Source organism: Spiroplasma tabanidicola (genome assembly GCF_009730595.1).
Lineage (GTDB): Bacteria > Bacillota_I > Bacilli_A > Mycoplasmatales > Mycoplasmataceae > Spiroplasma_A > Spiroplasma_A tabanidicola.
This window is the reverse complement of the sequence record NZ_CP046276.1, coordinates 1,038,087-1,095,757: the sequence shown is the minus strand read 5'-3', so window position 1 is coordinate 1,095,757 and position 57,671 is coordinate 1,038,087. Positions and strand designations below refer to the sequence as shown.

At 24.8% G+C, this 57,671-nt stretch carries 46 protein-coding genes, 1 pseudogene and 1 riboswitch (2 of these 48 cut by a window edge); of the genes and pseudogenes, 35 read left to right on the top strand and 12 right to left on the bottom strand.

What is annotated here, in order from left to right; all coding sequences use genetic code 4:
• From STABA_RS04825 to STABA_RS04815, 3 genes are all read left to right on the top strand, one after another.
• A protein-coding gene (locus STABA_RS04825) for a sucrose-6-phosphate hydrolase (RefSeq protein ID WP_170264710.1) crosses the window boundary here: on the top strand, nucleotides 1–1,365 show its 3' portion. 60 nt of this gene lie to the left of the window's left edge; 1,365 of the gene's 1,425 nt are visible here — the last part of the coding sequence; its start codon lies off the left edge, out of view; the stop codon is at nucleotides 1,363–1,365.
• 13 nt (nucleotides 1,366–1,378) lie between these two features.
• Nucleotides 1,379–3,979 carry a PTS sugar transporter subunit IIABC gene (locus tag STABA_RS04820; protein WP_156007090.1) on the top strand — a complete coding sequence of 867 codons (2,601 nt, stop codon included), beginning with the start codon at nucleotides 1,379–1,381 and terminating at the stop codon, nucleotides 3,977–3,979.
• A 99-nt stretch (nucleotides 3,980–4,078) separates the two neighbouring features.
• On the top strand, nucleotides 4,079–4,918 hold the full coding sequence (locus STABA_RS04815) for an aldose epimerase family protein (protein ID WP_156007088.1): 840 nt from the start codon (nucleotides 4,079–4,081) through the stop codon (nucleotides 4,916–4,918).
• A gap of 93 nt (nucleotides 4,919–5,011) precedes the next feature.
• Here STABA_RS04815 and STABA_RS04810 read toward each other — a convergent pair whose 3' ends face one another.
• Complete coding sequence (locus STABA_RS04810; protein WP_156007085.1) at nucleotides 5,012–5,860, bottom strand: MurR/RpiR family transcriptional regulator; 849 nt, start codon at nucleotides 5,858–5,860, stop codon at nucleotides 5,012–5,014.
• Between the two features lie 88 nt (nucleotides 5,861–5,948).
• Between STABA_RS04810 and STABA_RS04805 the strand changes: the two genes are divergently transcribed.
• From STABA_RS04805 to STABA_RS04780, 6 genes are read left to right on the top strand one after another with little or no spacing between them, the layout of a single operon-like run.
• Nucleotides 5,949–6,677 carry a hypothetical protein gene (locus STABA_RS04805; protein ID WP_156007081.1) on the top strand — a complete coding sequence of 243 codons (729 nt, stop codon included), beginning with the start codon at nucleotides 5,949–5,951 and terminating at the stop codon, nucleotides 6,675–6,677.
• Nucleotides 6,677–8,629, top strand: a complete 1,953-nt coding sequence (locus STABA_RS04800) for a PTS fructose transporter subunit IIC (protein WP_156007078.1) — start codon at nucleotides 6,677–6,679, stop codon at nucleotides 8,627–8,629. The genes STABA_RS04805 and STABA_RS04800 overlap by 1 nt, the downstream gene beginning before the upstream one ends.
• Nucleotides 8,613–11,252 (top strand): glycoside hydrolase family 38 N-terminal domain-containing protein, encoded by a 2,640-nt coding sequence (locus tag STABA_RS04795; RefSeq protein WP_156007075.1) that lies wholly within the window; start codon nucleotides 8,613–8,615, stop codon nucleotides 11,250–11,252. The genes STABA_RS04800 and STABA_RS04795 overlap by 17 nt, the downstream gene beginning before the upstream one ends.
• The gene (locus STABA_RS04790; protein WP_170264709.1) at nucleotides 11,242–11,703 is read left to right on the top strand and encodes a PTS sugar transporter subunit IIA; all 462 of its coding nucleotides are present in this window, start codon (nucleotides 11,242–11,244) and stop codon (nucleotides 11,701–11,703) included. The genes STABA_RS04795 and STABA_RS04790 overlap by 11 nt, the downstream gene beginning before the upstream one ends.
• On the top strand, nucleotides 11,697–12,584 hold the full coding sequence (locus STABA_RS04785; protein ID WP_156007070.1) for an ROK family protein: 888 nt from the start codon (nucleotides 11,697–11,699) through the stop codon (nucleotides 12,582–12,584). Before STABA_RS04790 ends, STABA_RS04785 begins: the two co-directional genes overlap by 7 nt.
• A complete protein-coding gene (locus tag STABA_RS04780; RefSeq protein ID WP_211360452.1) occupies nucleotides 12,568–13,938 on the top strand; it encodes a glycoside hydrolase family 1 protein in 1,371 nt (456 codons plus the stop codon). The genes STABA_RS04785 and STABA_RS04780 overlap by 17 nt, the downstream gene beginning before the upstream one ends.
• Before the next feature lie 25 nt (nucleotides 13,939–13,963).
• On the opposite strand, the gene STABA_RS04775 is transcribed toward STABA_RS04780, so the two are convergent.
• Nucleotides 13,964–14,677, bottom strand: a complete 714-nt coding sequence (locus STABA_RS04775; RefSeq protein ID WP_170264708.1) for a DeoR/GlpR family DNA-binding transcription regulator — start codon at nucleotides 14,675–14,677, stop codon at nucleotides 13,964–13,966.
• 206 nt (nucleotides 14,678–14,883) lie between these two features.
• Between STABA_RS04775 and STABA_RS04770 the strand changes: the two genes are divergently transcribed.
• Genes STABA_RS04770 through STABA_RS04760 form a run of 3 tightly spaced genes read left to right on the top strand, consistent with a single transcriptional unit; the run spans nucleotide 14,884 to nucleotide 19,241 of the window.
• Nucleotides 14,884–16,392, top strand: coding sequence for a sugar ABC transporter ATP-binding protein (locus STABA_RS04770; protein WP_156007065.1), 1,509 nt, complete (start codon nucleotides 14,884–14,886; stop codon nucleotides 16,390–16,392).
• Nucleotides 16,393–16,407: 15 nt separating this feature from the next.
• Nucleotides 16,408–18,165, top strand: coding sequence for an ABC transporter permease (locus tag STABA_RS04765; protein WP_156007062.1), 1,758 nt, complete (start codon nucleotides 16,408–16,410; stop codon nucleotides 18,163–18,165).
• Nucleotides 18,166–18,179: 14 nt separating this feature from the next.
• The gene (locus tag STABA_RS04760; RefSeq protein WP_156007059.1) at nucleotides 18,180–19,241 is read left to right on the top strand and encodes a sugar ABC transporter substrate-binding protein; all 1,062 of its coding nucleotides are present in this window, start codon (nucleotides 18,180–18,182) and stop codon (nucleotides 19,239–19,241) included.
• A gap of 19 nt (nucleotides 19,242–19,260) precedes the next feature.
• On the opposite strand, the gene STABA_RS04755 is transcribed toward STABA_RS04760, so the two are convergent.
• The 5 genes and pseudogenes from STABA_RS04755 to STABA_RS04745 all read right to left on the bottom strand — a co-directional run bounded on the left by STABA_RS04755 (nucleotide 19,261) and on the right by STABA_RS04745 (nucleotide 21,940).
• Nucleotides 19,261–19,923 (bottom strand): copper homeostasis protein CutC, encoded by a 663-nt coding sequence (locus STABA_RS04755; protein WP_156007057.1) that lies wholly within the window; start codon nucleotides 19,921–19,923, stop codon nucleotides 19,261–19,263.
• 3 nt (nucleotides 19,924–19,926) lie between these two features.
• Nucleotides 19,927–20,370, bottom strand: a complete 444-nt coding sequence (locus STABA_RS05900) for a beta C-S lyase family protein (protein ID WP_211360451.1) — start codon at nucleotides 20,368–20,370, stop codon at nucleotides 19,927–19,929.
• Nucleotides 20,255–20,665 carry an aminotransferase class I/II-fold pyridoxal phosphate-dependent enzyme gene (locus tag STABA_RS06045; RefSeq protein WP_343031711.1) on the bottom strand — a complete coding sequence of 137 codons (411 nt, stop codon included), beginning with the start codon at nucleotides 20,663–20,665 and terminating at the stop codon, nucleotides 20,255–20,257. Before STABA_RS06045 ends, STABA_RS05900 begins: the two co-directional genes overlap by 116 nt.
• 56 nt (nucleotides 20,666–20,721) lie before the next feature.
• The gene (locus STABA_RS05890; RefSeq protein WP_211360450.1) at nucleotides 20,722–20,895 is read right to left on the bottom strand and encodes a hypothetical protein; all 174 of its coding nucleotides are present in this window, start codon (nucleotides 20,893–20,895) and stop codon (nucleotides 20,722–20,724) included.
• Nucleotides 20,896–21,152: 257 nt separating this feature from the next.
• Nucleotides 21,153–21,940 (bottom strand): annotated as a pseudogene (locus STABA_RS04745) (DUF3737 family protein).
• Between the two features lie 143 nt (nucleotides 21,941–22,083).
• A riboswitch (purine riboswitch) is annotated at nucleotides 22,084–22,181 on the top strand.
• Between the two features lie 63 nt (nucleotides 22,182–22,244).
• Here STABA_RS04745 and purE point away from each other — a divergent pair.
• From purE to STABA_RS04645, 20 genes are all read left to right on the top strand, one after another.
• Nucleotides 22,245–22,724, top strand: a complete 480-nt coding sequence (gene purE / locus STABA_RS04740; RefSeq protein ID WP_156007055.1) for a 5-(carboxyamino)imidazole ribonucleotide mutase — start codon at nucleotides 22,245–22,247, stop codon at nucleotides 22,722–22,724.
• 1 nt (nucleotide 22,725) lies between these two features.
• Nucleotides 22,726–23,808, top strand: coding sequence for an ATP-grasp domain-containing protein (locus STABA_RS04735; RefSeq protein WP_156007053.1), 1,083 nt, complete (start codon nucleotides 22,726–22,728; stop codon nucleotides 23,806–23,808).
• Nucleotides 23,801–27,460 carry a phosphoribosylformylglycinamidine synthase gene (locus STABA_RS04730; protein ID WP_156007051.1) on the top strand — a complete coding sequence of 1,220 codons (3,660 nt, stop codon included), beginning with the start codon at nucleotides 23,801–23,803 and terminating at the stop codon, nucleotides 27,458–27,460. Before STABA_RS04735 ends, STABA_RS04730 begins: the two co-directional genes overlap by 8 nt.
• Nucleotides 27,461–28,165, top strand: a complete 705-nt coding sequence (gene purC, locus STABA_RS04725; RefSeq protein WP_156007049.1) for a phosphoribosylaminoimidazolesuccinocarboxamide synthase — start codon at nucleotides 27,461–27,463, stop codon at nucleotides 28,163–28,165.
• Nucleotide 28,166: 1 nt separating this feature from the next.
• A complete protein-coding gene (gene purF / locus STABA_RS04720) occupies nucleotides 28,167–29,546 on the top strand; it encodes an amidophosphoribosyltransferase (RefSeq protein WP_156007047.1) in 1,380 nt (459 codons plus the stop codon).
• 1 nt (nucleotide 29,547) lies between these two features.
• The gene (purM, locus tag STABA_RS04715) at nucleotides 29,548–30,591 is read left to right on the top strand and encodes a phosphoribosylformylglycinamidine cyclo-ligase (protein ID WP_156007046.1); all 1,044 of its coding nucleotides are present in this window, start codon (nucleotides 29,548–29,550) and stop codon (nucleotides 30,589–30,591) included.
• Nucleotides 30,584–31,159: a phosphoribosylglycinamide formyltransferase gene (gene purN, locus STABA_RS04710; protein WP_156007044.1), complete on the top strand. Its 576-nt coding sequence runs from the start codon at nucleotides 30,584–30,586 to the stop codon at nucleotides 31,157–31,159. Before purM ends, purN begins: the two co-directional genes overlap by 8 nt.
• Nucleotide 31,160: 1 nt before the next feature.
• Entirely contained in the window at nucleotides 31,161–32,702 is a 1,542-nt protein-coding gene (gene purH, locus STABA_RS04705; RefSeq protein ID WP_156007042.1) for a bifunctional phosphoribosylaminoimidazolecarboxamide formyltransferase/IMP cyclohydrolase, read from the top strand.
• Nucleotide 32,703: 1 nt separating this feature from the next.
• Complete coding sequence (gene purD, locus STABA_RS04700; RefSeq protein WP_156007040.1) at nucleotides 32,704–33,966, top strand: phosphoribosylamine--glycine ligase; 1,263 nt, start codon at nucleotides 32,704–32,706, stop codon at nucleotides 33,964–33,966.
• Nucleotides 33,967–34,001: 35 nt separating this feature from the next.
• Complete coding sequence (locus tag STABA_RS04695; protein WP_156007037.1) at nucleotides 34,002–36,215, top strand: hypothetical protein; 2,214 nt, start codon at nucleotides 34,002–34,004, stop codon at nucleotides 36,213–36,215.
• A gap of 45 nt (nucleotides 36,216–36,260) precedes the next feature.
• Nucleotides 36,261–39,236, top strand: a complete 2,976-nt coding sequence (gene dnaE / locus STABA_RS04690; RefSeq protein ID WP_156007035.1) for a DNA polymerase III subunit alpha — start codon at nucleotides 36,261–36,263, stop codon at nucleotides 39,234–39,236.
• A gap of 17 nt (nucleotides 39,237–39,253) precedes the next feature.
• Nucleotides 39,254–41,950: a DNA polymerase I gene (gene polA, locus STABA_RS04685; protein ID WP_156007033.1), complete on the top strand. Its 2,697-nt coding sequence runs from the start codon at nucleotides 39,254–39,256 to the stop codon at nucleotides 41,948–41,950.
• A 12-nt stretch (nucleotides 41,951–41,962) separates the two neighbouring features.
• Nucleotides 41,963–42,790 (top strand): DNA-formamidopyrimidine glycosylase, encoded by an 828-nt coding sequence (gene mutM / locus STABA_RS04680; RefSeq protein ID WP_156007031.1) that lies wholly within the window; start codon nucleotides 41,963–41,965, stop codon nucleotides 42,788–42,790.
• Nucleotides 42,791–42,940: 150 nt separating this feature from the next.
• On the top strand, nucleotides 42,941–44,194 hold the full coding sequence (locus tag STABA_RS04675) for a DnaD domain protein (RefSeq protein WP_156007029.1): 1,254 nt from the start codon (nucleotides 42,941–42,943) through the stop codon (nucleotides 44,192–44,194).
• Nucleotides 44,194–45,090: an ATP-binding protein gene (locus tag STABA_RS04670; RefSeq protein WP_156007027.1), complete on the top strand. Its 897-nt coding sequence runs from the start codon at nucleotides 44,194–44,196 to the stop codon at nucleotides 45,088–45,090. Before STABA_RS04675 ends, STABA_RS04670 begins: the two co-directional genes overlap by 1 nt.
• Nucleotides 45,091–45,207: 117 nt before the next feature.
• Nucleotides 45,208–46,221, top strand: coding sequence for a type I glyceraldehyde-3-phosphate dehydrogenase (gene gap / locus STABA_RS04665; protein WP_156007025.1), 1,014 nt, complete (start codon nucleotides 45,208–45,210; stop codon nucleotides 46,219–46,221).
• Between the two features lie 62 nt (nucleotides 46,222–46,283).
• The gene (locus STABA_RS04660; protein ID WP_156007022.1) at nucleotides 46,284–46,787 is read left to right on the top strand and encodes a type II toxin-antitoxin system antitoxin SocA domain-containing protein; all 504 of its coding nucleotides are present in this window, start codon (nucleotides 46,284–46,286) and stop codon (nucleotides 46,785–46,787) included.
• Between the two features lie 53 nt (nucleotides 46,788–46,840).
• A complete protein-coding gene (locus tag STABA_RS04655) occupies nucleotides 46,841–48,037 on the top strand; it encodes a phosphoglycerate kinase (protein WP_156007020.1) in 1,197 nt (398 codons plus the stop codon).
• 63 nt (nucleotides 48,038–48,100) lie between these two features.
• Nucleotides 48,101–48,910 (top strand): hypothetical protein, encoded by an 810-nt coding sequence (locus tag STABA_RS04650; RefSeq protein WP_156007018.1) that lies wholly within the window; start codon nucleotides 48,101–48,103, stop codon nucleotides 48,908–48,910.
• An 18-nt stretch (nucleotides 48,911–48,928) separates the two neighbouring features.
• Nucleotides 48,929–49,678: a hypothetical protein gene (locus tag STABA_RS04645; protein ID WP_156007016.1), complete on the top strand. Its 750-nt coding sequence runs from the start codon at nucleotides 48,929–48,931 to the stop codon at nucleotides 49,676–49,678.
• A gap of 57 nt (nucleotides 49,679–49,735) precedes the next feature.
• On the opposite strand, the gene STABA_RS04640 is transcribed toward STABA_RS04645, so the two are convergent.
• The 4 genes from STABA_RS04640 to STABA_RS04625 all read right to left on the bottom strand — a co-directional run bounded on the left by STABA_RS04640 (nucleotide 49,736) and on the right by STABA_RS04625 (nucleotide 55,444).
• A complete protein-coding gene (locus STABA_RS04640; protein WP_156007014.1) occupies nucleotides 49,736–50,629 on the bottom strand; it encodes a hypothetical protein in 894 nt (297 codons plus the stop codon).
• Nucleotides 50,630–50,715: 86 nt separating this feature from the next.
• Nucleotides 50,716–52,041 (bottom strand): hypothetical protein, encoded by a 1,326-nt coding sequence (locus STABA_RS04635; RefSeq protein WP_156007012.1) that lies wholly within the window; start codon nucleotides 52,039–52,041, stop codon nucleotides 50,716–50,718.
• Nucleotides 52,042–52,102: 61 nt separating this feature from the next.
• Entirely contained in the window at nucleotides 52,103–53,638 is a 1,536-nt protein-coding gene (locus STABA_RS04630) for an APC family permease (RefSeq protein WP_156007009.1), read from the bottom strand.
• A 15-nt stretch (nucleotides 53,639–53,653) separates the two neighbouring features.
• Nucleotides 53,654–55,444, bottom strand: coding sequence for a ribonuclease J (locus STABA_RS04625; RefSeq protein ID WP_156007007.1), 1,791 nt, complete (start codon nucleotides 55,442–55,444; stop codon nucleotides 53,654–53,656).
• Between the two features lie 242 nt (nucleotides 55,445–55,686).
• Here STABA_RS04625 and STABA_RS04620 point away from each other — a divergent pair, with 242 nt between their 5' ends.
• Nucleotides 55,687–56,127, top strand: a complete 441-nt coding sequence (locus STABA_RS04620; RefSeq protein WP_156007005.1) for a hypothetical protein — start codon at nucleotides 55,687–55,689, stop codon at nucleotides 56,125–56,127.
• A gap of 37 nt (nucleotides 56,128–56,164) precedes the next feature.
• Here STABA_RS04620 and def read toward each other — a convergent pair whose 3' ends face one another.
• Nucleotides 56,165–56,773: a peptide deformylase gene (gene def, locus STABA_RS04615; protein WP_156007003.1), complete on the bottom strand. Its 609-nt coding sequence runs from the start codon at nucleotides 56,771–56,773 to the stop codon at nucleotides 56,165–56,167.
• A 38-nt stretch (nucleotides 56,774–56,811) separates the two neighbouring features.
• Between def and rsmD the strand changes: the two genes are divergently transcribed.
• Together rsmD and gmk are read left to right on the top strand one after the other, a co-directional pair.
• Complete coding sequence (rsmD, locus tag STABA_RS04610) at nucleotides 56,812–57,420, top strand: 16S rRNA (guanine(966)-N(2))-methyltransferase RsmD (protein ID WP_343031709.1); 609 nt, start codon at nucleotides 56,812–56,814, stop codon at nucleotides 57,418–57,420.
• A gap of 128 nt (nucleotides 57,421–57,548) precedes the next feature.
• Nucleotides 57,549–57,671 carry the 5' end (the start) of a guanylate kinase gene (gmk, locus tag STABA_RS04605; RefSeq protein ID WP_156006999.1) on the top strand. 762 nt of this gene lie beyond the right edge of the window, so only the first 123 of its 885 coding nucleotides appear in the window; it begins with the start codon at nucleotides 57,549–57,551; its stop codon lies beyond the right edge, outside the window.

The window sequence follows — 57,671 nt, the reverse complement described above, 5'->3', positions numbered from 1 at the left end:
AAAGTTAATGAAATTGTTAAATATAGTTTATATTATCCTTATTTCCATATATCACCATTCAATGGATTAATGAATGATCCAAATGGTTTGTTTTATAAGGATGGATATTTTTATATTCATTATCAAAATCATCCTATGAGAGCTATTCATGGATTGAAGTATTGATATTTAGTAAAGACAAAAGATTTTGTTCACTATATTGATTGTGGTTATTCAAATTCACCAGAACTAAAAGAAGAAAATCATGGTTGTTTTTCTGGATCAGCATATTTAGAAAATAACCAAATTAAAATAATTTATACAGGTAATGAAAAAGACGAAAATGCAATTAGAACACAACATCAAATCGTTGGGGACTTAATTGATAATAAAATTGTCAATAAAAAAGTAGTTGTAAAACATGATAACAAAATTAGCACAGAACACATTAGAGATCCAAAAATAATCTATGCAAATGACAAACAATATATGATCGTAGGAGCACAAACTCTTGAAAAAAAGGGAACTATTGCAGTATTTGAAAAAGTAAAAGACAATTGAGTTTTTAAATCTTACATTAAATTAAAACAACTTAAAGATCCTGGATACATGTGAGAATGTCCAAATATAGAAAAAGTTGATGGCATGTATGTTGTTATGTTTTCAATTCAAGGAGTTAATAATACTGATAAGTATAATTTACAAAATTCTAGCAATGTTATAAGTATTGTATGTAGTGATATAGATTTTGAAAATGGTGATTTAATTGATGAACAACCTTTTGAAATGTTCGATCACGGACAAGATTTGTATGCAACTCAAACATTTTGATATGAAGAAAAATTACTTGCAATATCATGAGTTGGAACTCTTGACGTAGAGTATCCAAGTGATAAAGATTATTGAACAGGATCATTGAGTATTCCAGTTGAACTAAATATTAAAAATAATAAGTTAGAAAAAAAACCTTTTAATTTTTTTGAAAAAAACATTTTAGAAAATGATTTAAAATCCGAAAAAACTAAATTAATAAAAAGTTTAAACCTACCAGCAAGAATAAGTTTAAGTACGAATGAAAATGTTATTAAAATAAAAAATGAAAAAAATGAGTATATTTGTTTAGAAATAAAAAAAGACGAAGTTATATTTGATAGATCAAAACAATCTTTAAAAATAAAATCTAATTTTGGAGATTTTCGTTATATAAAAAATAATAACAAACTAAAACAAGTGGATATTTGGATTGATAATTCTATAATAGAAGTCTTTGTAGATAATCAATTATTAACAAGCAAATTTTTTGTAATAGGAGATTTAAATTTAGAGTTACAAAAAGAGGTTGAGTTAAAAACTAATAAAATAAAAAAAATAAGTTATACAAAATAAGAAAGGAATTTTTATGGAGATAAAAGTATATGCACCTCAAGATTGTACTTTAAAAGATTTGGACAAAAGTGTAGACCAAGCTTTTGCTAGTAAATCAATGGGTGATGGATTTCTACTTGTTCTAGAACAAAAAGAATTCTATTGTCCGTTTGAAAAAGCTAAAGTAAATTTGGTATGAGAAACTAAACACGCTTACATTTTAGAAAACCAAAAACTTAATTTACTAATCCATTGTGGTATTGATTCTGTAAATTTAAAAGGTAAACCTTTTAAAACAGATTTAAAAACAAATGATATTGTAAAAAAAGAAAATAAATTATTTGAAGTAAACTTAGAAAAGTTTAAAAAAAATAATATCCCTAATGAATGTCCATTTATTTTTTCAAGCGATGAAAATAAAATTGAAAAAATAAATTATAAAGAAGGCAAATATAAAAAAGGTGATTTAATTTGTACTATTGAATTAGTTCAAAAAGATAAACCTGAAATTATCCAAGTAAGTAGTACAGAAAAATTAGCATTAGTTAAATCTGAATCTAAATACAATGCAGTTGCTAGAAAAATATTAGAAAATGTTGGAAGTTTTATCAACTTTAAACAAGTATATAACTGTATGACAAGAGTTAGATTTAGAATTATTAACAAATGTTTGGTTAATGAAAATAAAATTAAAGAAACCAAAATGGTTAAAGGAATTAACTGAATTGGTGATGAACTACAAATTATAGTTGGAGCAGAAAGTGCTAATATAAAAGAAGAAATTTTAAGAATTAAAGAAGAAGATAGTAAAAAAGAAGTTCAAGTGCAAGCTCAAAAAACAACAGTTGGACAAAAAATTATGGGAGGACTTTCTGGAATAATTGGTCCTAACATTAGAGTGCTTGTTGCATCAGGGATACTTGCATTAATTTATTCATTGCTAGTACAATTTAAATTAGCAAAAGATCTTGGTGATGGAACTAATATGCAAGATGCAGATGTTTTATCAGTTGTATTATATGCAATGACTAAAGTAGGGATATTACTTGTAGGATTATTTTTCTGTATAACTTCTACAAAATATTTTGGAGGAAATTATTTATTAGGAGTATTTGTTGGATTGATTCTTGTTTCAAGATTCTTTATGGCAAAAAATGGAATTACTAATCCTGATGATTATTCTGTAGGAAAATTTGTTGAAAATAGTCAATATGGAAGTAAAGGATGATTCTTATTTTCAATTGGTGATTATCCAGTTGTTGTTAAATCATACGAAGGTAGTGTTTTACCGTTTGTATTTGCAGGATTTTTAGCAGCAAAACTGGAAAAATTATTTAAAAAATTCTTAACACCTTCATTAGAAATGGTGTTTGGTAGTGGACTTGTTGTTATTACAACAATCTTACCAGTATTATTTGTGTTTGGTCCAGCTCTATCTTTACTAGAACTTGGTGTTACAAAAGTAATTTCAGGGGTTGAAAAAATACCATATGGATTTGGTCCAGCTATTCTAGCACTTGTATGGCAACCTTTAGTTATTACAGGATTACATGTTCCAATTAACGTCGCTATTGGTATACCTGTTTTGAAAGGTGAACCAACATTATTATATCCAGCAAACACTTTAGCTATGTTTGCACAAATTGGTATGGGTATTGGTATTGCAATCTTTACAAAAAACAAAAACTTACGAAGGGTATCGATTGCTGCTATTCCAAGTGGAATCTTTGGAATAACTGAGCCAGTTATTTATGGGGTTAACTTACCTAAAATTAAACCTTTCTTATGAGCATGTGTTGCAGCATTCTTAGTAACAATGTTATCAACTAACTTAGATTTAAAACAAGATATACCAGTTGGGGGACCAGGAATATTCTATCCATTTACTAACTTTACAAAAGTAAAAGATCAAATCTTATACTTTGGAATGGTTTGTCTTGTAATGGGTGTTGCTATTCTATTTGCATTCTTATTCTATAAAGAACGTTTTGATGAAACAAAATACTCAACAAATATCTTTAGAAAAGTCAGCAGATTATTAAAACTAAAATATAATGATTTAAGTGAAGAAAATTTAAAAAAAGTTAATGAATTAAAATTAATGTTTAAAGAAAATAAAAAAACTTTTAAAGAGTATGAAAAATACATTCAAAAAGTTGTTAACTTAAATACTAAAATTAGCAATATTGAAGATTCAGAAGCAAATAAAAAAAATAAAATGTATTTAAAAATACAAAAAATATATAACAATCCAAATGTTAATATTGAAAAAGTCAATAACTTAATTGTTAAATATGAAGAATATAATTTAGAAAATCAAAAAAATTTATTTAAAGATAAATTAATAAATGTTGAAAATGACTATAAAGAATTAGCTAATAGAGTTAAATCAATTAAAGATACAACTTTAACAAAATGTAATGAATATATTGATTGAGTTTATAAAAATACAGATAAAAAAGAATTTAATGAATATAAAAATGGATTTTGAAATGCAATTAATTCAGTTGAAATTGGTTATGGTTTAGAAGAATTAATGGTATTACCAAATAGAGCTGTAATTAATAAAGAAGTATTAGTTAGAGACTCATTTAAAACAAAAGTATCTAATATGTTTGCTAAAAAAGGTAAATAAGTAAGACTTAAAAAGTATAAAACTTTTTAAGTTTTTTAATTTTAATTAAATTATATTTTTCTTGTAAAATTAACATGTATTTAAAGAGGAGTGAAAGTAATGTACCAATTAAAAAATGATGTTCTAAACGTTGGTTTTAAAGTTGCAAACCAAGGTTTAGAAATAGTTAGTATTAAACATAAAGGAGAAGAAGTTTTGTATCAACAAGATGGGAGTTGAAATAAAACTTGACCAATTTTATTTCCAATTTGTGGTAATGTATCAGGGCCATTTGTTCATGATGAAAAAGAATTTCATACACCAAGACATGGGTTTTTTGCACAAATGAAAGATTGAGATATTAAATTAGAAGGTGAAACTAAAGCGGTCTGTATGTTTAGAGCGCATAATCAATTTAAAAGTATTTATCCATTTGATTTCGATTTAGTTATCAATATTATTATTGAAAGAAATATGTTGACATATACTTTTGAAGTTATAAATGTAGGAAAAGAAATGATGTCTTACTCATTTGGACATCACCCAGCATTTAAAGTTGATAAAAATTCAAAAGTTGTTTTTGAAAGCGAGCAAGCATATGTAACAAAGTTCGGCAAAGGTGGAACATATATTCCAAATCAAGAAAAAATGTATGCAAAAGAAGTTGTTATTTCTGAAGTTGATTATAGTGATTCTAAATCTTTATTATTTGATGAATTTAAACTGGATTCAATATTGTATGAATATAAAAATAAAAAAATTAAAATGAGTTTCGATAAAGAGCCATACTTTGTTTTATGAAAAGCTACAAATGATGTGGATTTTATTTGTATAGAACCATATTGAGGATTACCAGATCTTGAAAAAAGAATTGGTAATAGATTTAGAGATAAGTTGGCTATGCGTCAAATTGATCCTGGTAATAAAGAAGTAATTAATTTATCAATTCAAATAAATTAATAACTATACTCTATTTATATAAAAACATATTTTTTTTCAAATTAGTATACATACTTTGTGAATATAAAGTATGTTTTTTTATAAAACATCACTTTATAAATCAACAGCTTCCTTGTAATCAACTCAGCCTATAGTTTCTTTAACAAATTTTTTATTTTTTAATAAAAATTCTTTATTGTCAAGATAAATACTAGACTTTAAGTAATTATTAAACATTAAAAAAGTATTTAAAGGTCCTATATAAATATTCATATTAAAAAAATCTTGATATTTCATTGGATTATTAACATAAAATACAATTTCGAACAGTTCTTCATCAATATTTCTATTGCTTGTTACAAGTATTATTTTAATATTTTCAATTTTTTTTAATTCTTTAATTATTGTTAAATATTTTTTATTAACCAATCTAACTGAATAAATTATAATTACAGATTTTTGATTTACAAAATGCTTAATATCAATATTTTTATCATAGTTTAGAAATATAGTATTAGGATTTAAAAACTCAAAGAAACTTAATATATCTTTTATTGCTAATTTAGAATGCCCAAAACCTATTCCGTAAATATAATTAGAATTTTTCAGTATTTTTTTTATTAAAACTATTTTATTTTCTTGTATCTCTATATTTTTAATTTGCTCTATTTGTTGTTCAAAATTAATAAATAATGAATTTTGAAATTTTTCTTTAATATTTAAGTCAAACATCTTATTAGTGAAACTCTTTTTTGTGTATATAATACCGTTTAATTCAGAAATGTAATTTTTTAAGCCTTTAATATTTAGTTTTTTAAAAAAATTATATATAAAACTCATTCCGCATCCATATATCGAAGCTATTTCTTTAAGCGTTTTACAATAAAATAAATTATATTTTTCAATGCTGAAATTGTAAAAATCTATCTGTTTTTCATTTAATGTTTGAATATTTAGTGCCATAATGCCTCCTATAAGAATAATATTCCATTTTTTTTAATTTACAACTTAAAAAAATAATAAATTATAAAATAAATTTGGAGGTGAAAGGATGAGAAAAATTTTAAGTATTGTTTCTAGCATTAGTTTGATAAGTATCAGTAGCATTTCTATTATTGGGTGCGATTGAAAAACACCCCCATTATCCGCTAAACAGTTAGAACATATTTTTAAAACTACTCAGGACGATGTTTATAATTCTTATGATAATGATATTCCTTTAATTGACAAATCAATTAATTATAAAATGCCTTGAGAGTATCAAAAAGATGATCAAAATATAGAAGCTGCTAAAAAATGAAGTGATAATATTATTGGTCTATTAAGTAATGCATTAGTCGAAAAAGATAAAGGTTACTTAAATAAAGGATTGAATATTGTAAATGGTGCTGAAAATGATAATTATTTAGAAGATAGTTTGGAAATAACAAAGGAAAAACTTAACTTGTTAAAAAATGATTATTTTACAGTGAGATTAAATGATATAAAATCTGTATCAAAAAATCAGTGGCTATCTGAAACTTATTCAGAAAGTGTTAAAACTGCAATAAAAATAAATAATGAAAATAAAGAAATAAATGATAAAAATAAACCTAATGATCCTGCTTTTAAAGAAGAAAAATTATATAGTACATTAGATATATCAAAATTATGAAAAATAGGGGAAGAAAATTTTGTTTCTAATAAATATCAAATAAGATTTTTATTCAGTTTTAGTCCCAATGTAAAGCACGATATCGACCCTATAGTGTTTTATATAGATATGGAGGTGAGTGTTTAATGGGAGGTTCAAAAAATACAAAAAATATTGTAGCTATAACTGCTTGTGCAGCAGGAATAGCTCACACTTATATGGCTGCAGACAGTTTGAAAAATAAAGCAAGTGAACTTGGATATAATATTCATGTTGAAACACAAGGCACTATTGGTAAAGAAAATGAAATACCATTAGAAAAAATATCTGAAGCTGATATTGTAATTATTGCATCTGATGTGAAAATTGATATGACTAGATTTAATGGTAAAAAAGTTTACTCTGTAAATATTAAATATGCTATTAAAGATCCTCAAAAGCTTATCGAAGATGCATTTGTTTATGGAGAAGTACAAGGCGGAAAAGGAACAAAAAAAGGTTTTGTAACATTAGGTAAAACAAAAAAACAAGGTATATTAAGTCACTTGATGACAGGAATAAGCTGAATGTTACCCTTAACAATAGCTTCTGGGTTATTAATGGCTATAGCCAATTTATGTGCTTTTCAAACAGAGTATGTTGATAGTCTAGGTGATTATGGAGAAAATTGAGTATTAGGAAAAAGGGTTTTACCTAACTTTCTAATGAGCATCGGTGGATTAGGATTTAAATTAATGATACCTATTTTTGCAGGTTTTGTTGCATATTCTATTTCTGATAGACCTGGATTAGCACCTGCTTTAATAGCTGGTTGAATTATAAATGATAACAATATGTTAGGTGTATCAGTTAAAGTTTCTGAACAATCTGTAATAGAACCTGGAGCAGGTTTTATTGGAGCAATTGTTGTTGGATTATTAACTGGATATTTAGTAAAATTTTTAAAAAGTATACATTGACCTAAATTTTTAAGTCCTATTGTTCCAATAATGATTATTCCTATTATTGCTACTGCAATTATGGCTTGTTTAGTAAAATTTTTAATAGGACCACCTATTGCACATTTAGTTTTAAGTATGTTTGATGGTTTAAGCTCTCTTGAAGAGAAATTTGCTGCAACTGGAATTGTCATAGCTTTTGTTATATCAATAATGATTGCGTTCGATTTAGGTGGACCATTCAATAAAACAGCTTTAGTATTTGGGACTGTAGTTTTCTACCAAACACTTGCAGATGCAATGTCTCAAGGTTTAGGATATTGAGATGCCAACTTCGTTCCTGGTACAGCGTCACAGGCTGCAATATCTGTGCCACCATTAGGAATGTGACTATCTACAAAGATTTTTAAAATTAAATATACTAAAAATGAGCGAATAATGGGTAATGCTGCTTTCGGTACAGGAATTGTTGGAATTACAGAAGGGGCTATACCATTTGCAGCTGCAGATCCATTTAGAATAATTTTAGCAAATATTACAGGAAGTGTAGTAGCTGGTGTTGGTGTAGTATTATGAAACAATAAATTTGCAGCAGGATTAGGTTCACCTATCGGAGCATTTTTAGGATACATAAAAGGACCTCTATGACCCTTGTCATGAATTTTACCTATTGTTCTAGGAATTATAGTTACTGCTTTAATAGCGGGATTACTAAAACGAAAAATAACTGATGAGGAATATGAATTATATTTAGAAGACAAAAGAAAAGCCAGAGAAAGAAGAATAATAAGAAGAATTAACTTTAAACTATTTTTTAAAAAACCAAAATTAATTTTTAGCAAAATAAACAAAAGTCAAAAAAATTATTGAAAAACATTTTGAAAAAATTGATGTGAATATTGAAAAGTTATATTTTTATCAATTGCTGACTTTTTTGTAAGAATATGAAACTCATTTATAAGTGTATTATTAATAATTAAAAAATTATTTTCTAAAAAAACAGCTGAAGAAAAAGCAAATAAAATTGAAATTAAAGAAAATAGAAGAATTATGTTACAAAAAAATAAAGAGGCTGCTAAAAAAGAAAAAGAAGACTTTAAAAATAATTATTATCTAACAATGGAAAAATTAGAAAAAGAAATTAATGAAGCAAAAAAATAATTGATATATTCACTTAGTACCTCATACACATTGAGATAAAGAGTGATATTTCACTAAGCAGGATAGTGATATCTTGCTTTTTGATAACATAAACAAGTTATTAGAAATGTTAGATAATAATGAAATTAATAATTTTACTTATGACGGACAAGTCTCTGTTATTGATGATTATTTAAAATACGATAAAACAAATATAGATAAAATTAAAAAGTATATAAAAGAAAAAAAAGTAATTATAGGACCATGATATACACAACCTGACCTTTTTAACATCACTTCTGAATCAATAATAAGAAATTTGCTGTATGGAATAAATTTTTGTAAAAAATTTGAAGCAAATCACTTAAATATTGCATATGTGCCTGACTCTTTCGGCCATAACAATCAAATGCCACAAATATATAATCTTTTTGGCTTGAATAATTTTTTATATTGAAGAGGTATTTCTAAGGGTATTTTAGATAAGCAAGGTGTATTGAGTTTTTGAAAAGGAATAAATGGTGATAAGATACTTTCTTATAATATGCAATATGGTTATTGACCATTTGGAGCAAACTTTCCATACAATAGTATAAATGAATCAAACATAGATGAAAGTGCTAAGAGGTTTTTAAATAACACTAAAGAAATGTTAGAATCAATAAAAGAAAAATCTAAAAAGTGCACAAATCACATTTTAGTACCATTAGGTGGTGATCAAGCACCAATTATAAGACATTTAAAAGGTTTTACAGAAAAACTTAATGAATTTTCAGAAGATAATTGAATACTTAGTGATTATGAAAAGTTTTTTGATGATTTAAAAAATAATATTAGTAAGGTTGATGCATTTGATGAAGAATTAAGGTACCCATTTCTTTCTAGAATACACAGGACTATAGGTTCTCAAAGACAAGATATAAAATCTAAAATGAAAAGTTTGGAAACTGAGCTTTATTATAATTTAGAACCGCTGATGACTTTTTATTACCTAAGCACAGGTATTTATAATAAACAGTTTTTAGATGACATTATAAAAAATTTATTAGTATCGCAAGCCCATGATAGTATTGGAGGTTGCAATAGCGATAGAACAAATAGTGATGTAAAAAATAGAATTGATAGATGTTTTGATTTAGTTGAATCTTTAAAAACTAAAGTTTTAAAAAATATAGCTAGTAAAATAAATATAAAAGAAGAAGAATTTATTATATTTAACCCTGAATTAACAGAAGAAATAACAAATAAACAAATTAAAATATTTTCTAAATATAAAGATATAGATATTTTAGATGAAGAAAATAAAGTTATAAATTTTAGTATTTTAAAAAGTGAATACCACAATAGCGGAATGATAGTCAAACCTTCTGCTAATGGAGAAAAAGTGGAAAAAGCAAATGGTTTCTATGAACATAATATTTTTTTGCAAAATGTTAAGTTGAAAGAGTTTTCTTATAAAAAGTTTTCTCTTATAGAAAAAACTAAAAAAAATAAAGAATCGTTGTTAAATGAAAACTTTGATATTAAAATAGAACATGAAAAAATTATTATTAAAAGTAAAAGTAATAAAAAAATAATAGAAGTTTTTCTAGAGGCAGAAAGAGATTTAGGGGATTCTTATGATTTTTCACCTGAAGCAGATAAAACCATTTTAATTAATAATTTTTTAAGATCAAGATTTAGTAAAAAAAATATCGATAATTTACAAATTTATAAAGTTGACTTATATTATTTAGTGCCTAATTCAGAAACCAGTGAAGCAGAAACTGAGCAAAAAGTTAGCATCATTTTAAAAGTTTTTGAAAGTAATAAGCTTCATCTTTCGTTGAATATGGTAAACAAAGCAAAAGATATAAGATGAAGATTATCACTTAGAAGTAAAGACAAAAGTAGTTATACAATTAACGATCAATGCTATAGTGTTATCAATCGAGAACATAATAAATATTTTGATAATTGAAAAAAAGATGGTTGAAAAGAAGCACCAGTTAATATTGAACCTTTTGAAAGTTTTTGCGGATCAGAGAACGGAGTTTTTGTTTATACAAAGGACTTAAATGAATATGAGTTAAAAAATGACACAGATTTAGTTTTAACTTTATTTAGATCCGTTTCTTCTTTGGGTAGAAACAATTTACTGTGAAGACCTGGAAGATCAAGCGGAACATCAGAATTTAATATAGAAACAATTGATTCTAGACTAATAAATTATTTTTTAAATGTAAACTTACTAATTAATTTTAATTTAAATGACAATCACTCAATAAAATCTAAAACTTATATTAAAGATTGCTTATATTATCAAAAACAAAATTTTAATAATTTATATAAAAAATTCGATAGATTTCTAACAAATGAAGTTATATTTAATACAAAAAAAATTAAAACTATAAAAGTTAATAATTCTTCTTTTGTAATTAAAACAATAAAAAAAGAAGAAAATGGAGATAATATAATAGTTAGAGGTTTTAATCCAACGGATAAAGAAATTGATTTAATGATTGCTTGTGAAAATAAAAATATAATTTTTGATTTAGTTAATTTAAAAGAAGAAGTAATTTTAAAAAAATTATCATCTATAAAAATTAAAAAAAATCAAATTGTATCGATAAAAATAAATGGAGATGTTATATATGATAAATAAAGAAATATTTAATGAAGATTCTATTGTAATAGACGAAAACTTAAATAATAAAGAAGAAGTTTTTGCTTTTATTTCAAATTATTTTGTGAATAATAAATATGCTGACAATTATAAAGAAATTTATCAAGGTTTTTTTATAAGAGAAAAGGAAGGGTCAACGGCATTTACTGATGGTATTGGAATACCTCACTCAAAAACAGCAACTATAAAAAGACCAGGTATTTTTATTTTAAAAAATAATATAGGTATAGAATGAGACTCATTAGATGATAAACCAACTTTCTTTTTTATAGCTCTTGCAATACCTGAAAAAGATGCTGAAGTTGATCATTTAAAAATGTTAAGTAGTATAGCAAGAAAACTTGTTGATGAAACATTTAAAAAAAACTTAATTAATTCAAAAAATAAAGAAGAAGTTTTTGAGTTGATTTCAAAGGTTGAAATATGTTAAGAAACTTATGTTTTGATGTTGGAGGCATGTCTACAAAAGTAGCACTTTTTGAAAATTGTGAAATAATTAAAAGAGATAAAATTGAGTATGGTAAATTAATTAATTCTATGGAACTTTTGGAAAAAATTATTTTTTACATTGAAAATTTTATTGATTTAAAAAGTTTGAATAATATTTCTATTGCCTCTCCAGGTGTTGTTGATGTTAATTCAGGTTGAATTACCGGTCTTTCAGCAATTGCTGATAATGATAAAATTAATATGAAAAAAGAATTGCAAAAAAAGTTTAATAAAAAAGTATTTATAGAAAATGATGCAAAATGTGCTGCGCTTGCAGAAATAAATGTTGGAAATGGGAAAAAATATCAAAATTTGTTTTTATTTGTTATTGGAACAGGCATAGGTGGCGCTGTTATCATTAACAAAAAAATTTATAAAGGTTCAAAATTGGCTGCTGGGGAGTTTGGTTGTGTACTAGAAAAACTAGATAAAAATGAATTTCATAACGGCTCACATTATGGAGGAATGTATAATTTAGAATATAAATATAAAAATATTTCGGGAAAAGCAAAATCAGGAAAAGAAATTTATAATTTATATGCAAAAGATGAACTTTGTAAAAACTTAATTAATGAACAAATTTTTCAAATTGCAAAGCTTATTATAAATACAAATTTTGTTTTAGATGCTGATGCTGTTCTTGTTGGAGGAGCAATTAGTGCAAATGATCTATTTATAGATTTATTAAATAAAAAATTAACAGAGTTATATTTTCTATCTGGAATGCAAAAAAATATAGTTTTAGATCGTTGTAAATTTACAAATGATGCAAATATAATTGGAGCAAACCAATTGGAGGTAGCAATTGATAAAGTTTCCTAAAGAATTTATTTTTGGTGTATCACTTTCAGGACCTCAAACCGAAGGGTGAGATGGTAAAAATAAATATAGTGTAATGGATTATTGATATAAACAAAATAAAAATGATTTTTTTAATTGTGTTGGACCGGATGTAACTAGTAATTTTTATTATGACTACAAAGAAAAATTAAAATGAATTGATGAAATTGGTTTGGAAATTTATCGTACATCAATTCAATGAACAAGATTATTAGATGATTTTGAAACTTTAACAATAAATGAAGATGGATATAATTTTTATTTAAATTATTTTAAAGAGATAAAAAAAAGAAATATTATATTAGTTGTTAACTTACATCACTTTGATACACCTCAAGAGATTTTAGAGCAAGGTGGATGAGAAAACAAAAAAACTATAGAACTTTTTTTAGGTTTTGCAAAAAAATGTTTTGAACTGTTTGGAGATATTGTTGATGAATGAACAACTTTTAATGAGCCTTTAGCAGATGTTGATGCTAAGTATTTATATGCTTGACACTATCCAAAAATTTCTGATTTTAAAAGATCAATCCAAGTTTTTATAAATATGATTATTGCACATGCAAAAGTAGTTGTCTATTTTAAAGAACATTTTAAAAATAAAAAAATTTCAATAATTTTAAATGTTACTCCAGCTTATCCTAGATCAAATAGTAAAGAAGATTTAAAAGCTGCTGAATTTAAAAACATGCTAATAACAAATTCTCAACTTGATTTAGTTTTAAAGGGTATAGTAAGTAAAGACTTAATTATTTTTTTACAAAAAAATAACTTAATGCCTGATGTTAAAGATGAAGAATTTGCTTTTATTAAAAAAGCAAAAATCGATTATTTATCTTTAAACTATTATCAACCATCAAGGGTCAAAGCAAAAGAAAGTGTTAAAGAAGATGATGAACTAATGCCAGAAAGTTTTTATGATGTTTATGATTGACCAGAAAAAAGAATTAATCCGTATAGAGGATGAGAAATATATCCTGAAGGTATTTATGATATTGCAATGCTAATTAAAAATAAATACGATAATTTTCCTTGAATAATAAGCGAAAATGGTATGGGTGTAGAAGATGAACTTAGATTTGAAAAAGAAAATATGATAATGGATGATTATCGTATTGAGTTTATAGAAGAACATTTAAGTTATTTAAAAAAAGCTATTGATGAAGGTGCTAACTGTTTTGGATATTCATTATGAACTTTTATTGATTGTTGAAGCTGAGCTAATGCGTATAAAAATAGGTACGGAATAGTTGAATATGATTTAAATAGTAAAAAAACAAAAATAAAAAAATCGGGATTGTATTTTAAAAACTTAATAGATGTAAAAAAAGCATAAAACTATATATTGTTTTTATGCTTTTTTAGTTTTTATCTGTTATTACACTATCAAAATCTTCAAATTTGCAAAGTTTAATATTGCCTATTGAATTATATTTAGAGCTATCTACTAATAAAAATTTTTTATTTGCATTTTTCATTATTACTTTTAAAAACTCATATTCATCAATATCTGTTATGTATACATTATTGTTTTCATCAATACTTTGAGCAGTAATAAAAATTTTATCAAATCTTAAATCTTGTATTTGAATAATTGAAGTTAATGATGATATTCTATCCTTTGAACTAAGTAGTTTTCCACCAACCATTATAATTTGTTTAAATTTTTTATTTATTGATGACTTAGATAAGATCTTAATTCCATTTGTAACCAATAGATCTACATTCTTATTTATATGAGATGTTAAAACCTCACATGTTGTACCCGGACCTATAAAAATAGAGTCTCCATCTTCAATAACATTTACTGCTTTAATAGCCATATTTTTTTTTATTTCATAATTATTTACTTCATTTATATCGAAATTATTTAAATGATCAATATTTGTATTAATAACCTCAACAAAACCATAATAAAGCCTTATTAAATTATTTTTCTCTAAAAAATGCAAATCCCTTCTAAAGGTCATTTCATTGATTTTGTTGTTTTTTGCAAATTTAAGTAATGTTTTAGAACTATGTTTTTCTTTAGTTTTTAAAAAATCTCAAATTAAATTTATTCTTTCTTTTCTCATATATATAACATAATATAACAAAAATATATATAAAATTATCATATTTATGTTAATTTTATATCTTTTTTCCATTATTTTAATAATTAATAAAAAATTTTCTATTTTTAATGTGATATTTTGTTATTTTACAATGAAATTAAAAAAGTGCAAAATATTTAGGAAGGGAGGTTGTGTGAATTAATTAGTTTAACTAATTAACATAAAAAATGGAAAATATATTTAATGAAAAAATTAAATTGACACCCTTACTTGTATTAAAAGATATAAAAAAAACATTTGGAAATACTACCGCTTTAAAAGGAGTGTTCTTAAGAGCATTCGAAGGAAAAGCAATGGGAGTTCTAGGAGAAAATGGTGCAGGTAAATCAACACTTATGAATATATTAAGCGGAGTCATTCAAAGAACATCAGGAGATCTTTATTGAAAAGGTATTCATAAAAATAGTTTTAGAAATGTTAAAGAAGCTGAGCATTTAGGTATATCAATTATTCACCAAGAAATAGCTTGTTTTAATGATATGAATGTTCTTGACAACATTTATGCTGGACATGAAGTTGGAAGATTTGGGTTTGTTAATTACAAAAAAGAAAAAAAAATGATAAAAGAAGTTTTTAAACTTTTAAAACTAGAAGTAGATTTAAATGAAATAATGTCTAACTTAACCATTGCAGAACAACAAATGGTAGAAATTGCAAAATCAATTTTAAGAAAAAGTAAGTTAATAATCTTTGATGAACCAACATCATCTTTAAGTAAAAAAGAAGCTGAATCTTTATTTGAAATAATAAGCAAGCTTAAAAGTGAAGGTATAGCAATTTGTTATATATCACATAAACTAGAAGAAATACCTATTGTATGTGATTTTATAACAGTAATCAGAGATGGAGAATATATTGGTGAGTATACAGTTAATGAGTTAACTGAAGATGAATTGATTAGTAAAATGGTAGGTAGAGAAGTTGTAGAAAAATATCCACAAAAAGATAATCCTTCTTATAATCAAGTTATTTTAAAAGTTGAAGATTTAACAAATGATTTTGTAAAAAATATAAACTTCGATTTATATAAAGATGAAATTCTTGGATTCTCAGGATTAGTGGGAGCTCAAAGAACTGAGTTGTTTAAATCTCTTGTTGGCTTTTTCCCAAAAATAGCAGGAAGAGTTTTATTAAATGGCGAAGAAATAAGTTTAAATAGTGTAGGATCTTCTATTAAAAAAGGTATCTATTATGTCACTGAAGATCGAAAAAATGATGGTTTATTCTTAGATGAGACTATTAGAAAAAATATTTCTATTTCTTGTTTAAATTCTATTTCTAATTTAGGTTTTGTTAACTTAAATAAAGAAAAAAAATTAAGTAATCATTTTATAGGAATAATGTCAGTTAAAACATCAAGTGGAGAAAATACTGTTGGAAGTATGAGTGGTGGTAACCAACAAAAAGTACTTTTAGCAAAAGCTTTTGCAGCAGAACCTAAGGTTATAATATTTGATGAACCTACAAGAGGTGTTGATGTTGGAAGTAGAAGAGAAATTTATGACTTAATTTATGAAGCTAAAAGAAATGGAATTGGTGTAATAGTAATTTCAAGCGACTTACCAGAAGTTTTAGGTTTATGCAATAGAGTTGTAGTAATGAAAAATGGAAGAATCACTAATAAATTAAAAGGTGAACAACTATCTCCAGAAGAGATAATTAAATATGCAATATAGAAAGTATGAAAAAGTATGAAACAATTAGTGAATAAAAACAGTAAAGAGTTTATAACTAATTACTTAGATATCAAAACTGATGCAGAATTACAATCAGTTCAAAAATATTTCAGAAAAAAAACAGAAAAAAAATATGATTTTGTGTTTTTGTTATCTTCATATAGAGATAGTTGCATTTCAAATTTAAAAAACAAAATTAAAAGGTTGGAAGAGCGAAAACAAAGCTATCTTGAGGAAGCTGAATTTAAATTTAAAAATCTAAATATTACTAAATCTGAGTATGAAGTTCAAAAAGCTACAATAGAGTCAGGTGAGTATAAAGGTGTAAAAAACCAAATAGAGAAACTTAACCAAAAAATTGATAAAAAAAATAATAAATGAAATAAATTAATTGAAAAGAAAAAAATTAGCAATAAAAGTAAAATTGCTAAACTTAGCGTTAAAGAATCTACACAATTAGAAAAAATAAACATTAAAAAAGATTCTATAGTTGCTGAAATAAATGTAAAACAAAACATTATAATTGAAAATGACAAAAAAGAGTTAGAAAACAAAAATAAAAAAATAGAAAATTTAGCTGTTTTTAAGAAGCTAGAACAATTAGATAATGATCTAAATAATAAAAAAATTGGACCAGTTGAATATGAACAGCTAAAACAAGAATATAGTGAGAAAGTTGATTTACATGTCGAGAGATACAATCAACTACAAGAAACACAATTTTCAAAAAAATATGGAATGAAAATTCAACAAAAATTTCTTTTAAGTTTTTCAAATCAAAAGAAATTTTGTAACAAATCATTAAGTGCTATAAACTCAATAAAATTAATTTTTATAATTATGGCATTTGCAATTATTGTAGGAATAATTGAACCTGGTTTTTTTAAAGGGGATAACTGAAAAAACATTTTATATTTAAATGCTGACATAGGGTGTATGGCAATAGGAGTAACAATAATAATACTTACAGGAGGAATAGATTTATCTATTGGTTCAACAATGGCATTTGCAACAGCATTAGCTGCAAGGCTTATTTTGGGTGGTGTTAATGTTGGTATTACAATTGCAGCAGTTATATTATTTTGTGGAATTTCAGGATTAATTTCAGGACTATTTGTAAGTATTTTAAAATTCCCATCATTTATTATAACTTTAGTACTGATGATGGTATGACGTGGAGCTACTCAATTCTTATTAGGAAATACTTCAAAAGCTTTTGAAAGTCAATTTTTAACAAACTTAATTCAAAAAGATTTTTTAGGACTAAGTTTAGTTGTTTGAATTATGTTTGCATTAGCAATAATAGCCTTTATAATTTTAAGATTTACAATATATGGCAGACACCTATATGCAGTTGGAGGAAATTATAAAAGTGCACAGTTATCAGGTATAAAAGTAAAAACAATATTAGCATCAGCTTATGTATTTGGTGGATTATGCATTGGTATTGGTTCATTTATATATGTAGCAAGAATACAAACTGCTAGTCCATCAGCAGGAAATGCTTGAGAGCTAGATGCAATCGCATGTGTTGTTCTTGGAGGAACTTTATTAACAGGTGGTAAAGGTGGAATATTTTTAACATTTTTAGGATGATTATCATTAAGTATTTTAAAAAATGCTTTAAACTTAATAGGTTTATCAAGTGATATCCAATCAATTCTTAAAGGTTTAATTATAATGATAGCTGTTTTGTCAAACACTGAATATAAAATAACAAGAAAAATGCAGTTGTGATTTACAAAAGTATTTAATAATTTAAAAACATTATAAAAGGAGAATAGAGTATGAAAAAATTATTATCATTTATAGCAGGAGCTAGTATATTAGTATCATCAGGGTCATCAATTGTGGCTTGTAATAAAGGTGATTCATTAGGATTATTAATATCAAATTTTAACAATGACTATTTTAAAAATATGATGGCTGCAGGAAAAGATTATGCAAAAGAAAAAGGTTATACACTAAATACATATGACTCAAAAGCAGACATAAGTGGCGCAACAGATCAAACTAATGTTAAAGATTCAATGACAAAAGGAGATAAAGCAATAATAATTAACCCAGCAAACGTTAAAAATAATAATGCTATTAAACCTGCTTTAGAAAAAGACATTCCAATAATCAACATCGACACTGAATATGATTCTTCTGTTGGAGAAAGAGGAGCTGCTGGATTTGTTTCTGAACAAACAAAAGCAAGTTCTTTAATGTTTAAAAAAATTTATAATAAAATTTATGGAGAAGATCCAAGTGATTCAAATAAAGGTAAAAAAGTTAAAGTTTATGCAATGTGATCAAATCAAGATAATGATGCAGAACAAAAAAGATTCAAAGGTTTTGTACTAGAAAATCAAGAATGAATACAAATTATTAATAAACCTGGATCAGATTATAAACAAGGTAGTGTTGCAACAGGAAACGAAAATACAGGAGATGCAGCAGGAAATGTTTTAACAAATGAATGAAGTGGTTCAGATTCTGCTAAAAATGCTCATGTAATTTGAGCGGGAAATGATCCAATGGCTTTAGGTATGAAAAAAGCTATTGATTTAAATACAGATATGAAAAAATGATTTAGTTCAACAGTAGATGATAAACCAGCTGGATTTATTGTTGGATTTGATGGGTCAGATGATGTTGCAAAAGAAGTTGACTCATGATCTGAAACAGAAAGAAATCATATTTATCTAACTGTAAAACAAGAATACTCAAAAATAGTACAAGCAGCAATCGATAAAGCTATTGAATTAATTAAAGCAGAAGGTGCTGCTGCAAAAACTTTTGATAAATCAACTGAAGTTGAAGCATCAGTATTATATCCAAAAAACGAAGCTCCAAAAGCTTAGTAAACAAAATAAAAACTTCTTAAAAAGAAGCTTTTATTTTGTTTACTAATTTTGTATTAATTTTATAAATTCACTGGCCTTCATGTCTAGCTAACCTTCCGATGTGTATATTATTTGACAACTTAGAAAGATATGAGATATTGTTTAAATTCACGCCTCCTCCTATTAATATAATTGTTTTTTTGTTTAATTTAATAAGTTCTTTTATCACATCAATTCCTTGGTCAATATTGCGCCCGCCTGCTGTTAGAACTGTATCTATTTTTAATCTATCTAATAAAATGTAGTTAAATTTTAAATCTTCTAATTCATCAAAAGCTTTATGAAAAGTTATTTTTAAATTTCCTTTTTTCTTTAATACTTTTTTTAAAAGTTTAGTATTAATTTTATTTCTTTTATTTAATGCTCCAAAAACAATTCCATTTGCCTTTGTTGTTTTTATAAATCTTATATCATTAAAAATTTGTTTTCTTTCTTGTTTTGTATAAACAAAGCCTCTTGATGTTGGTCTTACAATTACATTAATTGGTAACTTAGATATCTCAGCGGCTTGTTTTATTATTTCATAATCTGGAGTTAATCCACCAACTTCTAAATCCTTACATAATTCAATTCTATCTGCTTTGGTTTTATTTATATCTATCACATCCTTGATATTTTTTGCTATTACTTCTAAAAACATAGTTTATTTTTCCTTTTTTAAATTATAACTTTTAAAATCTTTAATTGCAGAAATAAATTTTTTAATAGCCATTTTTAAAAGTTTTTTAGAGCAAGCAAAATTTCATCTAATAAATTGTTTTCCATTGCCTTTAAAAACTTCTCCAGGAGTTAAAATTAAACCAGTTTTTTCTTTTATATAATTACATAATACTGATGAATCATCGCATATATTTTTACAATCTAATCAAATTAAATAGGTAGCATTTGATTTTATAATTTTAATTTCAGGTATATGTAAATTAAGTTGTTTTATTATTAAATGTTTATTTATGCTTAAATAATTTAAGAGCTTATCTAGTCACGCTTTTGATTTTGTTGCAGCTTCAAAAGCTTGTATAGCTAAAATATTTGGTTCTGCTACTTCATCTGTGTTTATTGCTCTTTCTACTTTTTTTAATTTCTTCATTTTTAATTATGATCGCTGAAGATTGCAATCCTGTTAAATTAAAAGCTTTAGACATTGAAACACACGTTATTATTATGTTTGCAATTTTATCACTAACTGATGCCATTGGAATATATTTATTTTTTTTATAAGTTATATCGCAATGTATTTCATCACTTAATATTGTTACGTTATGTTTTAAACATAATTCTCCAATTTTTTCTAATGTTTCTTTATCTCATACTTTACCAATTGGATTATGCGGATTACATAATATAAGTAATTTAGCCTTGCTATTAGCTAGTTTTTGTTCTAAATCATTGAAATCAATTGAGTATTCATCATTTTTATAAATTAAATCACTTGTTAAGGCTACTTTATTATTGTTGTATACTGAGTTAAAAAAATATTATAAATTGGAGTTAGCATTACTACATTTTCATTATCTTTTAGTAATTTTCTAACAATAGAAGAAATAGCAGGAACAACTCCAGTGCAAAATAAAACATCATTTTCATCAAAATCTCAGTTAAATATTTCAATCATCAGGTTTTAACAGCTTTTTTAAAAGAGTTAGGTATAGTTGAATATCCAAAAGCATCTTGTTTAATTCTTTTTTTTATTGCTTTTTTAATTAAAGGTGCTGTTTTAAAATCCATATCAGCTAAAGACATTGGTATTTCATTTTCTTTGATATCTCATTTATAAGAATTAGAATTTCTTCTATTCACAATTTTATAAAACATTGATTTTTTCTCCGTTTGTAAAAATATTTATTTTAGTTTTATCAATTTCCTTGTCATCTAAATTATTTTTGTTGCTCCATTAATTTTGATATTTGCCAGAAATGGATTCTTAATGCTCTCTATATTTGTATTGATTTGTGCATTTACTGTTGAATATTCAAAAGCTAAATCTGTTTTTATAATATTACAATTTTTAATACTACATCATCCATATAACAAAAACCTTGTTCACTTTCAATTGTGCAGTTTTTAAATTTTACATTCTTTGAGTTTCAGCCAATATATTCTCCAAAAATAGTACAATTTTTTATTGTAACATTTTCACAATTTCAAAATGCATCTTTTGAAACCAGTCTAGAGTTTTTAATTGTTATATTTTTGGCTCCATCAAAAGCATAATTACCAGTTAATGAAATATTATTGATTGTAATATTTGTTGAATTCATTCCAAAATAATCACCTTTAACTTGGCTATCTTTTATTATTATTTCAGCACAGTTTCAAAAAGTTTCTGCTGCATTAGGCATTTGTACGTTATTTAAACTTATGTTTGTTGATCTTCTAAAAACTTTTGGTGCTTCAATGATTGTGTCTTTTATAACAATATTATTTGTATATCAAATACTTGATCTTGCTGTTTCGTATAGTACAGAATTTTGTATTTTTATGTCTTTTGCATATCACAATACATATTTTCATTTAAAAATACTGTCATTTACTTCAATATTTCTTGATTCTTTTAAAGGTGACTCTCCTTTTTCAAAAAATCATTTGTTTATTATTAAATCTTTCTTTTTGAATAAATCTCTTTCACCATTAAAATATAATTGATCTAAATTTTCCATTTTACTCCTTTAGATATTTTTTTAATACTTCATATCTAGTTATAAATATACAACATTAACCTAAGGTTAAGGCAAGTGTATTTATGATTTTTTTGTGTAAATAAGTATTTTTTAATACTTAATTAGGTCAAAAATCTTATGCTATAATAAATTTGTAATCATTTTATATAAGTTCGTAATATGGTCGAACGTTTCTACAAATAACCGTAAATTATTGTCTATAAAATGAGCATATGACATATTGCATTTTTTGTTGTAGGCTCCTTTTGTAATGTAGGAGTCTTTTTATTTGGAAAGGTCATTTATGAAGAATAAAATCGGGATAATAATGGGATCAATTAGCGATAAAACAACTCTTGAACCAGCAATTGATATTTTAAAAAATCTAAGGATAGATTATGATCTACAAGTAGTTTCTGCTCATAGGACTCCAGATCTATTATTTAGTTATGCAAAAAAAGCACATGAAAATTATGATGCTATTATTGCAGCGGCAGGAGGAAGTGCTCATTTACCAGGGATGGTTGCGAGCATGACAATTTTGCCTGTAATCGGAGTTCCGGTTAAATCTAGAAATCTAAATGGAATTGATTCGTTACTTTCAATTGTTCAAATGCCTAGTGGAGTTCCTGTTGCAACAATGGCTATTGGTGATAGTGGTGCAAAAAATGCGGCCTTATTTTGTGCAAGAATTATTTCATTATATAATGTTGAAGTTAAAAAAAATTTAGAAGCTTTCATTAATAATCAAACTCAAGAAGTTTTAGAGATAGAGGTAGATTAAGATGAAAGTTGGATTGATTGGTGGAGGACAATTAGCAAGAATGTTAATTGAATCTTCTAAGGAAAATGAGTTTGTTGTTTTAGAACCAAATAAAAATAATAGTTGTTTGGATCTTGAGGTTGAAATTTTAAATAGCAATTACAATGATAAAGAAGCTGTTAAAAATTTATTTGATAAAACTGAAACTATAACATATGAATTTGAAAATATTGATTTTGAAGTTTTAAAAGAGCATAAAAATTCAATCAATCCAAGTTTAAATTTTTTAAGTGTATCTAAAAACCGTTTTAAAGAAAAAAACTTTGCATCTAGTTATGGTTTAACAACAGTTAATTTCTTTAAAATAAAAAATTCAGATGAAATAAGTGAACTAATTAATAATAATAAATTAAATTATCCTTTTATATTAAAAACAAATACTGGTGGATATGACGGAAAAGGACAATATTTAATAAAAGAAAAAAAAGATTATGAGTTTTTAGATTTTAATAATATTGATTTTATAATTGAAGAACTTTGTAATTTTGATTTTGAAACAAGTTTAATAGTTACAAGAAGTATTTTTAATCAAATATATTTTTTTCCAACTCCAATTAATGAACATAAAGATGGAATCTTAATGACTTCAAAAGTTTTAACTAAAAAAAGTTTTGTTGATAAAAGAACAAAACGGTTAATAAAAAATATTTTACAAAAAGAAAATATAGTAGGAACTATTGCTTTTGAATTTTTTGTAAAAGATAAAAAATTATTTTTTAACGAAATGGCACCACGAGTTCATAACACTGGACATTATACAATAAATGGTTGTAATGTAAGTCAATTTAGAAATCATATCTTAGCTGTTACTGGTAAAAAAATTATTAAACCTAAGTTAATTTATAAAACAATAATGATAAATTTATTAGGGAAAAATATTTATAAAGAGTTTGATATTCAAAACATAATCAAGTTTGATTATAAAAAAAGTGAAGCTATAGATAAAAGAAAAATGGGGCATATAAACATAATAAATAAAAATAAAAAAAATTTATTGAAAGATTATCAATCTGCTCTAAATAAGTTGGAGGAAAAAAATGAATAATAGAATATTTATAAGTAAAAAAACTGAGTTTGATGTTGAATCAAATAATTTAAAAAATGAAATTCAATCAAGTTTGAATTTAAGTTTAGATTTCTTAAAAGTTTATAACGTGTATGACATTTTTGATGTAAAAAAAGAAGAAAAAGAAATTATTGTAAATAATGTTTTAGCAGAAATAAATACAGATGAGTATTTAGAAGAAATTGATTTAAATAATAAAAAGTATTTTTGTGTAAAAATATTTGATAGTCAATATAATACAAGAGAAGAAAGCGCAAGTGAATGTGTAAACTTATTGTTATTTAAAAAAGTTAAAATAAAACATTTTAAATTGTATGTGTTAGATAAAAGTGTTGGTGAAGATGAATTAGTTAATATTAAAAGTTATTTAATAAATCCAATCGAAGCTTTTGAAATAAATTTAGATTATGACTATTTACAAAACAATAATAATAGTTCTAATCAATATGAAGTTAAAGAAATCGATATAGCAAATAACTTAATAAAAGATTTATATGAACAATTAAGTCTTGCAATGAGTTTTGAAGATTTTGAATTTTGTATAAATTATTTCAAAGAAAGTTTAAAAAGAAATCCAACTGAAGCAGAAGTATTTTTAATTGATACATATTGAAGTGATCATTGTAGACATAAAACTTTTGAAACTATAATTAATAATATAAATTTTGATAAAAATATTAGTGAAGAAAATAAAAATAAAATAAATGAAGCAATAAATTTTTATAAAGAAATTAGTACTAAAAAAAATATGACTTTAATGAATATTGCAACAAGTTATGTTAAACATGTTATAAAAAATAATATTTGTAAAGATATTGAAGTATCAGAAGAAATAAATGCGGCATCAATATTTATTGATTTAAAAGATACAAAATGTTTAGTACAATTTAAAAACGAAACACATAATCATCCAACAGAAATTGAACCATTTGGAGGAGCATCAACTTGTCTTGGGGGTGCTATAAGAGATCCTTTATCTGGTAGAGCATATGTTTATCAGGGATTAAGAGTAACTGGTGCAGGAAATATTTTAGAAAACATAAAAGATACTTTACCTAATAAATTGCCTCAATCAAAAATTTCAAAAGTTGCTGCAGAAGGATTTTCAAGTTATGGAAATCAAATTGGTATGGCAACAACCTTAGTAAAAGAAATTTATCATGAAGGTTATAAAGCTAAGCGTTTAGAAATCGGTGCAGTAGTTGGTGTTACTAAGTTAGAAAATTTAGTTAGACAAAAACCTGAAGCTGGTGACATTATAGTTTTAGTTGGTGGAGCAACTGGCAAAGATGGAATTGGTGGAGCAACTGGTTCATCAAAAAATTTAGATAAAAACTCAATGAAAAATTCCTATAGTGAAGTTCAAAAAGGAAATCCTGTTGAAGAAAGAAAGTTACAAAGATTATTTTCAAAACCAATAGTTTCTAAGTTAATTAAAAAAGCAAATGATTTAGGAGCTGGAGGAATTGGAGTAGGAGCTGGTGAACTTGCTAACGGTGTAAGTTTAACTCTTGATGATGTTCATTTAAAATATGTTGGACTAACCGGTAAAGAGATTTTAATATCAGAATCACAAGAAAGAATGGTTGTGGTTATTAAAAAAGAATCAGTACAATTATTTATTGAAGAAGCAAATAAAGAAAATTTATATGCAGTAAAAATTGGAGAAGTTACAGATAAAAATAAATTTGAAGTAACATATAATAAAAATAAAATAGTAGATTTAGACAGAGACTTTATTAACTCTGGAGGAATAACAAATCAAATTGATGTAATGTTTGCAACAGATTATTTACAAGATTTAAGTTTTGAAAACAAAAATGAATTAAAAAAAGAATTTTTAGAAAATTATTTTAGTAATTTAAATATAATGTCTCAAAAAGAAATGATTGAAATGTTTGACTTTTCAATTGGAAGTACAACAGTGCTAGCTCCTTATGGAGGTTTAAATCAATTATCAGAAAGTCAAGTAAGTTGTCAAAAAATACCAATTAAAGAAAATGAAAACATTTGTACATTAATGAGTTATGGTTATAATCCTTACTTATTTGAAAAAAATATATTTATTGGTTCAATGCTTGCTGTAATTGAAAGTGTAACAAAAATAATTGCAGCTGGAGGAAGCAAAGAAAAAATTAAATTAACTTTTCAAGAATATTTTGAAAGACTTAATAAAGATAATGTTAAATGAGGAAAACCTTTACTTGCATTACTTGGATCATTAATTGCTCAAAAAGAACTAAATACTCCAGCAATTGGCGGAAAAGATAGTATGAGTGGAACATATGAAAGTTTGAATGTGCCTCCAACATTAGTCAGTTTCGCATTAACAACTGCAAAAACTTGTGATATAGTTTCAACTGATTTTAAAAATGAAAATAATCATATTTATTTATTGAAACATGAATTAATAAATAACTATCCAGATTATAAAAAATTAAACGATAACTATATTTTTTATGAGAGTTTAATTAAAGAAAAAAAAGTATTATCAGCATTTGCAATTCAACAAGGTGGAATATTAGAAGCTTTAGTTAAAATGAGTTTAGGAAATGGTTTAGGATTTGATGTTAATACTGATTTAAATATTTTAGAACCAATTTATGGATCAATAATTTTTGAAAGTAAAGAAGAAATAAAAAATAAAAATTTAGTTTCATTAGGAAAAACTAATAAAATCTTAAAAATTAACGGAATTGAATTAGATAGAAATATTATTTTGAAAAACTATTTAAAACCAATCGAAAAAATATATCCAAATAGTTTGAAAGAATATCCTATACCAATAGAGATAAAACAAAAAGTTGAAAACAAAAATTTTTACTCAGATAATGTTGATAAAGTAAAAGTTTTATTAGCTATTTTTCCAGGAACTAATTGTGAGTATGATATCAAAAAAGCTTTTAAACGAAATAATGTAGAATGTGAAGAGTTTATTTTTAAAAACTTAAACAATGAAAAATTAAATGAATCGATTAATATTTTAGCAGATAAGATAAAAGATTCACATATATTTGTTATTCCAGGAGGATTTAGCCTAGGAGATGAACCTGATGGAAGTGGTAAATATATTGCAAATGTTATAAGAAACAAAAAAATAAAAAATGCTTTGAGTGAATTTTTAAAACAAAAAAAATTAATTTTAGGAATATGTAATGGATTTCAAGCATTAATCAAAGCAGGTATTCTTATAGATAGTGAGACACATAACTTATCTGAGTCAGATCCATCATTAATTAAAAATGATATTAATAGACATATTGCAAAATATGTAAATTGCAAAGTAGTAAACACAACTTCACCATGAACTCAGGATTTAAAATTTAATCAAATAAATAATATTCCTGTATCACATGGAGAAGGCAGATTTGCAGTAAATGAAAAAAAATATAAAGAACTAGTTGAAAATAACCAAATTGCTTTTGAATATATAAATAAAGAAAACAATCCAAACGGATCTTATTACAACATTGAAGGAATAGTTTCTAAATGTGGATTAGTCTTAGGTAAAATGGGACACAGTGAGAGATTTGGAACAGACATTTGTAAAAATATTTATGGTGATAAAAATCAAGATATATTTAGTAGCGCTATAAATTACTTTTTAAAAAATAATAAAGGAGATAAATAAATGGAAAAGTTATACGAAGGAAAATCTAAAATTTGTTATAGTACAAAAAATGAAAATGAATTAAAAATATTTTTTAAAAATGATGTTACAGCTTTTAATAGTTTAAAAAAAGCATCATACGAATCAAAAGGATTATTAACAGCAAAGATCTCAAATATTATTTTTAAATACTTAGAAAAAAATGGAGTTAAAACTCATACAATAAAAGTCTTAGATGAACAAAATGTTTTGGTTAAAAAACTAAAAATGTTTCCATTAGAAATAATTATTAGAAATGTTGCTGCAGGAAGTATTGTTAAAAGATTAGGAATTGAACAAGGAACTGCGTTTGATAAACCTATATTTGAAATTTGTTATAAAAATGATACATATGGAGATCCATTAATTAATGATGATCATTGTGTTGTTTTGAATTTAGCAACAGTAAAACAATTAGAAGAAATAAAAAAAGTTACTTTAAAAATTAATCAATTGTTAATTGAATTATTTAAACAAATAAATATTAAAGTTGTAGACTTTAAAATTGAATTAGGTTTAGATAAAGACAATAATATTTGTCTTGGTGATGAAATTAGTCCTGATACTTGCAGATTTTGAGACCAAAACAATAGAAAATTAGATAAAGATTGTTTTAGAGAAGATTTAGATGATATAACAGCTATTTATTTAATTATTTTAGAAAAACTAGAAAGTTTAAATATTTAATATGAGCGAAGTTTTAAAAGAAAAATGTGGAGTCTTTGGATGCTTTAATGTTGATAATGCAACTTTGATAAACTATTATGGTTTACATGCATTGCAACATCGTGGTCAAGAAGGTTGTGGAATTTTAGGTTATGATGATCAAGACGGTTTTTTATTAAAAAAAGGAATGGGTTTAGTAACTAAAAAGTTTACAATGAGTGACTTTAATAATTGAAATGCAAAAAATTCAATTGGACATGTTTTGTATTCAACAACTGGAGGATCAATTGATTGTAATGTTCAACCTTTCTTCTTTAATTTAAATCATGAAAGTTTTGGTTTAGTTCATAATGGAAATTTAACTAATGCACATATTATAAAAAATAAATTAGAGTCTGAAGGAAGTATTTTTCAAGCAACAAGTGACTCAGAAGTTTTAGCTCACTTAATTAGAAAAAGTAAAGAAAAATCAAGATTAGAAAAAATTAAAAGTTCTTTAAATGTTATAAATGGAGCATTTGCATTTCTATTATTATTTGAAGATGAAATGTATGCAATTAGAGATAGAAATGGTTTAAGACCTTTATCAATAGGAAAGTTTAATGATGGATATGTTGTATCTTCTGAAACTTATGCATTTGATGTAACTGGTAGCGAATTTATAAGAGATGTTAATCCAGGAGAAATAATTAGAATTTCAAAAGATGGAATCGAAAGTCATTATTTTTCAAAAAATAATTTTAACAATGTTTGTTCGATGGAATATATTTATTTTGCTCACCCAAGTAGTACTATAAATAATATTAATGTTCATAATTTTAGAGTTAAGTCAGGAGAATTATTAGCACAACAAAGTAAAAGTTATCCAGGAGAAGTTGTAATTGGAGTTCCTGATTCTTCAACTTCTGCTGCGCTAGGTTATGCTAGAAGTTCTAAGATACCATTTGATATTGGATTAATAAAAAATAAATACTCAGGAAGAACTTTTATTCAACCAACTCCAGAATTAAGAGAAATTGGAGTTAGAACAAAACTTTCTGTTACAAAAGATGTTGTTAAAGATAAAAAAGTTATTTTAATTGATGATTCGATTGTAAGAGGAACTACTTCTAAATATATTGTTAAGTTATTAAAAGATAATGGTGCTAAAGAAGTGCATTTAAAAATTGCATCACCACCAATTAAATATCCAAGTTATTATGGAATAGATATTTCAACATACAAAGAATTATTAGCTGCAAATATGAGTGTTGAAGAAATGAAAAACTACATTGGATGTGATAGTTTAGAGTTTCTTACATTAGAAAATTTAAAAACATTATTCGAACCCGGTCAAGGATGTTTTGATATCTTTACAGGAGAATATCCAGTCGATATTTACGACTTAAATAAAGGAGTATAACATGAGCGATAATTATAAAAAATCTGGAGTTGATTTAAATAAAGGTTATGAAATTGTTGATTCAATAAAAAAAATTGTAAGTGAAAAATTTAATTCAAAATATTCTAATAATATAGGAAGTTTTGGATGTGCTTATGATCTTTCTAGTTTAAATTATCAAAAACCAGTTTTAGTTTCTGGAACTGATGGAGTTGGTACTAAATTATTACTAGCAATTGAAGCAAACAATCATAAAACTATTGGAATAGATTTAGTTGCAATGTGTGTTAATGATATATTAACTCTTGGTGCAAAACCTTTATACTTTTTAGATTATATTGCAGTTGAAAAAATAAATGTAGATACTATTAGAGATATAATTACAGGAATTGTTGAAGGATGTTTGCAAAGTGATTGCTCATTACTTGGTGGAGAAACAGCTGAAATGAAAGATATGTACATTAAAAATCATTATGACTTAGCTGGTTTTATTACAGGTGCTGTAGAAAAAGATCAATTAATTGATTATAAAAACGTTAAAGAAGATGATGTGATAATAGCAATTAATTCTTCAGGAATTCATTCAAACGGATATTCTTTGGTAAGAAAAATATTTTTTAAAGATAATAACTTTAGTTTTGATCATAAATTTGAAGAGTTAGATTGTGATTTGATAACTGAATTATTAAAACCAACAAAAATTTATGTTGATGTAATTTCAAGTTTAATAGAAAAAAATTATGCAATATCTGCAATGGCAAACATAACTGGTGGGGGATTAATTGAAAACATTCCTAGAGTTATTCCTAATGGACTATGTGCAAATATTGATACGAAAAAAATAAATGTATTAAATATTTTTAAAGTAATGCAAAATTTAGCTAAAATTAAAAATGATGAAATGTTTAATGTATTTAATATGGGAGTAGGATTTGTTGTTATTGTTAATAAAAATAATGCACAAGAAGTATTAGACTTTATAAATAATTTTAAAGACTACAATGCAAATATTATTGGAAGTGTTATTTCAAATAAAGAAACTAAAATAAAATTAAATCATGACTAATATTGCAATAATGGCTTCTGGTAATGGAAGTAACTTTCAAGCAATAATAGATGCATATAATGAAAAAAAACTAGAAGTTGATAAAATAATATTGATAACAAATAAAAAAAATTGTTTTGCAATAAAAAGAGCACAACAAAATAATATAAAAAATTATAATTTTTTTTTAAAAGATTATCCTAGCAAAGAAGAGTATGAAAAAGATATTTTAAAAGTTTTAAAAGAAGAAAATATTGATTATGTAATTTTAGCAGGATATATGACAATGATTTCAAATACATTGTTAAGTCACTATGAAAGAAAAATTATAAATACTCATCCTTCATTGCTTCCAAGTTTTAAAGGAAAAGATGCAATACAAGATGCACTTGACTATAAAGTTTATTTAGCAGGATTTACAATTCATTATGTAAATATTGAAATGGATGCTGGAGAAATTATATTTCAAAAAGAAGTAAGAGTATATAAAGATGATACTCATGATACTTTACAAAAAAGAATTCAAGAACAAGAACACATATATTATTGACAGATTATTAATAAAGTTATAAAAGGAGAAAAGATATAATATGAAATATGCATTGATATCAGTTTTTGACAAAACAAATGTATTAGAATTTTCAAAAGAATTAGTTGAAAATGATTTTAAAATTATTTCTACTGGAGGAACTTATAAATATTTAACAGATAATGGTATTGATGCTATTAAAGTTGAAGATATTACTAAGTTTCCAGAAATTTTAGATGGTAGAGTAAAAACATTACATCCTTTATTATATGGAGGAATTTTATCAATTAGACATAATAAAAATCATGTTCAACAAGTTGAAGAACATAATATTAATTTTATAGATCTTGTAGCAATTGATTTATATCCATTTTTAAAAACAGTAAAAAATAAAAATAATTCTCATGAAGATATTATTGAAAACATTGATATTGGAGGAGTTAGTTTAATTAGAGCTGCTGCAAAAAACTATAAAGATGTAATTACAATTTGTGATATAAATGATTATCAATTGGTAATTGATACAATCAAAAATAAAAAAGATGATAAAGACTTAAAAGTATTTTTAGCACAAAAAGCTTTTGCACATACTTCAAGTTATGATTCTTTAATTGCAAATTATATGTTAACTAAAACAAATCAAGAAGAAATGCCAAAAAAAATAACTATGTCATTTACAAAAAAAGAAGAATTAAGATACGGAGAAAATCCACATCAAAAAGCTTCATGATATGTTGATGAGTATCATAACGAAATTTCATTAAGTAATGCAGAACAATTGCACGGAAAACAATTATCATACAATAACTTATTAGATGCAAATAGTGCAATTAATATTGTAAAAGATTTAAATGAAAACAGTTGTATGGTTGGTATAAAACACTTAAATCCTTGTGGAGTTGCAATTAATGGAACTGTTGAACAACTATGAGAAAAAGTTTTAGATAGTGATTCAGTTTCTATTTTTGGAGGAATTGTTGCAACAAATCAAGTTATTACAAAAAAAGTAGCAGAAGAATTAAGTAAAGTATTTTTAGAAATAATTATTGCACAAGATTTTGAAAAAGAAGCATTAGATATTTTATTAAAGAAAAAAAATCTAAGACTATTAAAATTAAATTACAAAATGAGCGATTTAGCACTTGATGAATATCAATATACTTCAATTGATCAAGGATTGTTAGTTCAACAAAAAGATTTATACAAACATGACATTAGTAATTGAAAATGTGTAACAAATAATCAATTAAGCGAAGAAGAATTAAAAGAAGCACAATTTGCATACACTGTTGTAAAACATGTTAAATCAAATGCAATTGCTTTAACAAAAAACTTTCAAACAATTGGAGTAGGACCAGGACAAATGAATCGTGTTGGATCTGCAAAAATAGCTTTAGAACAAGCAGAAAAAAAAGCAGAAGGATCATTTTTAGCAAGTGATGCATTTTTACCATTTAATGATGTTGTTGAACTTGCAAGTCAATACAAAGTTAAAGCTATTATTCAACCAGGTGGTTCATTAAAAGATCAAGAATCAATTGATTTAGCAAATGAAAAAGGAATAGCTATGATATTTACAAATATCAGACACTTTAAACACTAATATGGAAAAAAATATTTTAATACTTGGAAAAGGTGGAAGAGAACATGCGCTTGCAAGAAAGTGTAGATCTTCAAATCTTTGTAACGAATTATATGTAATACCTGGAAATGATGGAATAAAAGATTGTGCAACTATAAATAATGAAATTAATTATAGTGACATGAATGAAGTTTTAAAATTTGCAATTGAAAAAAATATTGATTTAACTATTGTTGGAGATGAAATGTTTTTAGAAAAAGGAGTTGTTGATTTATTTGATAAAAATAATTTAACAATTTTTGGTCCTGCCAAAGATGCAGCTAAAATAGAATCATCAAAAATGTTTGCAAAAAACTTAATGAAAAAATATAATATCCCAACAGCTGATTTTATTACTACAAGTGATAAAAATGTTGCAATAGATTTTTTAAAAGCTAATAAAAAATATCCAATAGTTATTAAAAATGATGGACTTGCTAGTGGAAAAGGTGTGTTTATAACTAATTCATTAGAAGAATCAATTGAAGCAGTTGAAAAAATATTAGATCAAAATATTTTTAATAATGAAAAATGTGGAGTTGTTATTGAAGAATTTTTAGTTGGAAAAGAATTTAGTTTACTAGCATTAGTAAATGGTGATATTTTTGAATGTTTACAACCAGCAAAAGATTATAAAAAAATATTTGAAAATGATAAAGGCGAAAATACTGGAGGTATGGGATGTTATACACCAGTAGATTATGTTACAAAAGATATTATTGAATATAGCAAAATTGAAATTATTAAAAAAACAATTGATGCTTTAAAACAAGAAGGAACTACTTATAAAGGTGTTTTATATGCAGGATTAATTTTAACTGATTCAAATGAAGTTAAAGTAATTGAATTTAATAGTAGATTTGGTGATCCTGAAACAGAAGTTTTAATGCCGGCATTACAAAGTGATTTAGTTGAAAGTATTTTAGATTTATTAAATAATAAACAAATAAATTTAGTTTGAAATAAAGAAAATTTTGTAGGAGTTACAATTGCAAGTAAAGGATATCCTCAAGAATATAAAAATAACGTAAAAATTGCAGATCAAGAAATATTTGACAAGAATAATATCTTTCATATGGGTACTAAATATAATGATGAAAAAAAGTATTTTGAAAGCAATGGGGGAAGAATATTATTTATATATAACAGTGATTTATCAAAAAAAGAAGCTATTAAAAAAGTTTATGAAAATATAAATAAAATTAAATTTGAAAACTTTTACTTTAGAAAAGATATTGGTGTATAAGTTTTTATTTTTGTTATCATTTAAAAGAGGTTAAAATGAATAAAGAAATTATAGAAGAAAACATAAAAATCGCTGAAAAATTCAATGAAGTACTATCAAGTAAGAAAAAAATTAATATGATCGGTTTAGTTGGTGACTATGGTACAGGAAAAACAGATTTCATTGCTAAATATTTTTCACCAAAATATAGTTTTGAAGAGCAAATAAGTGAAAAAGATATTCTAGAAGAAAAATTTGAAGAAAACAATCCCATTACTAATATTACAAAGTTTCGAAATATACGCAAAGAAAAATGAAAAATTAGGATTTTAGATACAGCAATTTTATCTTCTGTTGAAAAAGAAATAGATTATTTTTATGATTTTTACAAGTTCAAAAATTCAGCTTTTATAAAGCACTCAATTTTTGATTTTCTGTTTGTAATTATTTTAAGAATTGTTTTTGATTTTTTTAAAGTTTTTCAAGATTATTTTTGGGTTAGTAATATAATTATGTTTTTTATTATAATTGCAGGAGATATATTTTTTTCGCTCATAAAAAATTTTTATAAAGAAAAAAATTTTGTAACACTTAAAAAAATATTTAACTCAAAAATAAATATTTTTTTAAGAAAAAGAAATATTTTTATTGTAGAAGATTTTAATAGAGTAGAAAGTTCTAAAAGACAAAGATATCTTTTATTATTTAAGGCTTTATCTAATGACAATAACAAATTTATAATAGTAGATAATAAAGATTTTGAAGAAAAAAATTTTGAGTTTAGTTCAAAAGTTTATGATTTAGTAATTGTTAAAAAAATGAGTAATATTGTAAGAAAAGCTTTAGAAAATAAGTATTATCAAATATGTAATAATCTAGAATTTAAAAATTTAAATTTAAACATATTCAAAAATTATATATTTTATTTTGAAAATTTCAGAATAATTAATGCCTTTTTGGATTATATAAAAGAATACAATATAAAAAAAGTTTTTCATCAATACATAAATTGAGATCATATATTAATTTTAATTTACTCATTTTTTTTTAATTCTTACATTTATGGTAAGTTATTAGAATTTAGTTTACAAGGAGATAGTTTAATAAATAATAAAAAATTGATAGAATTTGATTATGAACAACAAAAAATAAGTAATAACAATATTTTCTCAAAAAATGATAAAGAAATAAATATTATAAAGACAAAAGATTCTAGAGAAGCTGTTTATATTGATACTTTACTATTTGAAAATGAAGAATTTAGAAATAAAAATGACTATTTATTTGATTTATCATTTAAGCTCGATAAAGCTCAAGTTGAGTTTTTTATAAATCCCAAAGAAGTCAACATATTTTTTAGTGAATTGCAGCATATAATAAATTATCAAAAGTTAGATAATAATTTTTTTGATAAATTAAGTATATTTTTAGATAAGTATCATAATTTATATATAAATCGTTTATCGGAAAGAATGGAAAAATTATTAAAAGAGCAATTACAAAACTATTCTTTAAACAATATTGTTAGTGTAGAAATAACCAAGTATACTTTCGAAAAAGTTTTAGGTTTATTAATGCATATAAAGTTTTTAAGAGTTAATGATAATCTTGATAACATGAGTGATATTGAGGTTGAAGAAATTATTGCAAGTTTAGAAAGTTTGTATATAGCAGATAATTTTGAAAGTTGTAACTTTAAATACATTTTAGCTATAATTTCCAAATTTAGGTTTATTCAGCTTATTTGAGAAAATAATGCTTTACTAAATTCTGGAATACTAGTAAATAAAAATAAAATTATTAAAGATTTTATGATAAAGCATAATCTTATAAAACTTGAAGAAGGATACCTAAAAGTTTTAAAAAACAACGAATTAATGTATTTGCTTTTTAAAAGCTTTATGAGCTACATAAATGAAAAAAATTATATTATAGTGTTTAATTGTATAAGAAAATTATTTTGAAATAAATTTTTTTATTTCAAAATAATATTAAATTTTATATTTACTTTATTTAATGAATATATGAAGTGAAAAAAACTAAAAAATGAAAAGTTTTTATATAAAAATGATATATTACTAATAAAATTTAAAAGTATATTTAATAATATTTGTAAATCTGATATGTATGTTTTAAATGAAGTTAAAAGTTTTTACAAGCAATTTAAATCAGAAATCAATTTTGTTTATGATAATCTCAACACTTTAGAAAAAGAAGAAATGATGAATTTTTTAGAAATATTTTATGAATTAATTACAGAAAATATATAATCTTTATTCAGTTTGTTAAAATAATTGTAGTTAAGGGGTGTTTATATGTCATATTCTAATTTATTAAATATTAAATCATGTTTTAATTTTTTAAAGTCAACTATAAAACCCCAAGATTATATTGTATTTTTAAATAAAAATAAGTTAAATGTAGGTTTTTATTCAGATTTAAATACTATGTACGGAGCAGCTGAATTTGAAAATTTAGCTAAAAAAAATAATATTAAACCTATTATCGGAGTTAGTTTTAAATTAACTTATGGAGATATTGTTTTATATGCTATTAACAATAAAGGTTATAAAGTTATAAGTTATTTATCTTCATTTATTTCAAATATGGATAGAATTGATAGTGAGTTATTTGAAAAAGAATTATATAAACAAAGTTTTGAAAATATAATTGCAATATTTTGTCCAAGTGTAGAAAACCTAATAAATTTCAAAGATAAATTAAATAATTGTTTTAAAAATTTATATTATGGTATTACAAAACAAAACTATAAATATTTAAAAGAAAATAAAATAATATATGCAAATCAAATCAGTTATCTATATGAAGATGACTTTTTTGAGTATAAAGTTATTAATGCTATAAGTGAAGCCAAACTAGTAAATGAAGTAAACGATTTAGAAAAAGATTTTTATTTATCTAATGAAGATTTAAAAAATTATATTGATATAGATACTCATAACAAAAATATGAATGAAATAATTTCAATAGTTGAAGATGATGTTATTAATGATTTTAAAACACATTTTTTAACTTATCCTAATGCTTTAAATATGCCTTCAAAAAATTATTTAGAAAAAATATGTAATGATAAACTTGATGATTTAAAGTTAAATACACAAGAATATAAAGAAAGATTAAGTTTAGAATTAGATGTTATTTTTAAAATGGGATTTGAAGATTATTTTTTAATAGTTAGTGACATGATTAATAAAGCAAAAGAGTTAAATATTTTAGTAGGACCCGGAAGAGGTTCTGCTGCAGGAAGTTTAGTTTCATATCTATTAGGAATTACAAAATTAGATCCAATTAAATGAGGATTACTCTTTGAAAGATTTTTAAATATTGATAGAGTTACTTTGCCTGATATTGATATTGATTTTCAAGATGATAGAAGAGAAGAAATTTTAGAATACTTATTTTCAAAATATGGTAAAAATCATTTTGCAACAATTACAACATTTCAAACAATTGGGATTAAAAATGCATTAAGAGATTGTGGAAGAGTATTTGAAATTGATATTGATGATGTAAATCATATGTCAAAACAAATTAATGATAGAAATATTTTAGATTTTGATAAAGCTTTAAGTGACTCAAAAATTTTACAAAAGTATCAAAATAAATATCCCCAAGTATTTGAAGCTGCTAAAAAAATAGTAGGACTACCTAGACAAACAGGAACTCATGCTGCTGGAGTTGTTTTTTGTGATGAAAACTTATGAGATATTGTCCCGACTAAAGTTGGAATAAGCGGGATTTTACAAACTCAATACTCAATGAATTATTTAGAAAATATTGGATTAATTAAAACTGATATTTTAGGTTTAAGAAACTTATCAATTATTCAAGAAGTCTTAAAATTAGTTTATCAATCAAAAAAAGTTAGAATTGATTTAGATCGAATTGAATTAAATGATAAAAATACTTTTGAACTTTTAAGAAGTGGAGATACTACTGGTATTTTTCAACTTGAATCAAATGGTATGACAGATGTTTTAATGCAAATGAAAGTAAACTCTGTTGAAGAAATTGCAATTACCAGTTCTTTGTTTAGACCTGGTCCAAAAGAAAATATTCCTTTATATATTAAAAGAAAAAACTCAAAAACAAAAAATTATATTATTGATTCAAATCTAGAAGATATTTTAGACTCAACTTATGGAATAATTGTTTATCAAGAACAAGTTATGGAAATTTTAAAAAGAGTAGCAAATTTTAGTCTAGGAAAAGCAGATATTGTAAGAAGAGCTATGGGTAAAAAAGATGCCAAACTTATGGATCAATTTAAAAATGAGTTTATTCAAAATGCTATAAAAAATAATTACACAGATATAAAAGCAAATGAATTATGACATTATATTGAAAGATTTGCAGAGTATGGTTTTAATAAATCTCATGCAATTGCTTATTCTTTAATTGGATATTGAATGGCTTATTTAAAAACAAACTATAAAGCAGAATTTTATTGCGCTTTATTAAATGGTGTTTTAGGAAATGAAAGTAAAACATCCAAATATTTATCTGAATTGAAAAAAAATGGATATAACATAAATGGTCCAAGTATAAAAAACCCAAACAGTATTTATTATTTTTCAAATAACTTTGTAAATATGCCTTTAAACATTATAAAGGGAATTGGTCCAGAGTTTTTAAATACAATAAAAAAAATATATATAAATAATAAAAAAGCTTTTGATAATCTATTTACTATAATTGCAGAGTTATTAAAAAATGGATTAACTGAACCTAGATATCTTGCATTAGTTTATACAGGTGCTTTTGATTGCTATGGATATTCAAGAAAAGTATTGATCGATAATAAAAATACTATTTTAAACTTAACTGATTTTATTGACATAACCAATGAAAATGAATTTGAAATAGATTTACCTGAAGAAAAAGACTCACCAGAATCTCTCGCTTTATATGAAAAAGAATACTTAGGATTTTATATAAGTTCTCATCCTTTAACTCTTATAAGAGAAAAATTAGTAAATAAAGAAAAGCTATTTTATATTTCTAATTTAAAAAAAGAAAATATTGTGTGTGAAGTTTTTGTTACAATAGACAATATTGTTACTAAAACTGATAAAAATGGTGGACAAATGTGTTTTGTTGATGTTAGTGATGAAACAGGAGAAATTATTGTAACTGTGTTTGCTTCTGTTTATGAAAAAATTAAAGAGCAAATTAAGTTAGACCAAAAATTAATTATAAGAATTAAATCTCAAGTATTTAATAATAAAGTTGGAGCATTGTTATTAGATGTTGTAAAAGTAATTAAATAGAAGTAGGAAACAAAAAAATGAAAAAAAGAATTTTATTAGTTGATGGAAATGCATTAATCTTTAGAGCATTTTATAGTTCATATGGAAGAGCAAATTTAACAACTAGAAGTGGTATTCCTACAAATGCAGTATATTCATTTATTAATATGTTATTAAACATTGTTCAAAAAAATGAATACTATGATATAAAAGTTGCTTTTGATAAAGGTAAAAAAACATTTAGACATGATAAACTGGAAAGCTATAAAGCAGGAAGAAAACAAACTCCTCCAGAATTGGTTCAACAATTTCCAATTGTAAGAGAGTTTTTAAGTGAAGCACATATTGATTGATATGAATTAGATGGTTATGAAGCTGATGATATAATTGGTTCTATTTCAAACATGGTCAAAGAAACTGATGATTATGTTGTAGATATATTAACAAGTGATCAAGATATGTATCAGCTTATTACTAAAAATATTTTTGTTATTGCTCCGCAAACTGGTACTAGTGATTTAATTACTTATGATAGAGATAAATTATTTGAAAAATGAGGTATTACTCCTGAACAAGTAATTGACTATAAAGGTTTAAGAGGAGATAGTTCTGATAATATAAAAGGAGTATCTGGAATTGGAGAAAAAACTGCAAAAGACTTACTTCAAGAATTTAAAAACTTAGAAGATTTATATAATAATATTGATAAAATAACTGGGCCAAAAAAACAAAAGTTAATTGATGGAAAAGAAGATGCTTTTTTGTCAAAAGAAATAGCAACAATTTATACAAATATTAAATTAGAAGATTTTAGTTTTAGAGAAACTAAAATTAACTTTAATAACTTAAAAGATTTTTTTATAAAATATGAAATGGTTTCATTGGTAAGAAAATATTCAAGCGAAGTTGAAGATGTAGAACCTAAACAAACTATTAACTTTAAGAAAGTTTCTACATGAAATAGCTCTTATAGTGATAAACATAATTATATTTATTTAGAAGTTTTAAATGATAATTATCACAACCCTGATGTAATTGGTATGGGAATAGTAAATGCAAAAGGGAATTTTTACTATGCTTTTGAAAATCAACAAGAAGTAAGTATTTTTAATTGACAAGAAAAAAATATTGACGAAAATTTACAAAAATTTTTATTAGAAAATGAATTTTATTCTTATGATATTAAAAAAACAATGTACGTATTAAAAACTTTAGGATATCAAATTAAACACAAAAACTTTGTATATGATATGATGATTGCTTGTTATGTTATTAACTCAAATGTTAAATCAAACTTTGAGTCACACTTAAATTTAATAGACTCATCATTAGAAATAGAAACTTTCGATGAAGTATTTGGAAAAGGTGTTAAAAAAACAAAAGACATTGATGAAAATGTCAAAATTAAATATATTTTGAAAAAAGCATTATTAATTGAAAAAACAAAAGAAGAAATTATAAATAGTTTAAAAGAAACAAATCAATATGAGCTTTATCAAAAAGTGGAGCTTCCTTTTTGTTATGTTTTATTAGATATGGAATATGCTGGAGTATTAATTGATAGAAAAGAATTAGAAAATCAAACTCAAAATATATTAAAACTTTTAACTAATCTTGAAAAAGAAGCAAATGAAATTTTAAAAAGAGAAAGTATTGAACCAATAAATTATGCTAGTCCTAAACAACTAAAAGAATTATTGTTTGTTGATTTAGGTTTAAAAAATTATAACAAGGGAAGTACAGATAAAGAAACCCTTGATGCTTTATTAGGAGCTCATGCAATTATTGAAAAAGTTATTGAAATAAGAAAGTATTCAAAGTTATATTCAACATATTTAAAAGGGTTTGAAAAGTTTATTAATAATAAAAATAAAGTACATACAATTTTTAATCAAACACTAACAAATACAGGAAGATTAAGTTCAACAGATCCAAACTTACAAAATATCTCGATTAGAGATGAAGAACAAAGAAAGGTAAGAAAAATATTTATAGCTCAAGAAAATTATATTTTTCTAAGTTTTGATTACTCACAAATTGAATTAAGAGTTTTAGCTGATGTTGCAAAAGAAGAAACTTTAATTCAAGCATATAAAAATAATGAAGATATTCATGAACTTGCTGCAAGAAATATTTTTGGACTAGATGCTAATGAAATAGTGTCTTCTGACCAAAGACGAGTTGCTAAAGTATTTAATTTTGGAATTTTATATGGATTAACTAAGTTTGGTCTTTCAAAAGATTTGAAAATTAGTCAAGCAGAAGCAGATCAATATATAAAAGCTTATAATAAAACCTTTCCAATGGTTCAAGAATATAAAGACAAAATTATTAAAGAATGTGAAGAAAATGGTTTTGTAGAAACAATGGCGAATCGAAGAAGATATATTTATGAATTACAAAACTCAAATTTTATGGTAAGAGAATTTGGGAAAAGGGCGGCTATTAACGCTCCTATTCAAGGAACTGCAGCAGATATATTAAAAGTTGCTATGATAAATATTTTTGAAATGCTAGAATCCAAACAACTTGATGCAAAATTAGTTGCTCAAATTCACGATGAAGTTATTTTGCACGTTAAAAATGATAATATTGATAAAGTAAAAGTTGAAGTACAACAAATAATGAATCAAGCATATGATGACTTACTAAAAATAGCTAATAAAAACAGAACAAGTGATGTTAAATTAGAAGTTAATAGTGGAGTTGGTGCTACTTGATATGATTTAAAATAAAAGGAGAAAAGTATGCCAGAATTACCAGAAGTCGAAACTGTTGTTAGATCTTTAAATAAAAGATTAAAAGGTTTGACTATTGAGAAAGTTGAAATATTTTATCCAAAAATAATTAAGTCAAATCAAACTGTTAAAGATTTTGAAAATATAATAAAAAATAAAAAAATAGATAATATTGAAAGAATTGCAAAATACATTATCTTTAGATTACAAGATAAAGTATTAATTAGTCATTTACGTATGGAAGGTAAATGATTTGTTTATGATAAAAATGAAGAATATGATAAAAAACACGTTTTAGCAACATTTCACTTGTCAAATAATAAACTTTTAAATTATCATGATACTAGAAGATTTGGGACTTTTAATTTAGAAGATGTAAATGAGTATTTAGATATTAATCCGATCAAAAAAATAGGTCCTGAACCATTTAATTCAAAAGTGGATGGTAATTTTTTGTATGAAAAAATGAAAAATAGTTCTAGACATATAAAAACAATGCTTTTAGATCAAACTATTATATCTGGAATTGGAAACATTTATGCAGATGAAATCTTATTTGATGCAAAAATTAATCCTTTAATAACAGGAGATTATTTAATAGTTAAAGATTATGATAGAATTGCTGAATCTGCAAGAAAAATACTTAAAAAATCTATTGAACTTGGAGGAACAACAATTGATACTTATCAACCTGAACAAGGAATTGATGGTAAATTTCAAAATGAATTAAAAGTTCATACTAGAAAAGGTCAAAATTGTTATGAATGTCAAAGTGAAATTGTAAAAATTAAAGTGAATGGTAGAGGAACTTATTATTGTAAAAATTGTCAAAAGTAATCTCGTATGTGGATAAGTGTAAATAAACACTAAAGTAAAGGGTTTTTTGTTATTAGTTATCCACATTTTCAAGTCATTTTATTAAAAGTTATTAAACTTATTTATATTTTTTTTTATTTAAATATCATATAGGTGAAAGGTAATACTATCATGAGAAATTATACATATAAAGTAGTTTTAAAGAATAGAATTGATTTGTTAGATGACAAAGTTCTTTCTTACTTATATCAACCAATACTAGGTTTAAGAAGTGTTGCACTTTATAAGACATTATTTCATGAAGCAGAAGTCATTAAAGAGTTGAAAAAAACTGAAATATATGATGAAAAAAGATTATTAGACATATCTTTAATCTCTTCTGATAAATTAACCAAAGCAATCAAAAGACTTGAAGCTATGGGATTAGTTGTTACTCTAGAAAATAAAGCAAAAAACTCAATTATTTTTAATTTATACTCACCTTTAGAGCCGAAAGACTATTTTGCTAATCGTTTATTTAACGCTGCATTATTAGATAAAATTGGAGACAAAAACTATGAAATAGCAAAATTAACATTTAAAGAAGAAAATGATTTAAACGACAATGGTTATCAAAACACATCTTCAAAATTTTTAGAAGTATTTGAAGAGTTTAATAAAAAAATTGAAAATACAATTTGTAATGATTTTGAATTTAGACAAAATAAAACTAATGTTCTTTTAAAAGACTTAAACTTTGAAAGAATTATTAAAAAACTAGCAGAAAATAAAGTATATGTTTCAAAAGAAAATATTAAATTAAAAGAAGTTATTGAAGAAGTATATATTTCATATAGTTTAACTGAAGATATCATTGTTCAAGCTTTAATTAAAGCTTATGATGCTGAAAATGTTGACTTAGATATTGAAAAGTTTTATATTTCAATATCATCAAAGTACTTTGTTCATGAAGATACAAGTGAGTTGAAAGCGGAATTTGACCCAGAACTTAATAAGAAAAATAAAACAAATGCAAAAATTAAAGAAATGGAAACAATTGATCCGATCACATTTTTAGAATTATTAATGGGTGTTGATAATTTAGCTTTAGAAGAATTAGAAATAATTAGATCATTGAGAAGAGAACACAAACTTAGAGATGGTGTTGTAAACTGTTTGTTAGAATTTTCTTATTTAAAAAATGATTCAAAAATAGTAAAAAATTACTTATTAAAAATAGCAAAAACTATTAATGAACGTGGAATTACAAATGCAAAAGAAACAATGGAATATTTAAAATTGGCTAATAAAAAAAGTAATCCTAAAAAACCAATGTCTAGCAATTTTCATACTAAACTTTGAGAAGAAGAAATTAAAAAAGATACTTATATTTTAGAAGTCGATGAAAATATTAAAATTGACCCAACTCTTTGAGGTGACATTTAATGAGTCAAGATCTTGATATTTTAAAAAAAAATGAAGAATTAAAAAAGTTCATTGAAAAAAATAACATAAATGATGAAGTTTTAGAAACTAATTACCTTGTATTATCTCGCTTTATAGAGCAATTAGTGTATTGTTATGAAAAAGCACCTTTATCAGAGTGTAAACAACTAATACAGGGTCTTCAACCTAAGTTATCTTATGAAAATAAACAAATATATATCTCAACAACATATTGTAGTCATTGACAGTATGAAAATGAAAACTATAAATTAAAAGAAAATATAGTTTTTGCAGATTATGACATTTATAAAAATACTCAAAAAATATCTCAATTTTTAAAAGAAAACATTAATACTTTAAATCCTTCAATTAAGTATTTTTTAGAAAAAGCAAAAGAAATATTATTAAATAAAAATCCACAAAAAGGTGTTTATTTATGTGGTTCTCCAGGTATTGGCAAAACATATTTAATGAAAATACTTGCTAATTCATTCGCTTTTTTAGATAAGAAAGTAATTCTTGTTACTGTAAATAAACTTATTAAAACTGTAAAAGAAACATTTAATTCTAGCAATTCAAATGACTATAATAAATTCTTAGAACTTTGTACAAGAGTTGATGTATTGATATTAGATGACATTGGAGCAGAATTGGTGTCTAACTGAAGTAAAGATGATTTATTATTTGGTATATTAAACACAAGATTAGAAAATAATAAATTAACTTTTTTTACATCTAACTTTACATTAAACCAACTTGAAAAATTGTATTTAAAAAATATTCCATTAAACAATGACATGATAGATATTGAAAGAATTAGAACGACAAGAATTATTGAAAGAATTAAAGGATTAGCTGAACAACTTTCTATTAAAGGAGAAAATAAAAGGTACTAATAGAATATTTTCCAATTAATAAATAATTTGAAAAAACCTTTGGAAAAAAATATTTGTAAAATAACGTCCATTTTAAACAATAGGAATATAATAAAAATGTGAAAGGAAAACAGTTATATGAAAAAAATTGCAATTAACGGATTCGGAAGAATCGGACGTCTAGCATTTAGACAATTATTTTTAGAAAAGGATGTTGAAATCGTTGCTATTAACGACTTAACAGACTCTAAAACATTAGCATATTTATTACAATACGACTCAGCTCACAGAAGCTTTATGAAAGGTAAAGTTACAGCTAAAGAAGGAGCAATTGTTGTAGATGGAAAAGAAATTAAAATCTTAGCAGAAAAAGACGCAAGTCAATTACCATGAGGAAGTATGGGAGTTGATTTAGTAATTGAATGTACAGGATTTTATGTATCAAAAGAAAAATCACAGGCTCATATAGATGCAGGGGCAAAAAAAGTTATTATTTCTGCACCAGCAACAGGAGACTTAAAAACAATCGTATTTGGAGTTAACCACAAAACACTTGAATCAAGCGATCAAATTGTTTCAGCAGCTTCATGTACAACAAACTGTTTAGCACCTATGGCAAAAGTTATCAATGAAAAATTTGGAATCGTTAAAGGGTTAATGAACACAATTCATGCCGTAACAAACGACCAAAGATTATTAGATTTACCACACAGTGACTTACGTAGAGGACGTGCAGCAGCATGAAATATTATTCCAAGTAAAACAGGAGCAGCTGCAGCAGTGGGTAAAGTATTACCTGAATTAAATGGTAAATTAGATGGATTAGCATTACGTGTTCCTGTAATCACAGGATCAATTGTTGATTTAACATGTGAATTATCAAAAAACGCATCAGCAGAAGACATTAATAAAGCTATTCAAGAAGCTGTAAAAGCAGATAAAGATTTAGGACAAGCTTTAGAATACTCAGTAGACCCAATTGTATCAGGAGATATTATTGGATCACACTACGGATCAGTATTTGACTCAACATTAACAAGAGTTATGGAAGTTGAAGGAAAACAATTAGTTAAAGTATTCTCATGATACGATAATGAAAACTCATTTACATCACAATTCGTACGTACAATTAAATACATGCTATCTTTATAATATTTAAATAATTGTACAATAGACATATTTTCACGACGATTATATTAATGAGGAGTGATAATATGTTTTTTTATTCCAAATTAAGTTTTGTAAATTTTATACTAAATTTAATTGCAAAAATTAATAAAAAAATTAACTCAAAAATAACACAAATTCAAATTCAAAAAATAATTTATATAATATATGCTTATTTTTTAATATTTAAAAAACCAATCGCTAATATAAGTTTTGAAACTTGAAGATGAGGCCCTGTCATTTATGAGTTGTGAAAACAGCAAACTAAATATAAAGATAAAAATATTCCTTTAGAATTTGATAAAAATATAGATATTGAATATTTAAAGTTTGAAAAAGATTATCTAGTTTGTAAAAAAATCATTCATTTTATGCTTAATTTAAATTCTTGAGATATTGTACAAATTTGTCATGAACAAACACCTTGAAAGAACTTGTATAAACCAAACAAGAATATAAAAATAAAAGATGAAGATATAATAAAGTTTCATAATCAAAATCAAGATAACTTCTTTTGTTATTTAGATTTTATTGTTAATGATAAAAAATAAAAAAAATTATTATAATTGTTTTAAAATATTAATTGTAAGGAGATTATTTAAACATGAAAAAAACATTAAAAGACATAAAAGTTGCTGGTAAAACAGTTTTAGTTAGAGTTGACTTCAATGTACCAATCAAAGATGGAGTTATTGGAGATGACAACCGTATTAAAGCTGCTATGCCAACAATCAAATATCTTGTAGAACAAGGATCAAAAGTTGTTTTATTCTCACACTTAAGCAGAATTAAAGCAGAAGAAGATAAAGCTAAAAAATCTTTAGCACCAGTTGCAAAAAGATTAGAAGAAGTTGCAGGACAACCTGTTAAATTTGTTGCTCAAACTAGAGGAAGTGAATTAGAAAATGCTATTAAATCTTTAAATGGTGGAGAAATTTTATTATTTGAAAACACTAGATTTGAAGATGTTAAAGATGGTGAAGTAGTAAAATATGAATCAAAAAACAATGCCGAATTAGGAAAATATTGAGCAAGTTTAGGTGACGTATTTGTAAATGATGCATTTGGTACAGCACACCGTGCTCATGCTTCAAATGTCGGAATCGCATCAAACATTAGTGAAAGCTGTGTTGGATTTTTAGTACAAAAAGAATTAGAAATGTTAGCAAAAGGAATTGACTCTCCAGAACATCCATTCATAGCAATTATTGGTGGAGCGAAAGTTTCAGATAAAATTGGAGTAATTGATAACTTATTACAAAAAGCTGATAAAATTATTATTGGTGGAGGGATGGCGTATACATTCTTCAAAGCTTTAGGACACAATATTGGAAAATCACTATGTGAAGAAGATAAAGTTGATTTAGCAAAACAATATATGGATAAAGCAAATGGAAAAATAATCTTACCAATAGACTCAGCAAATGCACCAGAATTTAAAGATGTAAATCCATCATTTTCAGGAGTAGATTTACCTGATGATGTAATGGGATTAGATATTGGGCCGGACTCAATTAAATTATTTGAAGATACTTTAAAAGGGGCAAAAACTGTTGCTTGAAATGGACCAATGGGAGTATTTGAATTTGAAAACTTTAAAAAAGGTACAGTTGCAGTTTGTGAAGCGATTGCTAACTTACAAGAAGCATTTACTTTAATTGGTGGTGGTGATTCTGCTGCAGCTGCTATTCAAAATGGATTTGCAGAAAAATTCACACATATTTCAACAGGTGGAGGAGCTTCTTTAGAATATATGGAAGGAAAAACTTTACCAGGAGTTGAAGCAATCCAAAATAAATAATATTTAATTATAAAAGCATATTATATATGCTTTTTTTTATTTATACTTATTATGGTGATTGAAATGGCTAGAAAAGTTAGAGATTTAGAAAATTCAGGATGAATAACAAATATTTTTGTAATTGATGACTTTGTATATTTTACTGATGCTAACTTTAATAGCTCATATTCGAGTTTATATAAAATATCAAAGATAAACTTAATAGAAAATTTAAAAAATAAAGGGGATTTTGGGAGAAAATTTTTAGCAAATCCTTTAATAGAATATTCAAATGATGCAATTTTAATATCACAAAGTGATGTAGAATTTGTAAAAAAAGAAGATAACTATATTCAAAATTTTTTTAAGTTTAGAGAAAAAATATTTATAAGTTATTTAATTGATCAAAAACTATATACTCAGGTTTTTGATGAAAATAAAGAAAGAAAAAACATACAAGTATTATTAAATAATACAAATGGAATGGTTGGAAAAGTCGGGAAGGAAATTAGTTTATATGATGAAAATTTAAAAAAATTAAAAAACTATCAAATAGATATTTTAAGTTGCGTAGAATTTGAAAACAACTTTATAGTTTTAAAAAATAACTTTGAAGTATGATTATGCGATAAAGAATTTGAAGACATAGAATGTATTGATAATACAAAAGAATTTAAAAATATCTTTTATTTAAATAAAAATAATGTTTTAATTAGTTATAAAGATAGCAAAAGTACAATTGCTATAAATATCAAAGATAAAAACAAATTACAAATTATAGACAACTTTTTAATTAGAGCAGTTTTGTTAGATGATAATAATTTGCTAGTAAAAGTTATGTATGATAACAATGATAATATTAATATGAAAAGCTTATTAAAATTAATTTACTAAAAAAAAGGAGAGAAAGTTATGTCAATAATACCAGGTATATGAAATGATCAAAAAGATTTCATTCCATTTTGATGTAAAATAATTGTTGTTGTAGGAATTTGTTTTGCGATTTTAGTAATTTTAGTTTCTTTAACAATTTGAATATTGGTATATTTTAAAAGCTCAAAAAAACAAATTTCATTTTCTAATAAAAATTTATTCGATAAATTAAAAGCAAATTATAAATATATTGATTTAAAAATATATTATGGAACAGCAAAAAGATATAATAATCATTTTAATTACATAGCAAGTAAAGAAGAACTACATCTATCAAAAAAATTTGAAGAGTCAAGTAGTGGACAATCAGCAATGTTAGTTTTTTATAATTTTATAAGTATAATTGAATTAAAAGAAAAGAAGTCTAATTTTTGATCTAATTTAATTTTTAGTCAACTATTTTCTATAATTGGAACTTTTTTAAATATATTCATAGCAATTATTTCAAATTTTATTTCACCAGGTTATGAGATATTATTAGTAGGAGAATCATATGCTATTGTTTCTATAACTGGAGTAGTTTTAATTATGATTGGTTGAATGTGATGAACAATAGTTTTTATGAAATTAAATAAAAAAATTAAAGAGATTGCAGAACCAATTATTAAAGAAGATGATTTCAAATATATAATTAGTAATTTTAAACTATTAGCTTTATGTCCTTTTGGTATAAATACAACAGTTAAAAAAATTAGAAAAACTAGTAATCCAGAAATAGAAAGTAATTAATAAAAAGTTAATAAATTGGCACAAAAAAATCATATGTATTTCATATGATTTTTTTGACTAACCTTTTTTTCTTGAACTTAAATAATCTTCTTCTCTGCTTGCCAATTTTTGATATTGACCATATGTATAACCTTTTGGCGCTCATATTGATTTCATACAATTTGCAGCAGTATAGATTACAAAAAATTGCATTGCAATTCTTAGCAATATTAATGGAATTGTAAATATTGCTAATAATCCATCTCTTCTATTAAATATATCTGAAATTAAAGAGATTATATTTAAAACAGAAGCTATAATAACTCAAATTAATGAAATTGTACCAATAATTAAATTAATTGTTGATAAAATCATCATTCAAGTATATGCTGCTCCTTTTTTTTCAAAAGTTCCTTCTGTACTTTTTGCTGAAAATGTAGCAACATTTAATAATCCTCAAAATATCATAGCTCCAGAAATTGCAACAATTAAGATATTATATGTTTTAAAATCTCCATCCATAATTGATGAAATACCTGAGTTTTTTGCATATAATCCAATAAATGTTAACAATGTTACAAGACCAGTTGCTAAGAATGAGTATCCATAACCTCTAGATATTGAAACTCTTGGTGTTATTGTGGTTTGTACATTTGTATTTGGCAATTTCATTAGTAAATATGGTGTAATTAGTCCACCAACACTTAGTGAAAATAACATCAAAATATATCTGTTATTTGAAAAAGTGTCTTCATCTGATGTCATTGCAAAATATACTATATAAGAACTAAATGAAACGCTTAATGCACATGCAAAGACTATCAATGTCACAATTATTAATTCAATTTGTGGATCTAGATTTAACTTTTTATAATAATATAAAGCTTCTCCCATTCCAATTAAAGAAACAATGATACCAAAGATTGCAGAAACTATTGTTCAAGTCTTCACACCGCTAATACTTCTATTCATTTTGTCCCTCCCTCCATAATTAAATAATACACCAAATATTATATAAACACAAAAAAACTCCACTTATATAAGTAGAGTTTATAATGTTATTTTGCATATTCATCTTCACTAACATTTGCTTCTGGATCATAAGTAATTCCTGGTTCTAATTTACCATTTGCATCTTTAATAAGTTTAATGTTTTTTACTAATACAAAGTATGTTCCAGATGCCTTTTTATTAATTGTAACTTTAATATAGTAGTATTTTACTTTATTATAATCTAGGAAAAAACTACCTTGCATTGGATCAAGTTTTGGTTTGTATTGGCCATTTATTTGTTCAGCCTCGTGGAAAGTCATAACCCCTAAATCTTTATGTTCAATTCCCATTTTACTAATATTTTTATATCCTTTTTTAGATAAAGTGTAATATAAAAGTCTTTTTCTAGCATTTATTGAAGCTCTTGAAAGTCCATTAATATCATATAAACCAGTTGATTCATCATATTCACCATTATATAGTGGATCTAATTGTGTAACTATTCAACCAACTGATTGATTAGAATATTCATAGTAAGATAATCCATAAATGCTTGATTTATTATCTATATCATATCCGTCGATATCAACAACAATTAAGAAATGGCAAAATAGAGTATTTCTAAATGTAGTTAGAAAATCACTAACATGTTTAAAAGGGAAGTATGTTGGAAAAGATGACAATTTTATTTTTTTATATTCTTTTTTCTCACCATTTTCATTTGTAACTCTAAAACTTCCATAAATTGAAAAGTTATATTCGTCTTGTGCTATATTATTTAGATCATGTTCTATTAATAAGGTGTGAGAAAGTGTTTCAACTGTTTTTTCAGGATTTTGCTCAATTCCTTCAACTTTTCCTTGTAACATTGGACTTAATTTGTCTGGATTTAAATAGCTTTTTGCTTCAGGATAATCAAAGTATTCAACATTATCTCCAGTTCTTCTTCCGGCATTTTTGGAATAGTCATTAATAATATTTGTATCACTTGCATTGCTTCCTGAAATATTTGAAATTACTGCTTTTGCGAACTTTTGACCTTTTTGTCCAACATTATTTGCAGAAACATAACTATATATTTCTGCAAAAAAATCATTTAAAACATCTTTATTAAGGTTAATTGTTATGCTTTTATTTGTTTTTAAATATGTTTCAATATCACTTGCACTTTTATTGTCTTCGTTATTTGCTAATGACACATTATAACTAAAATCATTGTAAATTCAAACTGAGTTTTCTTCAGCAGTTTGTTGATCTTGATGATCATCTCCTGCATCTGCTAGCTGTTCAGATGGTGCACCTTGAGCTTTATTTATAATGTTATATGCAATTGGTCCAGCGGTTGCACCAGTTAATGCAAATGCTCCTAGTGATATTAATATTTTTTTCATAGCACACTTCCTTCCATTAATATAAATATATTATAACTAAACTATAAAAAAAACCAAACTATTATTTAGTTTGGTTTTCAACAATTACATAGCTTTTTTCATATTCTTGTAATTCTTTTTTTTCTGATTCATTTAATTTATTTATTGCTTTTTTATGATAAACATAATATAGCAATAGTGAAACTACAATTACTGCTACAAAGTATATTAATTGGAAAGTGCATTTAAATAATTTTTGTATATCTAAACTTCCATTTACATTAAGACTTGCATAATCAGCACCTATTCCATAGAAATATACTCCTACTATAAATAATAAGAATAATAGTGTAATTGATCATCCAATGTATTCTCAAATATGTACTTTCATATTTTTTTTGATTCCATGATAAATTGCAACAGGCAATATTGTCATATAAATTGCAATTAATAAGATGGAACCGACACTAGCTAAGGTTGCATAGTCAAATGGAGTTGGTTTTTTTGTAAATCCTTGAACAATATCTGGTATAAATATAAACATTACACATGCAATTATAAATACTATAAAGTTCACTAGCACACCAGCTACTGGTATTTTTTCTTTATTTTCTTTTGCAAATGCTTTTGGTAAAAACTTTTGTTTTGCAAGAGGTTCTAAAGTTGCTCCTCCAAATAATGAAACTTGTAAAGTTGAGTTAAATCTCATTAATATAGTACAAATTATTACTATTATTCTTCCAAATGTTTGTAAAAATGAACTATTTAAACTTTTAAATATTTGTAAATTCGGGTTTTGTTCAAATCCTTCTGAAGCAGGTACTGCTAACATTACAATTAGTGTAAATACACTATAGAACAATGTCGCTAAAACAATTATTACAATAATTGAAATAGGTACATTTTTCTGTCTATTTTTTATATTTTTTCCTGATGTAATACAAGTTTCTAATCCACAAAAGGCAAAAAACATACTTGTAAAAGTTGTTGCAAAATTACTCATAGTTATTTTTGTTGCATATTCTGATAAGCCCTTACTTCCAGCTTTAAGATTTGTTGTAGCACCAATTATTCCAAAAATAACTAAACCAAGAGTTATAATTCATGTTAAATATGCTATACAAGTAGAAGCTATTTTATATTTTTTAACTCCTAAAAATACAATTGAAGTTGCTAAACAACATAATCCAAATGCTATTAAATCTAAATATAAACTTCCAAAACTTCCTCAAATTCCAAAACTTCCATCTTCTTTGATTCCTGCTAAGTCATCAAAATTTAATCTAACCATACTAACTAATAAGTTAACTCCAATTGCTGGAATAACTGCATAGTTAAGCATTCCCATAAATAAGCCTCAAAATTTTCCAAAGGCGGTTCTAACATATTGACCACCTCCGCCATTTGCTTCTGGATGAATTTGTACTAATCTTGCAAAGGTTCATGCACACATATATGCTATAAATCCTTCTATTAAAAATATTCAATAAATATGGTTTCCGACGCTCGCCTTGCCTAAAACCGTACTAAAACTAGCAGTGTAGGTTATACCTGCTATAAAACTAAAACCTATTCATATTATATTGAATAGACTCAGTTGTTCACTTTTCTTTTTCATAATATTAATATCTTTCTATTTAATATCCATTTTTTTATTTAAAATAACTGGAATAATTAATGGATTTCTTCTTTTATATCTAAAAATAAAAGGGGATAAAGTTTCTTTAACTGCAGCTTTTATTGCTCCAAATGTTGGTTTAGGAGAACTTAAAACTCCTAATACAGCATTGGTAACAATATTAATTGATTCTGCAATTACATTTCCACTATCTCTAACATAAAAACTTCCCCTTGACACAATTCTAGGTGGAGCTAATAGCTTATTTTCTTGTGAGTCAATTGAGATAATGACAGCCATTAGTCCATCTCTACTTAAAATATTTCTTTCTCTAATGATGTTACTTGCTTTTCCAGTCATATCTTTTCCATCAATAAAAATAGCTTCTGCTGGAATACGTTTTCCAAGTTCTGCAACCCCATTATGTAATAAGATTTGATCTCCATTTGCAATAACAAAAACATTGTGAGGTTTAACATTAACCTTAACTGCTGTTTCTCCATGCACTTTAAGCATTCGATACTCTCCATGCATTGGCATAAAGCATCTAGGTTTTAGCAATGTGAACAATAGTTTTTGTTCTTCTTGACTTGCGTGACCTGATGTATGGATTTTTTGCTCTCCATTATTTTCAATAACAATTGCACCTATTTTTGTTAATTTATTAACAACATTTTCAACATCAGCTCTATTTCCTGGAATTGGAGATGAAGACATAATAACAGTATCTCCTGGAATTAATTTAACAGCAGGATGTTCTTGTCTTGCGATTCTTGATAAAGCAGCCATCGGTTCTCCTTGACTTCCTGTACATAAAATCATAATTTGATTTTTTGGATAATTATCAATTTCATTTTGTTTAATAAACATTTTGTCATTAATATTTAAATGCCCCATTTGACGAATAATTTTGATAATTCTTTCTAAACTTCTTCCAAATACAACAATTCTTTTACCATACTTATTTGCTAGTTCGATGATATGTTGAATACGGTGAACGTTAGATGCAAATGATGCAATAATGATTCTTCCTTTTGCTTTTAAAAAATGTGCATCAATATTTTGAATTACTTTTCTTTCTCCAAGAGTATATCCTTCAACTTCTGCGTTAGTTGAATCTGACATTAATAATTCGATTCCTTCATTTCCTCATTGTGAAAGTCTTTGGATATTTGCAGAGTGTCCTAATGGAGTTCAATCAAATTTATAATCTCCAGTTGAAAAAATAGCCCCATTCGGTGTTGTAATATGTATTCCAAATGCATCAGGAATTGAGTGGTTAACTGCTGCAAACTGAATAGTCATATGTTTTGTTTGATAGACATCATCTTCTATATATTCTTTAACAACAGTTTTATTTGTTAATTTATATTCTTTTAATCTATCTCTTACTAAAGCTGCTGCTAGTTCTGGAGCATAAATTACAGGTACATCTACTTGTTGTAATAGATAAGGTATTCCTCCTATGTGATCTTCATGTCCATGTGTTATAAATAAAGCTTTAATTTTTTTGTTATTATCTGCTAAGTAACTATAATCTGGAATTACTGCACTTACTCCTAATTGAGTTGCATCTGGAAACTTAACTCCAGCATCAATAATTATAATTTCATCATCATATTCGATACAATAAGTATTTTTACCAACTTCTTCAAGTCCTCCAAGAGCAAAAACTTTTGTAGGAAAAGGTGCTACATCAAACTTCTTTTTAATTGGTTTGCCATTACTATTAATTTTTTTAACTTCTATTTTCGCTTCTAAATCAGCAACTAAACTTGCTACTTTGGTGTTATTTTTATTATCCATAAAACTAATTCTCTCTCCTAAAAAAACTAGAAAATCTACTTTAAAAAAAATATATTATAAAAATTTTTTATGATCGATTAATGATATTAAAACAAGATTTTCATTATTAATATTTTATCAAAGTTTCTTATTTTTTTATCTTTTTTTATTTATTTAAAACTATTTTTCAAAATTTTATAATTTTTTTTTATATATTATATAATTAAAAAGATAAGAGTAATGAAGGAGGGTTTTTAATTAGGATGGAAAAAAGAAATTTTACTTTACCCAAAATATATAATGTAAAAACACTACCCTTGATTGTTCTCAGTGTTTTTAATGGGGTTTTAAAAGTGATTGCAACCATTGCATTTGCATATTGTATATATTTTTATTTTAGAAGTTCAATACCATATAAAAAACAACATGTTGGCATACTAATAATGTCTTGTTCGGTAGCAGGAGCAATATTTTGCTTAAATTTATTGATTAATAATTATTTACTAAATGTCATGTGCTTAGATACAAAAGACCAGTTCGGGGATTTTCAATTAGAATTTTTAGCTAAAAAAATCGTATATATTCCATATTTAGGATCATTTCTAATGATATTTATTTTGAAAGATAAAGTCGCATTAATAAATAAGTATAAAAATATCTATCGACAAGATTTTAAGGTTAACCCAAACTTGGCGACCAAATAAAAAATAACTGCCATATGGTAGTTATTTTTTGTATTATCTAAACTTGAATTCAATCTTCTTCTAGTTTATAAGGATCCTCTTTATTGATTCTGTCGTAATATAGTTTTCCAACATTATGTTCGATTTCGTGTTGAAACACAATTGCTTGATAACCTCTTAATGTAAGTTCGATAGTTTTTTTAGTTAATCAATCATAACCCCTTATTTTAATTTTATAACTTCTTGGAACAAGACCTTGATGGTCTTTATCAACACTTAAGCATCCTTCACCGCCTTTTAAATATGTAATTTGTTCACTTTTAGCAATAATTTTAGTATTAATCATTGCAAATTCTTCAATGTCACCAGTTTCTTCATCTCATTCAAACCTTGTAAAAAACATATTTGTGTTACTTCCGATTTGAGGAGCTGCAAGACCAACTGCAGGTCTTAGATAATCTTCTTTTCCTTTAACGTTTAATTCAGGATCTTGAGAATATCTAACAAAATCAATTAATTTTTTCATAACTAGTTCATTTTCTTCATTTAAGGGTAATTCTACATCAACACTTGTATTTCTAATTACTTCTGGTTGACTGTCTTTTCAAAGTCATTTATTTGTAGGAATCTCTTTTTGTAATAAATCTTTTTCTAAATCTAGTTTCATATTAATTACCTCATTATTTGATTATATAGTAATAAAAATTATTTTTTTGATATATTAAGTATATAAGAAAAGAGATTGATTTTATGCGAGTTATAAGCGGTAAATATCGAGGTAGAATGTTAAAAACTATTGAAGGAAAGAATACAAGACCTACATCTGCTCGTTTAAAAGAAGATATTTTTAATATATTAAATAATTATTTTATATTTGAAAATAAAACTTCTTTAGATTTATTTGCAGGAAGTGGAGCATTAAGTATCGAATGTTTAAGTAGAGGAATTAAATTTGCTTATATAAATGATACTTATAAACAAATTTTGCCAATTATTAAAGAGAACTTAGCTAAAATTGATGAATCAAATTATAAATTAAGTTCAATAGACTATTTAAGTTTATTAAAATATCTTGATTTAAATCAAAAAAAAATAGATTTAATCTTTATTGATCCTCCATATGGAGAAATTGATTATTATAATCAAGCATTAAACTATTTAAAAAATTCAAATCTATTAAATAATTATGCAATAATTGTTGTTGAGTGTGAAAAACCTATCGAAAATGAATATATAAATAAATTTGTGTTATTAAAGCATAAAGTTTTTAAAAATAAAAATCTTTATGTATTAAGATTAGAAAACGATAGTTAAAATAATATAGATAAAGATTTTTATGAGAATAATATCAATATAAATATGATATATTAAAATTGAATACAAATATAATTACAAGTTGGTATTTTTTTAAAAAAAAGAAAAAAACTAGAAAGATGATATCTATGGAATCAAAAAAAGGAAAAATGATAATTTTATCAGGACCTTCAGGTGTAGGAAAGGGAACGATTAACAAGGAGTTAAGAAAAGATAAAAGTCTTAATTTAGTTCAATCTGTTTCTATGACA